The following is a 57,671-nucleotide window of genomic DNA, read 5'->3' as shown; positions in this document are numbered from 1 at the left end:
AAAAATACTGCAGAAATAGGTGCACTTATATAAGCTTGCGTGCTTTGCAAAAAAATATAAATCTGCGAATTAACAATTTTTACAAAAGGAGCAATTAGGATTACCCCAACAACCACTGCAATAGTTACCATTCTTCCTACAAAAACCAAAGTTCTTTCTGATGCATTGGGATGTGTCGGTTTATAAAAATCAATTGTATATAAAGCTGCAATACTATTGAAAGACGCTGCAAGTGATGACATTATAGCAGCTAACAATCCCGCAATTACAAATCCTTTAATTCCAGAAGGAACTATTTCACTTGAAAGTAAAACTGGATAAGCATCATCACCTTTTAGACCGGGGAATAATGTGGCAGCAATTAAACCGGGAAGTACTAAAATAAAAATTGGAAAAATCTTTAAAAATGCTGTCAAAATTGTTCCGTTCCTTGCATCATTAATTGATTTAGCACCTAAAACTCTTTGAACCATGTAGTGATCAGCGCACCAATACCAAAAAGCAATTATAGGAGCACCAAAAACTATCCCAGTCCACGGAAAGTCAGGATCGTCTACCGGCTTAAACATTTGGAAATATTCTGACGGAAGTTTGTCCTTCAACGTTGAAAAACCACCTATTTCATTAAGTCCTAAAATTGTTAAAACTAATGCAGCTGAAAACAAAATTATACCTTGGAATACTTGCGTTTTCACAACAGAATAAAAACCACCTACAAGAGTGTAAAAACCTGTCAAAAGAACTACGACTATTGCAGAAGAGAAAATACTCCAGCCAAACATTTTGTTAAACAGAATACCGCCAGCAAAAAGTGTTACTAGTATTTTTGTTATTATATAAGTAAATATTGAAAGTCCAGAAAAAAACTTTCTGCTAGACGAGCCAAATCTTTTTTCCAAAAATTCTGGGGTTGTCAATATACCTGACTTCTTATAAATTGGTGCTATAACCCACCCTAATAAAATCAACAAGAAAATTGCAATTAGTTCAAATTGCCCTACTGCCAAACCTCTCATAGACCCTGAACCTGCCAAGCCTATAAAATGCTCACTCGAAATATTCGTAGCAAATAACGATATACCAACAGCAAACCAGCTCAAGTTTCTCCCTGCTAAAAAATATTCGTTAACATTTTTATCCCTGTTCTTGGAATTATATAATCCAATTACAATAACTGCTAATAAGTAAGCAATTACAATAATGCCGTCTAAAAGATTGAAGTTCTCACTCATCACATAAAATAAATCAAATATAATACCACTCACATAACTAATTTTTGTTCTAAAAAATGATGAGAAAATAAATTGTTGTTAAGCTGTTTATTGTTTTGATAAGGCAACTGTTATTGTTTTAATAAGCGAAGAATAAATTGTAGAATGCTCATAAAAAAATTAAAAACAACAAAATTCATGAGGATTTACCACATTGTGATTAGATGAGAACTCACCACTTCGTGGAATGTCACGCAACACGGGATTGTCAATGGCCTGCATGCTGCCGTAGTCTGATGAAAAATTTTGGGTTAACTAACGGAATTCTTTGGATGTCTCTAATTGTTAGTTTGGGAACCGCTTAATTAAAACCCAAGAGATTTCTGTAGATTATTCTGATTTGTAAAAACAAATAATTATTTCACAACATTAAAAGACAGCGTTACCTTTGTTCCATTCTTTTTATCACTCTGAATATAAAATCTTCCATTCATTAGTGATGTTAGTTTGTAGGCAATTGTTAAGCCAAGTCCAGCACCGTCGTAAGCTCTTGTATAAGCCTCTTCTGCTTCTTGAGCAAATGGTTCCAAAATTCTTTTTAATTGAAGCTTATCAATTCCATTACCTGTATCAGATACAATAATTTGCAATTCATTACCGGAAAGTCTCGAGCTTAAAATCACTTCCCCTTCATCTGTAAATTTAATTGCATTATCTACAAGAGCGTATATTACTTTTTCCAATTTTACCCAGTCTGCATTAATTAAAACATCTTCTTTTTCTAGAATGAGATAAAATTTTAATTTTTTCTTTTCGGCGTCTTCTAATTTTTTGCCGTAGACTGACTTCAAGACTTTATTACAATTCAGTTTAACAAATTCAATTTCAGTTTCTCCCGACTCAATTTGTGATAGTTCAACTATGTTAGAAAATAAATTCATTACACGGGCAAACACATCTTTTAAAATTCCAATGAATTCTACTACTGATTCATAATCTTTTGTTTTCAAAGCATCATCAATAATTTCCGAATAACCATTAATTGCATTTATGGGAGTTCTAATTTCATGCGACATATTTTCTAAGAAAGTAGATTTCAATTTATTTAAGTGAAGTTCCTTTTCGTAAGCCTTGCGCAGCTGTTTCTCATATAATTCTCTTTCAGTAATATCGTTAATTGATATAACATACAATTTCTCGTTTTCTAAGTTATCGTCAATTTCTATCATTTTTGCGAAGTAAATCTTTCCGTCTAACAGGTCAAACTTAAAAGTAGTATCGAAGCTGTTTTCTTTATTCAGTTTATCAATAGCACCGTAGAAATTATTTACTAAAATTTCTTCGAGTAAGTCTTCAATTTTCTTCCCCTCTGCAATATCCTTGTTAATCTCAAAAGCGTTACAGAAATTATCGTTTGCAGTTACAAACACATATTCATCATTTTTTTTAGAAATAATAAGCAACAGATCTGTGATATTATTTATAATTGATTTTAATCTCCTCTCTGATTTTTTAATTACTCTATTCTTTTGTATATGATTTGTTATATCATTAGCTCTAAATATAAATGACCATGACTCATTTGAACTGTTGATAGGTTCCAATATTAAGTCAAAAAAGCTTATTTCTCTTTTTTTATTTTCGTAACTAATTGAACCGTACCATGTAGTACGATTACTCAACGCAGTTGAAAGAGATGCAAGTTCACTTTGACTCAGGTAAAATGAAAAAATTGAAAGAAGAGAATTATTAAATAATGTTTCTAAATTTAAATCCAATACGTTTTCAAATGCTGGCGTAGAATATAAAATATATCCTTCACTATTAATTATCATCAAAGGAATATTGCTATGCTCGAGGGCAGAGTAAAAATTGTTTATTTTTTCTTCAAATTTAATTTCAGGATTTTCAAAAACAAACCAGCATATAACATATTCATTACTTTCAATCAATGCTCGTTCAATATGAACCTTTACATTATTGTAACCATTATCACTAAAATACATTTCGGCTTCGATGCTTTCGTAGTTGCTTTCCCTCAAACCCAAAATTACATTCTCAATTTTTGGCTCACTATTTAACTTACTTATTAAATCACCTTCTTTAACATCAAAATATTTTCTAAAATTGTTGTTAACAAATATTACTCTGAAATCTTGGTCCACAATTAACATTGGTGGACTATCAGGGAGCTGTCTAAGAAGTTTATAGCCCTCAATTGCTTCGAGGTGTGACTTCTTCTTTATTCCGGAATAATCAACATATTTTAACATTGGTAAGTTTTATTTTTGTGTCAGATAATAAATTTTCTTCAAACTGAAGTTCATATGGTAAAAATTTTATTACAAACTCAATTATTAAGCCGGCTACTTGCTTTAATTCTGCATCAATTGGTTCCAGCAAATCAATATATAAGCTCTTGAGCAATGCATCATTTAGATTATTTCCTCTAACTTCTTTTGCATAATTAATTCTTGCAAAAAGGTTTTTTAGTGAATCAAAACTAAGATTAGTCTCTTTTTCATAAACTTGTCTATTGGTTACTGGTACGTCAAAAAACAACAAAATTGAATTATCCGTTTCGTTTTTTATATTTAATTTTATATTAGAAATTATATTAGAGCGCAGAAACTCAATAGTTGAAAAGAAAACAAAACCGCCTGTAGAAAACGAAAATGATAATTTCTGGTCTTCTTCATAATCAAGACTTTTTAATGACCATCCCAATTTAGACAAATATTTTACTGCAGGGGAAAGTTCTGCCTCATCGTCAGTAGTTTTATATTTTTCGTATATAGTTTTAAAAGAATTTTTTTTTCGGTACTCAGAGCTTTTTTGCTGTAATAGGTCATTTGTAGCAATATTTGATACTTTAGAAAGCATAGATTTTCCTCGATTTATTATCGAAAGAAAATCAAAAATTTTAAGTGTGGGGGAGAGAATTTATAATTTGAGCATTTTTTGCTCAGGAGTGTAATGAATCATTTCTGGATTCTTAATGTTAATAAGATTATTAACCAGCAATTTGATACGTTCTATCGACTTTCTAATAATCTGGATATCCTCATTAATATGAGAATATTCAACTCCGTCCAACTCTTCAGTAAGGCTATTAAAAGAAATGATAAGGCTGCTTAGCGGGTTATTAATTTCATGACCTATAGTACAAGCCATCTCAATTATAGCTTTACTATGTTCAATATTTTTAAGTTCATTTTGCAATCGATTAATTCGAATGCCCGTTCTTATTCGAGCTAACAATTCTTGGTTTTCTATTGGCTTTACTAGGAAATCATCAGCGCCAATATCAAGTCCCTTTACTCTATCATTCAATGAAGGGCGGGCAGTAAGTATAATATAGTATATTAACTTAAACTTCTCATTAGATTTGACTTCTTTGCACAATTGTAAACCATCCATTATAGGCATCATCCAATCGGCTATTATCACGGTAGGGACAAAAGTTTTAAGAATTTCCAGAGCTTCCACCCCGTTGTTGCACGTTTTAACTTCGTACCCACTTTTTGTGAGTAATTTTTCGAGTATATAACGAGTATCTTTCTCGTCTTCTACAATTAATATTTTTACTTTCTCATCCACGGTCAATTAGCTTTCGAATAATATTTATAAATGAATTTAAATCACTAATTGGTTTCCTTAATATATAATCATTTTTTTCGTCAAAAAAAATCCCTTCTTTCGCCGTTTCGTAATCGTAACCTGTAACTAAAAGCACTGGCATGCTATTAAGCTTTTTGTTCTTCTTAATTTTTGAGTATAAAACCTTGCCGTCAATTTTTACACTATTAAGATAAGTTTTAGTCAAATTAATGTCTATTACAACAAGACAAAAAGAGTCGCTGCTTAATCTCTCCATTACCTCATCGCCATTTTCAGTAATATATGTAAAGTAACCCGCTTTAGTAAGAACTAACCGATAAAACTCTTTAGTAAACGGGTCATCTTCAACAATTAATATTTTATTGGACATTATCGTTCCAGGTATTTAATAATTATACTAATTCTTCTATTAACTACATTATAAGGGTCTTTTTTATCACGTAATCTTTTATCTGCATAGCCTCTAATTTCGTCTATTTGTTTATCACTTACTCCTCCAGCTTCCAAGGCAATTCTTGCAGCATTTGCTCTATCAGTACTAAGGAAATAATTATCATAATCTTTTCTAATATTTTGATTATACTGTCTTGCATCTGTATGACCTTCAACAATAATTTTATTAGGTAAAGATTTTATTTCATTGCCAATTTTTAGTAATATTTTTTCAGCTTCAGGATTTAATTTAGCACTTCCGACCTCAAAAAACACGTTATTAGCCGATTCCAGCATTTCAATTCTCAAGCCCTCATCAACCATTTGAAATTCAATCTGTTTAAGAAGGCTTTCAAACTCTGTATTTTTAGCAAGTTCTTTTTGAATATCTTTTTTCAACTTTTCGAATTGAGCTTTTTGAGCTTCTTTGTCAACGCTTTTATTGGCAATAAAGTTTAAGTCAATTGCGCTATTTTTTATGCCGCTTGAATTTTCCAAATTAATAATCGAAAATTTGGATGGATCTTTAAAGTAACTCGCAACAGCTTTCTTTACTTCTTCGCTTTGAGAAAGAACCCATAAAACTATAAACAATGCCATCATTGCAGTTACAAAGTCGGCATAGGCAACTTTCCATGCGCCGCCATGCGCATGACCATGTTTTTTTTTATTGTTTTTATTGACTATTAATATCTCTTCCTTATCAGCCATTAGCTTTGTTTTTACCCCTTATAAAATTTTCAAGTTCTGAAAAAGTTGGTCTCACTTCAGAAAAAATTGTTCGTCTTGCCATTTCAACTGCAATTATTGGGGGATTCCCTTTAGCGTAAGCTACAACACAAACCTTTATGGTTTCCAGGTAACGCATTTTGCTTTCAATTTCATGTTCAATATTGGTAGCAATAGGATTTATAAATCCATATGAAAGCAGCACGCCAAGGAAAGTACCGACCAAGGCAGCAGCAACATGATGACCAACTGCAACGGCTCCTTGGTCGATAGAACTCATTGTAACTATAATGCCAAGAACTGCTGCAACAATTCCTATGCCCGGCAATGAATCGGCTATTTTAGTTATAGTTGCTGGAACAGGCTTAGATTCAATTTCAAAGGTCTCTATTTCTTTATCAATTAAACTTTCTAATTCGTGACCGGGTATAGCACCTGAGAGCATTATTTTCATCGTATCACAAAAAAAGCTCACAGCAAATTTGTTTTCTATAAATTTTTTATTAGCCGAAAGTACTTTACTTTTTTCTGGTGATTCTATATGTGGTTCTATTGACAATAATCCATCTCTTTGTGAAATGAGAAATAAATCATTAAAAGATTTCAGCAATTCAAGGTAATCTTGTTTAGTAATTGAATGATTTTTAAACAAATTGGGAATAGCAGCAATTATTTTTTTAAGCATTGAGGGCGAACTCATGATAAGCATACTGCCAATTGCAGTTCCAACAATAATCATAAACTCAGCCCATTGCAAAAGCAGAAGTAATTTTCCCCCTGCTATTGTAAAGCCGGTTATAATTGATAAAATAACAACTATTATTCCAATAATTACTAACATAATGCGCTTTTAGTAATGTGTAGTTTTTAATTCTTCAACTAAAGAAAAGATTTGATTGCATTTCGATTCTATTAAATCCCAGTCAAGAACATTTTTACTCAATAATTTTTCGACCTCTTCACTCACATTTGTAAGCATTGGAAACCTAATTGAGCCACCGCTACCTTTTATTTCATGTACAACTGCTCTAATTAAATCATCGTTTCTTGTCTGCAATCCATTAAGAATATATTTTTTCTTTTGATTAAAACTCTTTATAAAAAAAGTTCTTAACTGATGAACCATTTCAGTAGTTTCACTCTCTGTAAAATGACCTTCTTTTTTCGCTTCCAGAATCATATCTTTTCCTAATAATTCATTAATAGCCTTAACAATAATTTCTTTTTTAAGCGGTTTGGAAATTACACGGTCTGCCCCAGCCTCAATAACTGCCATAACATTGCTTTTATTTGTATTTGCACTTATTACAATCACAGGGATTTTATTAAGCAAATCAATTAATTTAATTACCTTAAGCATTTTAATACCGTCCACATTAGGCATTACCAAATCAAGTAAAATTAGATCTGGTTTATATTCGATTGCACGTTGAATACCCTCAAGACCATCTCTACAGGTAACAACATCAAAATTATATTCCTTAAAGAAGTTTTTTAAGGAATAAAGTATCACATCCGAATCATCTACAACAAGTACCTTTATGGTTTTTATTTGGCTCATTATCTTTGAGAAATTTTATTTAAGGTAAATTTATTTTCAAAAAGAACTTTTTCCTTACTGTGAATTTTAGCTTGCTGATTAATTTCTTTTATTTTTTCAAAAATTTCGGAGCGAAAAATTTCGATACTCTCCGGTGCATAAAAACCTATTTTAACTTGATTTTCAGAGATATCCAAAATTTTTATTTTAATATCTCTGCCAATGTAAACTTCTTCTTCAATTTTTCTTTTAAGAATTAGCATCAGGCAGTTTCCTTTACTTCGCGAAATAGTTTATAGTGAATTGAATATTTATCTAAATCAAGAATCTTTTGGAATCCAGTGTTATTATTTTTATTGATATAAACCGGGGCTTTCATATTAACTGTAACCTTAAGTGGATTGCTATTTAATGTTACCATGCCAAAAACCTCAGTAGATGGTTCTTTAGGGTATTGGTCATCGAGTGCTTCGAGATTAATTAACGGAAAGGCAACCTCTGGATCTTCAATTGAATTAAGCCAATAATAAATACTATTCTCCACTTTTATAAGCAAAAATTTGTGGTATTCCTCGAACCCAAAGAGTCCATCTTTAAATTGAAGTATTTTTTCGGGTTCAAATTCTACTTCACCAAAATGATAAGTTACTATTTTCATAACGCCTTTTTATTTTATAATTACTATGTCAACTCGTCTATTTTTAGCTCTCCCTTCAGGAGAGGAATTATCTGCAATTGGTTTGTATTCCGAATAACCAACAATAGAAACTTTTTCAGGGTCTAATCCTTCATTTTGAATTAAATAATAAGCTGTATTAAGCGCTCTATCTACCGATAAATGCCAATTTGAAGGATATTCTTTTGTGTGAATAGGAACGTCATCAGTATGACCTTCAATTCGGATATCGTTTGGAAGTTTTCTTACAATATTTGCTAATTGCTTTAACACCAACTTTGATGTAGCGTTTAATTCAGCATTACCCGGCGGAAACAAGATATTTTCCATTATGTGTATCGTAAAACCGCGTTCATTTTCTTCCAATGATACTGAGTTCTTAAATTCCTTGTTGTCTATTAATCGAAGCAAGTTTTTTCTTAGGTCATCTATTTTTGTACTTATAACAGGTTCTTTTATAGGTTTAATCCCAATAACCTTACCACCATCACCAAAAGTATTTCCCAGAGCAAACATCATTTTCGAATATTTATTTAAATCAATATTAGAGATAGCATAAAGAATTATAAATAATCCTAAAAGCAAAGTGATTAAATCAGCATAAGTAATTAAGTAACGGTCTTTATCAGCTTCCTCATCGGGCAGAAAATTTTCCTGTAAAGAGTATCTCAAATTTCTTGCTGCTGTTTTTGAGGAAGCATGCTTATTAATCTTGCTTTCAGAATTGATGGTATTTCCCCGCTTTGAAGAGCTAGTGCGCCCTCTAACGACATTTCCATCATATGTTTTTCTTCCATGTGACATCTTTTAAGTTTATCTCCAATTGGCAACCACAAAAGATTAGCAGATAAAACTCCCCACAATGTTGCAATAAATGCAGTTGCAATGTTTTTTATTAAAATGTTTGGATCGGAACCTGCATTTGCTAAGGTCATAATTAAAGCCATTACAGTACCTAAAATTCCCATTGTCGGTGCATATCCGCCCATTTTTGAAAAAATAAATATGTTAGAATAGTGCCTATCCTGCATGCTTTTAATTTCGAGCATTGCAAGGTTTTCAACTGTTTCTCTATCTGCCCCGTCAATAATGTAACGAGTCAATTTTTGTGGAAATTTATATTTCAAATTCTTCAATTCTTTTTCAATTGCAAGTAATCCTTCTTTTCTTGCCTTAATTGATAATCGAAAAAAATCATCAACAAGTTTATTCAAGTCATAAGATTCCGGGAAATAAGCAATTTTTATAAGCTTTAGTATATTTGAGAACTTATCAATGCCGAAGCCGATAATAACTGCAGCAAATGTGCCCCCAAAAACAATAAATATTGGGGCAATTAGAAACAACGCTTTTAATGAACCTCCTTCTAAAAAGAAGGCTCCAAATATTGAAATTATACCAAGTAATAGTCCATTTAAACTTCCAATTTTCTTCATCATAAGAAATCAATTAAAGATTTTGGAAGAATCATAGCAGACATTTTATATGAAATTTGCAATACATAATCTTGGTTCTGCATTTCCATTATGGCTTTTGCTACATCTACATCGTTCACATTGGATATTAATTCCTGCAATTTTACATTTTGATTGCTCAGCATTTCAGAAGTATTATCCAAGTTATTAATGATAACGCCTGCTTTAGTAATTTGGTCTAAAAAATTCGATTGTATGTTTTTTAATTTATCAATATCGCTTTGGTCGGGTAAATTTCCCGATTGTAATTTATTTCTAATCGATATTAGAACATTAAACACGTCATTGCCAATTGAAGGATCAACATTACCAAAAACATCTGAGCCTGGTAAATTAATTTGTTCTTCATGCTGGTAAGAAATATTTATTACTTGTTTACCGGAGGTTCCGCTGGTTTTTACAATAATGCCTGTATTGCCAGCGTTGTAACCAAAAGGCTTATCAGAAAAATCAGTGCCGCCAAATAAATATTTGCCGTTATATTCAGTATTAGCTAACGATAAAATTGAATTTAATGCTGAATCAATTTCGTTGGCATATGCATTTAATGTTGTACTCTTAGTAGGGTCATTAACTTCTGTTAATTTTGATAAAACATTAGTCACTTCATCGTTAATGTTTTCTAATACACCTACGGTTTCTTCCATAAAATCTTTACCATACGAAACACTTTCTGAGTAAATGTTATTTTGACTGAACTGCTTATTTAATTCCAATAATTTTGATATGCCGGTTGGAGAATCAGATGGACGATTAATTTTATTGCCAGTAGAAATTTGTTCACTAAGTCTATTAATTTTTGACTTAACATTATTAATGTTCTCAGTGTAATTGTTAGTAAGCATTAAGTCAGAGATTCTCATATTCTTATACCATATCTAATAGTGTTTGAAACAAATCATCAGCTATTTTTATTAATTTTGCTGATGCATCATAAGCTCTTTGAAACTTAAGAACATTAGTCATTTCCTCATCAACTGAGACACCGGATACAGAATCCTTCTGGTTCTGAAGCTGATCTAATACCAATTTATTTGATGTTGATAAATTATCCATGGTCTGTTTGTCGCTACCAATTTTATTTACGAGCGTGCTAAATTTTTCACTAAGCGTAAAACCGTCTATTAATTTTTTATCTGCAAGTTCTGAGATGGTTTTCGCAATATCACCATTACCCGAAGTTCCATCAGATGAAACAGCAATTTTTCTTACATCAGATAATATATTTGGATTAATTTCCAATTTACCATCGATATAACCATCAAAAAAGTTTATACCTGTCTGCGGAGGATTTTCAATACTATAAGCTGTTGAGTGCAAAGAATTAACTGAACTTACAATTTGATTAGCTATTGTATCTATATCATTTTGATAGCCGGCGATATTTTTATTGTACAAATCTGCTAATGCAGAAAGTTCACCATTGGTAATTATGGGAGACTTACCATCCGTAGTAATTAAATTTAATTTGCCATTTTGAAGTGACGTATCAAAAGTCACAGTAAAATTAGAATCCACGGCTAAAATACCGCCGATAGAAATCATTGCTGAGTTATTGTTATTATAAATGACATTTATATCAACAAGCTTGCTTAGTTCGTTAATACTTTTATCGCGCTGGTCTAAAAGGTCATTTGGAGATTGACCGCTGTTAGTTACACTTGATATTTGGATATTAAGATTTTTTATATCCTGCAGCAGTGAATTTATTTGATTTACTTTATCTCTAAACTCAGATGAAATGGAAGATTTTATAAGATCCAAATTGCTGTTAATATCTTGAATTTTCAGTGAAAGACTTTTAGCACTGTTAAGCACATCATTCCTTAATGGGATTGATGAAGGATTTACAGAAAGACTTTGCCATGAATTGAAAAACTGATTTATTAGTGCTGATAAACCTTGGTCTGAAGGCTCAGAAAAAACTTGTTCTATTTGTCCCAATAACTCAGCCTGTTTATCTGAATATGATAATTTACTGGTGTAAGAGTCTAATTGGCGTACTATTAAATCGTTGGTCATTCTGTTAATAGAGGATAAGGTAACGCCGCTTCCCCAATAAAATCCCGCATTATTTTCTGGTGTAGTAGCGCTCAAAATTACACGCTGCCTCGAGTAGTCCGGATTTGATGCATTAGCAATATTGTGTGCTGTTACATCCAAAGCATTTTGGTACGTCAATAAACTTCTTTTCGAAATATCTAAAATTCTGCTTATGCCCATTATATTTTCCTATCAATTATTGATTTTTTCTCGGCACCAACAAGATTTGAAATTAGTTCTCTTATGAAACTTCTTCCGTAATCAGCAAGGTATTTATTTTGGTCATTGACCAGCTGAATCTCTTTTATTCTTTTTCTTATTTCGTCACTTGAATTATAAAGTTCCAGCCATGTTTCTTTGTTTATCTTATCTTGAATAACCTCCAGTAAATCTTCAAAGTTGCTTTCATTGACATCAAGTGAAAGTTCTGACTTTAATTTGCTAAGGATACTTCTGCGCATTTTATGAATCTTCTGCAGTTCAAAAAGCCTGCTCTCTTCCTTTTCTATGGCTTTGCTGAGCTGCTCGTAGTTGTAGCCTATAATTGCCTTCTGTTTTTCAGTTACAACTTGCAGCAACGATGTTAGGCATTTCTGCAACTCGTCATTTGCTAATTTCAGTTCATTTAGTACCATAGCTATTAACCCTTAAAATATTTTAAATATCCTTTTACCCGTTGAATATAATTGGCAGTCTCCTCGAAAGGCGGAACCCCATTGTATTTAGACACGTTATTAGGACCAGCATTATAAGCTGCAAGTGAAAGCTCAAGGTTACCATTGTAATCTTTTAATAAAGATGACAAATACTTTGCACCTGCAAGTATATTTTCTTCTGGATTAAAAACATTTCTCACGCCAAGTTGAGTAGATGTAGAATCCATCAATTGCATTAAACCTTTGGCGCCAGCTGGAGAAACAGCATTATGCTTAGCAGATGATTCTGCTAAAATCACTGATTTAATCAAATCCTCGTCAATATTATACTGCTTGGCAGCTTTAATAATTATAGCACTATAGTTTTCGAGACGCTGCATTGCTTCATAGGAAGGCGTTAAATAGTTAAACGAAGATTCAGTTGCATTATTTTTAATGTTTGATTTTATTTCATTTATAATAGGCGGTTTTTTATAAAAAATTGATGGGTCGAAAGGCTCACCTGTAATCTTTTCGTAAAGTATTTCGGCTATACCCAAGCTCTTATTTTCTGAAATGTAACTTGAAAGCTTAGATTCAAAAATTGTATCAAAGTCATCACCACCAAATCCACTATCACCAAATAAACCGCCGGTTGATTGTGTCATGCTTTTTACCATTAATGAGGTAAGCAGTGATTCAAATTCTCGTGCAGCTTTTGCAATTTTAATTCTTTTCTCATCAGATAAAGAATTCTGAGAAATAGCGTTTGACTGCAAATGTTTTAATGGATTTGTAGTTGTTAACTCTAATGTTTTCATAATTACATAATAATTAATTCAGCTGTTAATGCTCCTGCTTCTTTTAAAGCTTGGAATATTGATATAATATCCTTTGGCGAAACTTTTAACGAATTCAATGCACTAGCAATTTCTTGAACAGTCGATGCTCTCCCCAGCGCAATAGTCTTTGATGAATCTTGTTCTACATAAGGTACAAGATTATTAAATATTGCTGTGTTCCCTCTCGAAAATGCTTCGGGCTGAGATATTATTGGATATGACCTAATAATGATATTCAAATTCCCATGTGTTATAGAAACTGGTTGAATAATAACATTATTGCCAGCTACCACTGTTCCAGTTCTCTCGTTCAACACAACCTTAGCAACATCATCAGTCTGCACGTTAATACTTTCTAATTCGGCTAAAAAAGCAACAACATTATTAGCTTTATCCTGTGGTATTTTAACATCAACCTCAGAAGCATCTAAAGGCTTAGCAATTTCACTGCCGAACTTAGAGTTAATTGCATTAGAAACATTATTGCATGTAGTTATATCTGGTTCTTTTAAAAATATTCTCACTTGATTTAATTCGTCAAAGTTTGTTGGATGGATTTCTTTATCAAGCACCCCGCCTAATGGCACCCTACCAGCCAAAGCATGATTACTGGCAATTCTATTACCAGTGGGAGTACTTATATCGTATCCGCCAATTGATACAGGACCTTGCGCAAATCCATAAACATTTCCATCAAGAGCTGAAAGCGGGGTCATTAACAAGGTACCGCCGCTGAGACTGCGAGCATCGCCCATAGAGGAAACAATTACATCAAATTTAGTCCCAGGCTTGAAATAAGAATTAATTGTTGCTGTTACCATTACTGCAGCCACGTTTCTAACACGAAGGTCTGATTGAGGAACTGTAATACCAAATCTCTTTAACATACTAGTAATTGATTGAACAGTAAAAGTTGAACGATAGCTATCACCTGTACCAGCCAAACCAACCACTAATCCATAACCAATAATTTGTTGTGAATTATTTCCTTCTAAGAAGGCAATATCTTTTATTCTTTGTGCTACTGTAAAAGAGTTTAACAGTAAAAAAATTACTAAAAGTTTAGCAGCATTAAAGTTGTAAGTTCTCATGTTAGCACCTAAAATAACCAATGAAAAAGTTTTGTTAACCAGCCAGGTTTTTGTGCATTATCAATTATGCCGCTGCCTTCAAAAACTATTTCAGCTTCGGAAATATTATACGAAAGCACCGAATTATCAGCTGCTATATCTGAAGGCCTAACTATGCCTTTTATATAAATCATCTGCTCTTCCCCATTAATTGAAATTTTTCGACTACCTTTAATAACTAAATTTCCATTGCTTAGCACAGAATCTATTGTGGCACTAATTTTTGTTTTTACAACGCCTACCGTTTTTGTGGAGCCCGAGCCTGAAAAATCGTTGCCAGTGCTCAAGGTTGCATTGCCAGAAGATGAAGTTTTATTATTAACATCAAACCCGCCGCTTAGACTTAGGTTACTTGATCTTCCAGTTTTTGTTTCAGCATTATTGGAAGCTTGTGAAGATTCTACTACTATAATTGTAATTGCATCGCCAACTCTGCTTGCTTTGTAATCAGAAAAAAGTGAGGAGCCGGCATTTTGACTCATATTCTGGCTGCAGATAGCAGTTGTAAATAATAAAGATAATATTATTATGTTTTTATGTTTCATTTCATTTACTCTACTATTAAAACTTTGTTTTTATCATAAATTTTTGCCGAAAAGTATTTATTATCTGAGGTTCTAATTCGAATTATGTCTCCAATGTAGCCTTCCTGCCGCGCAAAGGCTAAAAAATTAATTTCTACGTTTCCCTTAATTAAAAATGCAATAACATTTTGTCCCAAATTAACATCCGGTTGTTTTTCTACGCTTTCTTTTAATATCACTTCTCCTTTTCTAATAAAAGTTTTGGCACGGTATCCCTCTATCACATCAAACGACTCAGCAGGTGTACCTTTTAATGAAGCCACATCATAAAGCTTTACTGTTAATTGTGAACTTTTAATTATTTCTTTTGGTTTTATATCTTCATCAGCAATTAATATTTTTTTAAAAAGAGAAAGTTCAACTGTTATAATTAATTTCTCATTTTTCCCATTCTTGCTATTAGAAACGGTTATATAGCCGTATTTCCCATGTCTTGTAAATTCAGCATTATTTAATTCCAATGGTTGGTCATTATTAATCTTAGTGATTACCTTAAAAGAAAAAGACTCGTAATCCACAAGTTTATGTGTTAAGTATTCTTTAAGTTCTTTTTTCACATTTACATTAAAGCCGGAAGTTTTACTGTTAACTTTCCCATTTTTATTTACGGCTATGCTGCAATTTATTTCTGCATGATTAAGCACCTCTTTCATATACTGTGCAGTAAAATTTTTTTTGCCTTCTGCTGTGCTCATAGGTAAAAACAAGTACAATATGTTTATTAAAAGCAATATCATATTAATTATGTTCTTTTAAGATTGTTAGCCATTGTCATCATATCTTCAACTGTTTTAACAGTTTTAGAATTGATTTCGTAAGCTCTTTGTGCCGCTATCATAGAAATCATTTCTTCAACAATATCCACATTTGAAGATTCAAGGTAGCCTTGGTTTATTTCTCCAAAACCGTTTGAGCCTGGGGTACCATAAATTGGTGCACCAGAAGAGCTTGTCTCTTCATAAAGGTTATTTCCAATTGATTTTAGACCGCCTGGGTTAAGAAATCTAACAAGCTGAATATTATCGAGCTGCACTTTACCACCACCGACCTGCTCAACTTCAACTGTGCCATCTTTATTGATTATTAAATTTAGTGCATCTTCGTTAAGTGTAATTTCCGGGTCAAGATAATAACCGCTTGCTGTAACTATTTTTCCTTCGGCATTAATTTTAAAAGAACCATCTCTTGTATAAGCGTATGTGCCATCAGGTCTTTTCACTTGAAAGAAACCATCTCCCAGAATTGCAAGGTCGAGCTGATTGTTAGTTTGAGTTAAATCGCCTTGAGTAAATATTTTCTGTGAAGAGACTGCCTGTACACCATTGCCTACTTGAATTTTATCCGAAGGTGCTTTTGCGGCTTGTGATAAATCTGATGTAAGTGTGCTAATAGGAATTTCCTGGTACATCATGTCTTGAAATTCAGCTTTGTTCTTCTTAAAACCTGTTGTGTTTATGTTAGCAATGTTGTTTGCAATAACTTCAATATTTAATTGCTGGGAATACATTCCAGAAGCAGCAGTTCTTAAAGCCCGAGTAGACATAATACCTCCAATTGTAATTATTAAACTTTTCCAATTTCAGTTGCCTTTTCCATTATATTATCGATATAATTCATTACTTTTTGAGCAGACTCAAAGTCTTTGCTTACTTTAATCATGTTTTCCATTTCTTCTATTGCATTTACATTTGAATTTTCCAAGTAACCTTGTTGAACTTCAAAATCTGAGTCTTCAGCTATTAAATAGCTGCCATAAGTAATTTTATAATTGTCAGCCCCTACTTTTGTTAGTTGGTCATCATTTTCAAATTTTACCACTAAAAGTGAATCTACATCAATATCGCCTATCTTGATATTTCCATTTTTGTTTATTTGTATTTTCTCATTATTGTTAAAAAAATTATCATTTGTATTGATTGGTCCATTCTTGCCTAAAAGCTTAAGTCCATCCCCATTCACAATATAGCCGTTTTCAGAAATAGTAAATTTTCCGTTGCGAGTGAAGTAAATTTCTCCGTTATCATCTTGTAATGCGAAAAAAACTTTCCCTTTTAGAGCTAAATCTAAAGGATTAGAGGTTTGTTCTAATTCGCCCTGAGTATAATCGGTGTACTCACTTAGTTGCGGTATATTATAGCTATCAATTATATGTGAAAATGTTGAGTCTTTCTTAAATCCAATTGAGTTCATATTAGCCAGATTATTAGCAATTATATTTATCAGTTTATTATTTTTTTCTAAAGTGCGAGCCGCTGCATAAATTCCTTTTACCATTTTTACCTCCACTTAATGCTGTTATTTTCAATTTGCCCGTTCATTTTCATTGCTAACATTAACTCTCCCTTAGCAATATTCATTTGTCGAGCTTTTGTTACTACTTCTCTTTCATCAGAAAGTGTTGAGGCGGTTAAACAAAGTTTTGTACGTATTTCTTTAAGTCGTGGGTCAATTTTCCTAATAAATTTTTCCTCTCTTATCAATTGTATATTTTCTTTCAGATTAGATTTTATTGGCTTATTTCTTTTTCTGCGCCTGATGTAAACCACAAGAAAAGCAGCTACAGCGGCAAATAACATAACGGCAATTCGTATATTAAGGGAGTTAGCTGAAAAGCTGAACTTTTTATTTATGTATATATTTTTTTGTTTGATATTTTCATTAATCTTATTATCAACTTTAAGAGCAACATGTGGAGTACTTTTTTTCTGAATAGCTTTTTGAATTTCAAGCTGAACTAATTTCTTCACATCAATAGAATCGGTCGAATTTGATGCTTCAGAAAATCCAAGAATAGGATTAACTAATACCAACAACAGCAAAAACTTAATCATAGCATTTTCCTCACTATTGGAAACGAAAGGGTTATGCTTGTGCCATTTGTTTTATCGGTTTGCATATTCATTTTGCCGTTATACTTCTTCATTAAGCTGTTAATCATTATTATACTTAAATCTTTAGTTGGATTTTCTTCATAATTATAAATTACAGGTAAGTAATCTGTAGTAATAATTTTAATAACCACATACTCATTATTGCTTCTTGTTTGAATTAAAATACCGCCCATATTTTTTTCTTCGCTGCTGCTAAGCAGTGTAAAAACATTGGTTAATATTTGCAGTATATCGTTGGGTATAGAAATTATAGTAGGGATATTTTCTTCTAAGTCTAATAAACACTCATAATTTATTTGACGCAACCGTGCGTTTACCACTGAATGATAATTTTGTATTATCTCGTTTAGGTTGCATGGCTGATAGTTAGTTTTAGAGTTATTTGAATCGACAAATCTAATCAGAGGGTTAAGAAGCGATTTTATTTTATTAACTTGTTCTTTAATGTTCTTCAATATTTCATTTGCATCTTCATTTGCATCCATTGAAAGTAAGTCTGTACTAGTTACAATAACCTGCAAAGGAGAAAAAATATGCTCAACAACCCCTGAGGTTAATTCACCAATAGCAGAATATTTATAATCATTGGTCAATTTAGACTGGTATAAATGCAATTCTTTGTAAGTATCGTTAAAATTCACTTTGTAATTAATTAGTTCCATTTTCCTAATTAAAATATCAAGTAAGATGGAAATGACCTGCGAAAGTTTTGAATCGTTTAATAGATTATTTGAGGTTGAAAGTACCGATAAAAAACCTTTTTTAATTTTATATTCTACTATTGGATAAATGTAGTTTATGTAGGTTTTATTTTTATAATACCTTTGAATTCCAGCCGCAGTATTTTTGCTAAAAATTTGTTCAAGCGTACCGGTTTGATATGCTTTATTTAGAAATGAAAACTCCTCATGATTTATTGACTTGCCTACAGGCTGCAAAGTTCTGCCGTTTTCATCAATAAAATAAATTGAAGCATTCTCGTAAGGAATTAAATCGCACAGAATTTGATAAAAAATATCAAATAAGCCATCAACTGATGAGGCATTTTGCGTACGCTTACTGAAATAATTAATAATGTTAATGTAAGCTGGTTCCTTTCTGGGAATATTAAATACCGAAGTTTGCTGCTTTACGGTATAATTGTTTATTCCCGAAGCTTCAACTTGATTCTGCCTTAAAATAGAATCAAGATAAGGCTCGTAGATATGAGTATTTTCTCTAATCAGCCTCAATTTTAGCTCCTAATTCATTTGCTTGTTCAATTAATGTTAACACGTAATTGTTTACAAAATTGTCAACATCCTCAACAGAGTCAAATCTAAAAACATCAAGAACTTCTTTATCGAAAACCAAATCCTTATCCCAATAATATTTATTGCCAAAAGTTTTATATATAAGGTAGTCAGAAATATGAACTATGGTTGGCAAGTATCTATCTTCTTTAGATTTCGATGGATAGTGATGAAAATTAACTGCATTTGAAATTGCATCCGGCAGGTTCCACTTATTCAAAAGAAACTTGGCAACTTCTTCGTGAGTCATGCCTAAAACATTTTTCTCTGCTTCTATCATTGGTATATTGTTTTGTTGTACCTCTTCATAAATACGCACAAAGCTTGAGTGCATAAATCGATGTACTATAGAAATGCCAATATCATGAATAAAGCCGGCTATAAATGCCTTGTCAGAATCAACATACCCCAAGTCGTAGGCTATTCGTTTAGCTAACAAGCCAGTTAAATATGAATGAATGTAAAATTCTTTCTGGTCCAAATATTTATCGGATTTATTTTTAAGCAGTTCTAAAATTGCCAAAGCAGTAACTATACTTTGTAATTCAGAGTAACCCAGTATCATTATAGCAAAATCAATGGATGACACAATTTTCTGTAAACCATAGTAAGGCGAGTTTGCTATTGATAAAATTTTAACCACAAGACTTTGGTCTTTAGAAATTTCTCTGCTCAGTTCACTTGTGGTAGTTTTTTCGTTATTAATTAGTGCTAAAACATTAGAAAGAACTTCGGGCATAACCGGCAAAGTGTAAACATTATTGATTATTAATTCAGTTCTTTCTCTCTTAGAGTTATTTATTATTTGACTTTCCATGTTGTTATATAATTATGTTTTCAAATTGTAATTTAATTTTATCTTCAAGGCTCTCGATATAACTTTCCAATTTTTTATGATTATCAAAACCTAAGATTGACAAAACTTGCTCATCTAATTCAAAATGGTCATCCCACATATAATCACCAAGCTGCAGTTTATTTGTTATATAGTCAGCCAAATGAATAAAAGAACTAACTAGTTTATTATTCTTTGATTCAGAAGGGAAGTGATGATTTGCTACTGCCTCGCATAAAGTCAATGGCAAATTCCATTTTTCCAATAACAGTTCACCAACTTCTTGATGTGTAAAACCAAGAGTTATATTTTCTGCATAAAGGCTATTATATTTATTTTCAGTTATTAGTCCACTTATTTTTTTATACTCTTCCTCATAATACCTTTGAATAATTGAAATACCCAAATCATGCAGCAAGCCAGCAGTAAAAACTTCATTAGGATTGCCATAACTAAATTCTTCTGCAATTTTTTTAGAAACACCAGCTACCATTAGCGAGTGTATCCAATATTTCCTAAGATTCATTTCGTCTTTTTTTCTTTTATTAAATGTTTCAATAATTGTTATAGCAATCACAATATCCCTAATGTGGTCGAAGCCCAGTACAACAATAGCAAATTCAATAGTAGAAACTTTTCGCGGAAGACCATAAAGTGGAGAGTTGGCAATTTTCAAAATCTTGGCTGTTAAACCTTGATCTTTGTTTATAATATTAGCTAACTCATTAACGCTGGTTAAAGGATTATCTAAAAGGTTATTTATCTCAATCATTATAGTAGGAATTGCCGGTAAGTTTCGTATTAGACTAATATCCGGCTTCTTTCCACGAGGCTGTGAATTCAAATTTTCTTGTTTTATTTCAGGTCCTTGTTTATACATTCATGTATGCCAATTTTTTCTTCAATGTATTAATTATTTTTGTATGAACTTGTGAAACTCTCGATACAGTAATCCCCAGTACCTTTGCTATTTCCTTGTAATTGAGTCCTTCATAATAATATAAAGTAATTATTAACCTGTCCCTCTCGTTAAGTGCCTTTAACTGTTTCTTTAGTTCTTCTTTTATTTCATTGCTTTCAAGAATTTTATCGGGCGTCTCTACATTATCTGGAATTACCTCATAGAGTTGACAAGATTCCTCTGCGTTAAAGGCAGAATTAAGCGAAAGCTGAGAATAAATATCATTTAGATTTTCAGATTGATAAACTCTTTGTTTGGCATTGACCTTGCGTATTTCATCAATAATTTTACCACGAATTCTTTGAATTGCGTAAGTCTCAAATTTAGTCCCATAATCTGGATTAAATCTGTCAATTGCTTCGCTTAATCCTTCAATCCCATACTGAAAATAATCTCGGTCTTCAAAAATTCCATAATTAATTAACTTTGTGTTATGAATTACGTAATGGACGAGGTTAACATAATTAAGTATAATTTCTTTTTTAACCTCTGGAGAATGTGTGGTTTTATACTTATTCCACAAAAAATTGTTATCCATTAGATTTTCCTAAAACTTAATTACTATCTTTTTTATAAAAATTTTTCGAAAATGATTTAATTAAAATGATGCTGAATACACCGGCTATGATAGTTGTAAAAAGAAATAAAAGCAGCGACCTAAAAATTATGACTTCAACAGGAAGCCCTCTGTAAGCAAAAAATATTATCCCAATGAAAAAGACCAACAAACCAATATTCAAAACAATTTTGTTCATCTTCCTCTCTTTTTTTATTCAAAAAGGCAAAGATTATACCAAGCAGAGGTCTCAATAAGTAATGAAATAAAAATAATTTTGAAGGGTGCTAAATATTAGGCTGGCTACTATTATACAGTTGAACAAATTTCTCAACCTTCTCTTTTATGTTCTGGAGTTCTATTGCGGTCTTACTATCGCAAGAGCTTTCAACTAATATTTCTTGATGAACTAACGATTGATGAACCTGAGAGGATAAATTAATGCAGCCCAGTAGCGGGACTTTAATTTTTAAAAAGTTTGTTAATGCCGATTGAAGTTTATTATGCGTTTCTAATCCTTCAATTTCACTATCCACTTTATTTGTAATTACAGCAAAGTTATTAATTCTTTTTTTACGATAGAAATATTTAATTAAAACATAAGCATCCATTACACTTGTAGGTTCTGGAGTAATTACAAAAAAGATAAAATCAGACCTTTCTAAAATGTTGAGTGTGTATGGACTAACCCCTGCACCAGTATCAATTATTATATAATCATAATCATTAATTCTTTCTTTTAATTGATTGCAGAAAAAATTTATTTGTGTTTCTGTGGGGTAATAAAAATTTGAAGTGCCGGAATTTGCAAAAATAACATCAAGGTTTTCATTATTTTTTTGTATTAATTCTTCTAAAAGAATTTCGTTGTTAAAAAAATCAACAATATTTTTTTCAGTATTGTGATTCATTAAAATTTCAGCGCTTGCCAAGTTAAGATCAAAATCAATTAGCAGTACCCTTTTGTTTTCCTTTGCAAATAAATGAGCAAGATTAACAGAAAGAAAAGTTTTTCCAGTACCGCCTTTGCCTGAAGTAATTGATATAATTTTTTTGGGAAAAACAGAATTTTGAACAGAATTAGCAAATATCCTTCTTAGCTTTTGTGCTTGGTCGTACATCATTATACTCAAACGAGATTTCTCTTATAAATTAATTTGGCTATGTAATCTTTGTCAGCGGAAATTATATCATCAGGGATAACCTGGCCATTTGTTAGAAACATAATGGGAATTTCAAAATCATAAGAAACATTAAGTATATTGCCAAAGGCAGCTGCTTCATCAATCTTCGAAATTAGCAGTGAATTAATACCAAACATTTTAAATTTGTCGATGCTTTCGTAAAGGTTTTTAGTAGAGCTTGTGGAGCTTAGGACTAAAATTGTCTCATCAATTTTCAACTGTTCCAAATAATTTTTTATTGATTTAAGTTCCTTAATATTTTTTTGACTTCTGCCAACAGTATCAATAAACACGATATCCTTATTTTTCAGTTTGTTCATTTGGACAACTACTTCTTTCGGCTCGTAAGCAACAAGCATTTCAATATTGCTAATTTCAGAAAATATTCTCAGCTGGTCTATCGCGCCTAATCTGTAGGTATCGATTGAAAGAATTCCAACTTCAAGGTTATGCAATATTTTGGATATTGCTGCTAATTTCGCAATACTTGTTGTTTTACCCACGCCGGTTGGTCCTACAAGTGCAACAGTCATTGGTCTTTTTTTCTTATCCACATAAAATTCTTTTGTATAAATCATTGAAGAAATGCACGAGGTTACATAGTCATCCAAATTTCTTTGATTCAATAGATGCTTGCTTTTTAATATTTGCTCAATTATTAACTTGACAATTGCTTCTTTTACTTCACGAAATAACAGTATTTCAGAAATTTCATTTAAATCATTTTGCTCAATTGTGTTGTTCTTCTTGCCAAAATCTTTGGCAGCTACTATTTCCTCTTTAAGAGAATTAATTTCATCAACCTCGTTCCTATCGTTTTCTTTATTTAAAATAAGATATTCATCCTCAATAGAATCTACCTTATCTTCAATTAGCACATCTGTTTCTTCTACTCCCGATGTAATTTCAAAGTATTTTATTATTCCTTGAGGGGTATTTTTCTCTACAATTCTTGTTGAAAGTATAACGGAATCTTTTCCCATATTTTTCTTCATTAACTCTGTAGCTTCGTGTAGAGTTTTCCCCCAGAACTTTTTAATTTTCATTTGATACCTCTAATTTATCTACAAACTCTACTTCTACATTGGATGGCAATTCAGAATAAGACAGAACTACAATATCAGGGAAAGTTGAATTAACAAGTCTAAAAAAATACGGACGAATAGTAGCATGAGTAATTATTATTGGCACATAACCTACATTTCTAAATTTGTTCACTATTACTTCTAAATTTTTATTTAATGTTTTTAGTAACGATGGCGATAAACCCAGAGTGTGAATTGCCTCTTTTTGTTCTTGAAGTGATTTTGTTATCATTGATTCTAATGACTGTCCTAATACCGCTGCATGTATAACGCCATTGTGGTCTTTATAAAGATTAGCTATTGTTTCGCCTAATGAGTGCCTAACATATTCAGTAAGCACATCAACATTTTTAGTAACTCTCGAATAATCAATTAACGCTTCAAGAATTTGAACCATATCTTTTATTGGAATTAACTCTTTCAGCAAATTTTGCAAAACTTTTTGTATGGTTCCTAATGGTAAAATTTCAGGATTAATTTCTTCTACTACTGCTGGGTACTCAGCTTTTAAGTTCTCCAATAATTTTTTTACTGCCTGTCTAGATAAAATCTTATCAAAGTTATTTTTTAATGTTTCTTGAAGATGAGTTGACAAAACCGACAAAGCATCAACAACAGTATAACCAAGCAGTTCAGCTTTATCCTTTTCTTCTTTAGAAATCCAATAAGCTGGCAGTTTAAAAGCCGGGTCGTATGTTGATATCCCCTGCAGTTCTTCTTGAATGTGGCCTGGATTCATAGCAAGCCATTTATCTACATGAACTGAATAAGAAGCAACTATATTCCCTTTTATTTTAATTATATATTCGTTCGGTTCTAATTGTAAATTATCTCTCACTCTTACAGGCGGAATAAGCACACCGTATTCCATTGCAATATACTTTCGCGTTGAAGCTATTTTCTTAAACAAATCACCACCTTGCTTTTCATCGACAAAACTTATCAGGCCGTACCCAATCTCTATTTCAATTGGGTCTACTTGCAAATACTGTTCAACTTTCTCTTCCTTTTTTACCTCTTCAACTTCTACATTTTCGGCCTCTTGAGTTGTTTCAGCCGCTTTCTCTTTCTTTACAAGATAACTGCTTACACCTAAAATTGAAGATAATATCATAAATGGAATTGTAGGCATACCAGGCACAAAACTAAAAAGAAATACCATTGATGCAACAACTGCAAGTACTCTGGGATTTGAAAGCAATTGTGTTTTCATCTGAAAATCTAATGCTGTGCCAGCCGCACTACGAGTAACAACAAATCCAGCAGAAGTAGCTATAATTAGTGCAGGTATTTGTGAAACCAGTCCATCGCCAATAGTAAGAATTGTATATTTTCTTAATGCATCATCAAAAGTTAACCCTTTTTGAACAACCCCTATAATAAAACCACCAATAATATTAATACCATTTATCAACAATCCTGCAATTGCATCTCCTTTAACAAATTTACTTGCACCATCCATTGCACCGTAAAACTCAGCCTCACGACTAATTTTTTCTCTTCTTTCCTTAGCTTCAGCATCGTTAATTAAGCCGCTGTTTAAATCTGCATCAATTGCCATTTGTTTTCCGGGCATAGCATCAAGTGTAAAACGAGCAGCAACTTCAGATATTCTCCCGGAACCTTTAACTATAACAATGAACTGAATAATTACAAGTATAATAAAAACTATAACACCAACTACATAATTTCCTCCTACAACAAAATTTCCAAACGATTCAATTACTTTACCTGCATAACCATCAATTAAAATTAAACGTGTAGAGCTGATGTTTAGTGCTAACCTAAAAAGAGTGAGTATTAGTAAAAGTCCAGGAAAAACTGAAAGGTCCAAAGGAGATTTTATATACAAAGAAATTACAAGAATTAAGATTGACAGACTTATATTAAGTGAAAGGAAAAAATCTAAAAAACCGGCCGGGAGAGGCAGAAGCATTAAACCCAGCATTAGTAACAAACCGAATGCTAAAATTATATCGCTATTTCTATTTAACGCTAACATCTTATACTATTTTCCTGTGTCTTTTTATTTTACCTTTTTGGCTGTAAATATAAGCCAGCACTTTAGCTACGGCATGGAATAATTTTTCTGGAATTTCATCGCCAACATCACAAAGTCTGAACAAAGACCTTGCAAGCTCTTTATCTTCATGAAGCGGAACATTATGTTTTGTAGCAATTTCTTTAATTTTTTGAGCCACATCATCTACACCTTTCGCAACAACTTTTGGTGCAGCATTTTTCATCGAATCATACTTTAATGCAACAGCATAGTGAGTAGGATTTGTAATAACAACATCAGCTTTTGGTACCTCCTGCATCATTCTCATTTTAGCAACAGATAACATTTTACTTTTAATCTTGCCTCTAACAATTGGGTCTCCTTCTGCTTGTCTTTGTTCTTCCTTAACCTCTTGTTTTGTCATCATCATATCTTTCTTAAACTTATACTTCTGAAAAACAAAATCACTTCCAGCAATTACAGCAAATATTATAGAAAGTTTTATAATCAAAGAGGTTGAGCCATCAAGCATGTAATTAACTATTTGAGGTATTGAGTAATCGATTAATGTGGGTGATTCTATAACATATTTTTTTACAACAAAGTAAGTAAACAGTCCAACAATTGTAAATTTAAAAATGGTCTTAAGAACCTCCACAAAGGTACGAGATGAAAAAAAGACTTTTTTGAAGCCTTTTATCAAGTTTAACTTTTCGATTTCCGGCTTCAAAGCTTTAAAACTTATTTTAAAGCCGACTTGACCGATATTTGAAATAAGTGCAAAAGCTACAATTCCTATCAATACAGGTGATATGCAGGAAAATAAAAATAGAACTCCTTTAACAGCATAAAGCTGAACTAAATCTTTGCTTATTGTCAGTTCATTAAGTGAATTAAAAATATATCTGCTGAAGGTTGTAATGTTATTTCCAATAAAATTTTTAAATGCGAGAAGCAATATTAATCCAGCACTAAAAACAGCAAATGAATTAATCTCAATACTTTTTGCGACTTGTCCTTTTTTTCTGCCTTCCTCTAACTTTTTAGGAGTCGCTTGTTCAGTCTTTTCTTGTCCTTCAATATCCGGCATTAGGCACCCATTGCTTTTATTATTTGATACAAGCTATCTTCATACGATCTTAACATCGATTTAATAACATAAACATACAAAGGGACTGATAACGAAAGAATTAAAAAACCAAGTCCAATTTTTAATGGCTGAGTTACAAAGAAAACCTGCATTTGTGGAATTACACGCGAGAGTATCCCCTCTGCAATATGAAGAATAAAAAACGAAACTAAAATTGGCGAGGCAATTTTTATTGCAATAACAAAGACAGCACCAGAATATTTTATTAACAATTTTGATAAAGATTCATTAACAACATACTTGCCAAGCGGAACAACTCTAAACGAAACATCTAATGCTTTTATAATGTAGTGATGCCCATTAATCAACAAAAAAATTAACATTGCTAAAAAATAAAGTGCTTGACCAATAACATCGTTCTCTGTTTCATCAAAGGGGTTCAGCACTTGAGATGCACTTAATCCCACATCAAAACCCATTATTGAACCAGCAAATGAAATCCCGTAAAAAAGTAAATTCAATGTGAATCCAATTATCAATCCAGTTATTATCTCTTTAATTGCATTAATAACAATGAACCACAAATTCAGTTCAATTTTATAGGTGGCTTTGGGTAAAACAAAAAACAAAATATAAGCTATTAAAATAGACAAGAATATTTTTGTTACTACGGGAACGGCGCTGTTTCCCAAAACCGGTGCAGCAACAAAGGCAGATATAATTCTTAAAAAAATCAAAAAGAAAATTACAAAATCGATTTGAAGCACGCCGTTCATTTCACTACTGTAGTTAGTAAATTAAATATTCTTACAGTAATTGATATCATTTTATCCATGATCCAAGGAAGCAACAAAATAATAACCACAGCTGTAAATAAAATTTTTGGTACAAACGTAAGTGTCATCTCTTGTATTGAAGTTGCTGCCTGAAAAATTGAAATGATAATACCAACGATAAGTGACACACCAAGAATTGGCAAAAGAATAATAAAAACAGTATAAAAAGCATCTGTTAAAATTTCTATAACAAGTTCTTCTGTCATTATCCGAAACTCCTTATTAGTGAACCAACAACTAAGTTCCAGCCATCGACTAAAATAAAAAGCAAAATTTTGAAAGGAAGCGAAACCATCATTGGAGGGATCATCATCATTCCCATAGAAAGCAAAATACTTGATACAATCATATCAACCATTACAAAAGGGATAAACAAAAAGAATCCCATAATAAAACCAATTCTCAGTTCAGAAAGAATGAATGCTGGAATTAAAATGTATGTTGGCAGTTCCGACCTATTTTTAGGTCTTTTCAAATTAGCCAGGCTTGCAAACAATTCAATATCTTCTTCGCGGGCGCTTTTGAACATAAAATTTCTTATTGGTTCAATACCCTTGTCATATGCCTCCTGCATTTTAATTTTTCCATCCATTAATGGTTTAACAGCATCATCGTAAACCTTATTCCATGTAGGAGCCATTACAAAAAAAGTAATAAACAAAGCAATACCGGCAAGTAATTGGCTGGGTGGCATTTGTTGAGTGCCTAACGCATTTTTTAAGAAATGAAAAACTATTATTGTTCTTAAATAAGAAGTGGTCATTATTAAAAGCGAAGGTGCAACTGAAAGTATCGTCATTAAAAATAATATCTGCAAAGTAACAGATACATCTTCAGGTTTATCAGATGATTTTATGTTTATCCCAATACTTGGTAAAGGAATAGTTGGATTTGCCTGCGCTTTAACACTTACGGTAAATATTGAAATAAGAATTATTCCAGTTAACAAAAAGTTTTTCATTTAGGATTTATATTTTTCTTTAAAATTTCCCAAAAGCTTTGTTTTTGTATGTTGCTAAAATTTTCTTCCAAATTATCAGGATAATCAAACTCTTTTAGTAGTGTAATTGAATGGTCGGTAATTCCAAGTACAAGTAATTTATCTTTTATTTTAACTACAGAAACAAATCTTTTAGGGAAAATCATTTGTGAACTAATTAGTTTAGCAGTGAACTCTTTACTAGCCGCAATATTAGACTTAGTTGAATATCTTTTAACAAACCACAGTGCGCCGCCAAGCAATGCAGTTATCACTAAAAGCGGGAAAATCATTTTAAGAATATCAATGAACATTACAGTATTCCCTTCAATCTGTCTGAGGTGTCAATTAAGTTTGTTATACGGATTCCAAAATGCTTATCAATAACTACAACTTCACCTTCAGCAACTTTTTTGTTGTTGACATAAATATCCACCGGCTCGCTTGCTAATTTATCTAACTCAATTACATAACCACGTTCAAGCTCAAGTATGTCTTTTAACAGCATCTTAGTTCTTCCCAATTCAATAAAGACGTTCAGCTGAAGGTCGCGTATAAAGTTAAGTCTTTCTGTTGTAACAGAGCCTCGTAATGTTGATTCATCAAATTCTTCGAATTCAGCTGTTTTTACTTGTTCTTCAGACTGTGGTTCTGCTTGTTTTTCTTCTTGTGTATTCTCATTTTTTAATTCAGTTTCTTGACTCATAACCTTACCTTATTTCTTATATTGTTATTTGTCTTGTTAAGTTAGTTGGATTTTGGCTAATTCTGCGTGTAACTTTAATTGCTTTTTGTTTGTTGGAAACACCAGGTATTCCGTAAAACAATTTTTTATCGTTGTACTTTACAACACTTTCATCCCCAATTTTATTGGAAAGCATTATTATATCACCTTTTTCAAGTTCAAGTAGTTCTTTAACAGTGATTTTAGATGTACCGAACTCTACACTAACAGGTATCTCCACATTCATTATATTTAAGGTGATAATTTCTTTAGATGTAGTACCTTGATATTTTGTCGGTCTTAAAGAAGTAAACTTTTGAGAGGATAATTTTGCTAAAATAGAATCGAAAGCAAAAGTAGCATAACATAAATTCATTAAGTATGTTCTTTCACCAATTACAATTTCAAAAGTAACCAGAAGCACAGATTCATTTGGCGAAGTTATTTGTGCAAAATCAATATCAGGTTCAAACCTGTCAATAACAAATTCTAAATTATCAATTTGCTGCCAAGCTTTTTTAAGGTCAACCATTACCCTTTCAACAACAATCTGCAGAACTTTTTGCTCAATTGGAGTAATTATATTTGTTTGTTTGGTGCCAAGTCCATTGCCGCCCAGCAATCTGTCTACAAGCGTAAAGGAAAGTTCAGGTGTAAATTCAAGTATCCCTTTTATATCTGTACCTTTAATTTCATACGTAAACAAACAGGCTGGATTTGCAACAGAAAGCACATATTCAGAGTAATATAATTGGTCTACTGCTGTCACATTAATTACTACAACTGACTGTAATTTGGAAACTAAAAACGAAGCTAAATTTTCTGCAAACAATTCATGTATGTTTCGTATAGTTCTAAGTTGATTTTTAGATATTCTGTTCGGAAGTCTAAAATCAAATAATACTGCCTCTTTTTGTGGCTCTGTCTGAGGTTTCTCTTCTTTGCCACTCTTTACATTATTCAGTAAAAGGTCAATTTCCTGCTGTGATAATACCTCTGCCATCTTTAACCTTTCATGTTATCAATTAATTATATACTTACTGAAATAAACCTTATTGATTTTAATGTCAGAGAATAACGAGCTTACACCTTTGGAAATCTCCATTCTTAATGAATCTTTGTACGCTGCATTACTTAACTGATCAATAGTTTTACTGGAAAGAATGGAAATAATTTTATCCTTTACTAAAACTTCTTTGCCTTGCAGTTCTTTTTGAAAAGATTCTCTGGGCAAATCAAAAGCCAATGAAGAAAGCAGAAGCTTTTGGCCATTCGTTCCCGCTGGGTTTACAATTACATCTTCTACTGAATAAATATATTTCCCGATAACATCCTGCTGCTGATGTGTTGTATCGTTTAATGGTTCGGTTTTATTTTCTGATGCAGTGTCTGCTACAACGGCACTATTTGAATTGTTAATCTTGGGTAAAAGAATATTCGCTGTAACAAAGTAAACAACAACAAGCTGCAAAATAAAAAGGGGAAGTCCAAATAAAATTATTTTCATATTAAAACCAGATTTTTTGCCTGGCACTTCTACTTTAGGGGGATTTTCGCCCTCTTTTGCCTGGGAATCAACCTTAATTGTTGTCTCAGTCCTTTTCTCTTCGTTTTCCATATTTTATCTGCTTTTTTGCTTCTATTATTCAATAGATATGCCATTAGACAAGTAAGAAAAAAGCGAAATTTGAATGAATTAAGAATAATAATGTGGTTAATATTATTCAGTTGCACGAATTCAGTAAACTGATGCAGTGATGAAAACAGATGATTCAAACGATGTAGGATTGAGGTCCCTACAACCACTTATGCTTCAAAGAAAAAAAATTAAGGATAAGGTAATAAGGTTAATTTTTCTTTTCTGGTAGTGATGTTGCTAAGGTTATTTAAAAATAATGAAAATTCACCACCTTGTGGTAAGTTTATGTTTATGGCATAATTTAATCAAAGGCTCATCAGTATCATTATTCTATTGAAATCTTATTAGCTTGTTTGTAAGTCAATTAAAATCATTTCAATTGTAGGGTTTAAGGTTTCTTCGCCCATTACGTTCTCCGTGAATTCTCTGTGGTTCTCCGTGTAACTAATGAAAAGAAAGCTGATGTCTCAACCAACCATACTTTTACTGTCATTGTGAATAAACGAAGTGAGTGAAGCAATCACTAACAAAAAAATTCACGACTTCTTAGACAACAAACTTCACTCTTGTTCTTTGTCTAACAAAGTTTACAATAAGGGAAAAGATTCCACCCTTAGGCAGAGTGGAATCTTTTAAGGGCTGAGGGCTATCTGATGAGGTTTGTAATTTCTTGCAATAAATTATCAGCAGTTGTAATTACTCTTGCATTAGCTTGGAAACCGCGCTGTGAAATAATCATCTTTGTAAATTCTTCAGACAAATCAACATTTGATTGTTCAAGCGCACCAGATTGAATTGTAGTAGCTGAATTTTCACCTGGAGTATCAATTCTTGGGTCACCACTGTTAGCAGCTACATTGTACATATTATCGCCTACGCTCACCAATGCATTCAAGTTTTTAAAAGTAGCAACCATTATTTGAGCCAATTTTCTAGAATTACCATTTGAGAAAATACCAATTATATTGCCATACTGGTCAATATTTAAATTAGTTAATGCAGCTGAAGCAGAACCATTCTGAGATAAAGCTGCAATCTGTGAACTTAAGTTTGTTTGTGTTACACCAGCTGTTCCAGTACCAAAATTTAGATCAATTACTTGTGCTTCCGCACCACTTGCTGGTGTAAAAGTAACTTGTGGTATTGGGGGAGTACTAGTAACCTGATTACCTGCCTGCCATATACTTTGAATTTGACCATTAGGATCAAAATAAATTTCACCATATGAATTAGGGCTAAGAGAACCACTTGAAGACGGAACAGATACTGCCCAGCTCCATCTATTGCTATCTATATGTTCAAATTTTACGGATAAAGTATGAGGGTTACCTAAAGAATCGAATATTGTTACTGCACCAAGTACTGGCTCGGCTACTTCTCCCTTATCTACTCTTACAACAACATTGCTATCAGCTTGTAAATTACTGAGAGAAGAAAAATTTAGTTTGTAGTCAATTTTTTCTGTGGCATCTTGGATAACAATCTGATTAGTAGTTGATGTACCTGTAACTGGATCGAAAGTAAGCGACTGGCTTCCAGTAATTGGGGTACCGAGAGGATTCCCATTTTTATCTCTAATTTCATAGAAATACGTCCAATTACCCGATGTATCTTCTTCGAATCGGCTCCATAACTGATATTCTGTGCCGTCCTTGTTGTAGATCTTACTTGTACTCCAATCACTATTAGTAGGCCCCGGGTAATATTGTGTTGAACTAGGTGTTTCCTTTTTCAAGTTCCCTACTAATTCTACAATATCAGTCCTTATAGTAGTAGAGCTGCTTTGCAAGTTACCTCCCCAAGATACATTTGTGGTTTTAACTGCGGGCAACCTTAAATTTTTATCAATTACAACGTCTTGTAACGTCGTTCCAGCAGGAATTTCACCTAAACCATTTGCAATTTTACCCTGTACAACAGCACCATTTTGAGGATTAACTAATTTACCATCAGCATCAAAAATAAATGCACCGGCACGAGAATAAAATTGCTGTCCATTACTTTTCAGTATGAACAAGCCAGGTCCCTGCAGTGCTAAATCAGTAGTTATTCCAGTTCTTTCAAATGTGCCTTGATTCCAGTTGCGGTCAATTGAATTAATCTTCATTCCAAGTCCAATTTGGAATGAGTTCGTACCACCAGTATTACTTGTAGGATTGGTGCCTGATTTAATAAACTGGTTAAAAGTATCGCTAAATGTTATACGCGAGCCTTTGTAGCCAATTGTGTTAACATTAGCGATATTGTTACCAATCACATCCATCATAGATTGATGGTTGCGTAAGCCGGAAACACCGGCGAAGAGTGAATTTAGAAGTGCCATTATAACCTCCTGAGATTATTTCACTAATTGGCTCAGCTTCAGTCAGTCGGCTGAACCGGGAGCGTCCTCGGAAGGTCCCGCTCCTTTGTTAATTAAAAATTTTATCCGAAAACTACACTGTCAATATTTGTGAAAACATCATTGCCTTCATTGCCAAGTTGCAGTGCAGTGATAACTGTTTTATTAGGAATATTAATAATGAAAGCAGTTTTGTCCATCATAATTAATGAGTCTTTTGCACCTTTCATTTCAGCTTTTTCAATTGCATTGTTTAGTCTTTGTAACTCAGCTTCAGAAAATTGAATATTCCTGGATTCCATTCTTTTTAGCGCATGATTAGAAAATTTAATCTTATCAAGCTCTTGAGTAAAAATGTCGTTGAACTGTACACCGCTGTTTCCAAATTTGTCCGGCTCTAAACCTGATTTTTCAACTATGGGTAAAAATGGAACTTTAATGCCGTTAATCTCGTTCATTTTTTACCTCCCATAATTAGCCGATTACAATTAATTGTTTCCACTTTTTAATATCTCCAAAACATCAGACAAAGAATATTCGTTGGAATCAACAACTAATACAGTGCCTTTATCAGTAAACCTGACACCATCAATAATGCCATAAATAAAACTGCTTGAGTTCATTGTTTCACCCTTAGAATCAACTGCATTTACTTTTATGGTGTAATTACCTTGTGCTACTTTACTACCATTATTATCGGTAAAATCCCATAAAAGTTTATGTTCACCGCTCCAATTTTCCAGTCCATCAAGTGTTTTAACCAAATTTCCATTTTGGTCGTAAATACTTAATGATATCGAAGATGCCTGCGAGGGTAAATTATATCCAATTTCAATGTTATCTTGCCCATTATAATTAAGCGTATCCGAAGAAATTTTCACTTTGTTGCCAATTAATGTGGCAGTAAGTGTATTGTTAATCGATTGAGTTAAAAGGAAGTTTGAATTAATACTGTTATTTACTGCTTCGTTTAAGTTTGACAGCTGTTCTAATGCGCTAAATTGAGCTAATTGTGCTGCAAAATCGGTACCCTCTAAAGGATTAAGAGGGTCTTGATTTTTTAATTGTGCAATGAGCATCTTAAAAAAATCATCCTTACCCAAAATTGCATTGCTGCCACTTAAAGTTGATGCATTGTTAGCTGAGCTGTTTGTACTGCTTACGTCAGAAACCATTATTCCTCCTACATTATAAAATCGTATGTGTTATAACCCATATTTTTTACAATTTCAATGTTAACCGAACTTGGCCGGACGGATTCAATTTTACCAACATTCATCCTTCTTTTACTTTTGTTCTGCTGTTCGGATTTTTTATACTCGGAATTTGTTGTTACACTGTAATTTTTCACGCTTAGCCCATTTTCCATTAACGCATTTTGAAGTAATTCAACGTTGTTTTTTAACAGCTGCTTAACCAAATCGTTTTCTACTTGAATTTTAGCACTTATCGAATTTTTATGTACCTCTAAAGAAATATTAATCTTGCCAAGATTTTCTGGTTCAAGTTTCAAAACAATTTCTTTTTTATCGTCGTTCTTAAGTGTTTTTGTCAATTCTTCAATAAGATTATCAATGTGAACAGCACCTTTTAATTTGGAATCTAAAGTTTCTGGTTTTACAGATAAAGTATTATTCATCTTATCGACTATATAAAAAGCTTTTTCATTGCTGCTTTGAGTGTTGTTATTATTTTTATTCGAATCAGAAAATTTTTCGAAAAATGACGAGTTTTTAGTTGTGTCAATTACTTTCTTTGTGTTTGAGGCTCCATCTAATTTATCAACATTGCTAATGTCATTCTTTTGTTGTAAAGTGTCATTGTTCTTTGGTAAGCTGTGTTCAGATAAACTGGTGTTTACAATTTCTGCCCCACCATTTGAAGCTAAATCGTTTTTTATTATTGAACTGGCATTATTAAAATTTTTAGGCTCTGTAAGCGAAGTGTTTTGGGACTTAACATCATTCAATGAATTTACCTTATTGCTGCCTGCATCCTTGAAAAATTTGCTCAACTCTTCAAAATTTGACTTATTAGTTATTTCCTTTCCGGAGGCATTATCGCTTACATTATTTACCTCACTTCTTTTTGGTTCTGCTGTTAATTTGTTTTCATCAGTTTTGTTAGGACCAATTTGTTCAATATCATTTTTAGCAATAATTACATTCTTATTGTTAGTAGAAAATTGATTCAATAAATCCACAGTGTTTTGATTTTCACCAGCAGCTACTTTAACTCCAAGAGAATCATAATTTCTTAAACTAAAAATTACTGGCTTACGGTCAACTTTCTCTTCTGATTTAGCGAAAAATATGTCGATATCATCATTGTAATTGTTAAGTTCTTGTTTAACATCATTAATATTTTTACTTGGAGTATTATTAGATTCACTCTTGGAGTTTTTAACCAAGAAATTATTTTGCAATATATTTTCTGCTGATGAGCCGGAAGAGTTAACATTAATCGGGTTAACTGGCTTAACATCAATAAAAAAATACTTCTCGTTGGAATTAATATTAAAATTTTTATTCTGAACAGAAAAATTATCAGCATTTGCATATTGAGTAGTAGTTTTGGAAGATAAGTCCTGCATATTCGTAACAGAATTAAGCTGAACTCCTTGTGAGAGCTCAGCCGATTTATCTGTTACATTGTTGTTAGTATCTCCCAAGTAAGTTCTTTCAAATTCGAGTGGCAATTTATTTTCATCAATAGATTTTATGATAAATCTTAAGCCATTAGAAACAATTTCTACGTTAGCGTTTTGATTGTTAAGGATGTTTAGTAAACTATCATCAACTGAAGGTTTCTTGTTTATTTGATATCCATTAAAGTTAGTGTCGAGCCGATGAATTTTTAGTTCATCAATTCCATTAATGCTGCTTATTTTTTCAATTATAACAGAAAGTTGATTTGAATCAGCTAAAAGCGAAAAATCTTTAACGAAAGCAAATTTATTATTTGACTGAAAATCGTTAGAGCTAACAGAATTTGTCTCTTTTGAATTGTCTGTCTTAACTTGAGTTAAAAGTGCAAGAAGTTGATTAAAATCAATTAGAAAAGTAAGAGGAATGTCAGTCTGAGTTTCTTTAGCATCAACACTAGTTGAACTGTTCAAATTTTCACTTGATACATCCGAAGAATCAACTGGCATTACAAATCCAATTGTGCCGCTTTTCTCGTTTTGAAGTTTTTGCAGAGGCATTCCTTCATTTACATTTGACGAAACTAATCCAATCAAAGGGAAGCCAAGATTACTCAACATTTCATTTTGATTAGCAAGTTCATTCTGTGGACTTGGCAAAGCATCGACCATACCCAAATTATCCATATTTATTTTAATTATATCGCTAAACAAATAATTTGGCTTTACCAACTTAGATTTAGTTTGGTCGGTATTGCTGTTCGCATTAGCGTCAAAAAGAAATATTGGATTAAATTGCATTATCATAAAGATTCAGTATATTTTTTTGCCACATCAGGACTTAATTCAGACAAAATTGCAGCAGCTTGTTTCTTTTTTATCTTATAAAGTATTTGTCTCGATTCATTATCGGAATATTTTTGAATTATTTTAGCTGCTTTTTTAGGGTCCATCTCTTCAAACAATTTTGCTGTCTTTGCTAACCATTCTTCATCTTTTTTTTTACTATTTACGGCAGCCGAATCACTGTTAGACTGCTGTTCTTTAGTTTTATTCATTAAGTTTTGCACCATTTTGCGTATTATTCTCAATGAATCAATTAATTTTTCATCTAATGGCGAGGAAATAAAAACTGTATCGTACTTTGTAACAATTTTCGGAGAAATTTTTCTGTCCATCGAACCAGATAGAGAAATTCCAGCGTTTGCAGTTTTAGTGTTATTAACTGCCGAATGGATAATGGTTCTGTTTGCAATTTTTCTCTTAGAAAAATCGAACTGAAAAATATTTGTGTACTGATTATTGAGCCAATAAATTAAACCCGTTACCAGCAAAAATGCTAAAAAGAATATGCTTGCATAAATAATTTTATATTTCATAATCAGCCTCGCGTAAATTTCTGTACCGATATTTCATCAAGCTGTTTATTCTCTTTCTTATTTTGTTCATACTTGAATTGCTCTTTAAAGTTATTTTCAAGGGTATCAAATATTTTATGCTCTTTAGTTTTTTGTATTAAATCTTGACGCAATATTTCCCTTTTATTTTTCAGCTGTTCTATTTTTTTGTTCAACGAGTCTATTTTCTTTAGAATAAGCAGTTCATGATTTTTCTTAAAAAGTATTTCTCCAATAGTTTTCGCTTTAGCACTTTCAAACACTGCATCTGTTAAATTTTTATTTAGTTTCTTAACTTCGTCCATTAACTGCAAAATTTCTTTTTCTACATCACTTAAAGCTGACTGTGCTAAATTTTTCTTTTGTTCTTTTACTTTTTTTACTGTTTCATATTTGTATACAAATGCGGTCATAACTAACTCAATGGAAGTTCAATAATTTTTTCCAATAAATTTTTAGATTGTTCGAAAGTTGATTTTTCCATCATGTCCTGCTTAAGGAAACTTCTAAGTTCACCAATTTTTGAAATTGCATGATCTATTTGAGGATTACTACCTTTGACGTAAGCGCCGATATTTATCAAATCTTCAGCCTCGTTATAAGAAGCAAGTATTTCATTAAAACTCATTGCTCTTTTCCTATGGTTTGCATCAACAATATCTGGCATCACCCTACTTACACTTTGAAGAACATCAATCGCAGGATATTGACCTTTGTTTGCTAATTTTCTGGAAAGAACTATATGTCCATCTAAAATAGAACGAACTGCATCTGCAATAGGTTCAGTCATATCGTCGCCGTCAACAAGTACAGTATAAAAGCCGGTAATTGAGCCTTTGTTAGTATTGCCGGCTCTTTCCAACAGTTTAGGCAGAATTGCAAAAACAGAAGGCGTATAGCCTTTTGTAGTTGGAGGCTCACCAACGGTCAAACCAATTTCCCTTTGAGCCATTGCAAATCTTGTAACCGAATCCATCATTAAAACAACATCTTTACCCAAGTCACGGAAATATTCAGCAATGGTAGTTCCAATATAAGCACCTTTAATTCTAAGCAAAGCTGATTTATCGCTGGTTGCAACAACTACAACAGATTTTTTTAGTCCTTCTTGGCCAAGGTCTTTTTCAATGAATTCCCGTACTTCTCTGCCTCGTTCTCCAATTAGAGTAATTACATTAACATCTGCGTTTGTATTTCTTGCAATCATTCCAAGAGTTACGCTTTTGCCCACACCGCTCCCAGCAAAAATCCCAATTCTTTGTCCTTTTCCTACTGTTAACAGGCCATCTATTGTTCTAATACCGGTCTGCAGAGGCTCTTTAATTCTTTTTCTTTCAAGAGGATTAGGTGGTTCCCTATGTAATGTTCGCAATGATTTATATTCAATTTCACCTTTGCCATCAATTGGATTGCCGAGACCGTCAATAATTCTTCCAAGCAGCTGCTCACCTACAGGTATAGTAAATGTTTTCTCTGATGAAATAATTTCACAAGCTGGAGAAATTTTTTGTACCTCGCCTAAAGCAATTGAAAGCACTTTGCCTTCTTTAAATCCTACGACTTCTGCTTTACACACTTCCTCACCGCTGCTGTTTATGACTTTGCAAATTTCACCCAAGGATACATTTGGTCCGGAAGAAACTATAACCAGCCCTGTAACATCTGTAACTTTGCCGTTAACTTTAATTGGGTCAAAGTTGTGTAATGCTCTTTTATATTTTTTTACTAAACTCATAGCAAAAATTAAACTTCTGGTACAATGTTTATAGTTTCCAGCATTCTTCTAATTTCTTTTAATTGAGCACTCACTCTTCCATCCACGTTTCCGATATCTGTTTCTATTAAACATCCGCCGGGTTCAATTTTATCATCAGTTTCAAATTTTATTTTTGAATATGCAGTACTGCTTAAAATTGCTTTGCTTTCATCATGAAGTTTATCATAATCGCTGGGGTTAATTTTAATAATAACATTATTTGCACCTATTACTTTTTTCATAGCTTGAGTTAGCACCTCATTTATAGGCGTATTTTTATCTATCTTCTCCTTAATAATTTTTTCAGAAATTAAGAATGAAACCTCCAAAACAGTTTTCTCAAACGAGTCTTCGTATGTTTTTACTATATTATTAATGCTAGCCAATAAGTTATCCAATTCTATCATTCTCTTTTGAATTTTTTCTGAATAATTTTTTTCCAGTTCCTCTTTGCACTTCAAATAGCCTTTTTCAAAACCTTCCGAAAAAGCTGCTTCAATTAAGTCTTTTTCTTTCTTTTCTTTTGATTCAATTATATCTGTCTCTACAGAGTCTAATTTTTTTATATTAATTTTTTTCTTGTTCTGTATTTTGATTACACTAGACATAAATATCTTCCATGCTACCGCGTATATTAAGAGAAATTTCACCGTTTTCTTCCATAGTCTTTACTACTTCCATAATTCTTGCTTGAGCAGCTTCAACTTCTTTTAGTTTAACCATACCCATGTATTGAAGTTCTTCTTTAATTAAATCCGATGCCCGTTCAGACATATTTGAGAAAATTTTATTTTTTAATCTCTCATCTGCCGTTTTCAAGGCTAAAACAAGGTCCTTTCTCTCGATATTTTGCAGCACTTTTTGAAGATCCTTATCATGCATGTGAATTAAATCTTCAAATAGCAGCATCAACCTTTGTACTTCTACTGCTACGGTTGAATCTATTTCTTCAATTTTTTCAAGTACTTCTTTACTCATAGAAATACTAGACCTATTTAGAATTGAGGCAAGGGCTTGCGGCCCTCCAAGTTTACTAATTGACTGGCTCATTGTAAGTCCCGCCATTTCATCAACAACTTTTTCAATTCGTTTAAGTGTTTGCGGTGAAACTTTTCCAAGCGTAGCAATTCTGTAAGCTACTTCTACCCTTAAATCCTCTGGCATTTCTTTTAATGCGCTTGCTGTCTGGTCGGGACTTAAATGAGACAAAATAAGGGCTATTGTTTGAGGGTGCTCTTTATTTAGAAAATTTATTAATTGTGTAGAATCCGCTTTCTTAAGTACATCAAAACCTTTAAGAGTTGTAAGGTTTTTCACCTTTTCAATAATTTCAATGGCTTTGTTGATACCAAAAGATTTTTCGAGTATGGCTTGTGCATATTCAATTCCTCCTTCAAGCATGTATTCCCTTGCCGTAACCATATTGTAAAACTCAGTTAATACCTGGTCAACAACATTTGAAGGAGTATTTTTCACTTGAGAGATTTCTGCTGATATCATCTCAACATCAGCAGTATCTAAAAACTTAAACACTTCGGCTGCGGTCTCTACATCAAGAGCAACCATTAGTAAAGCTGCTTTTTGAACACCTTTGATTGTAGGTGTTCTGTTATCTCTTACTTGTAATTTATCTGTTTCACTCATCTTCGTGCAACCAAGAATTTATTAGTTTTGCTGCGTCCATTGGATTTTTAGAAACGTAATTAGCAATTTTTTCCTGTTGAGTTTTTTTCCTTAAAGCTTCATCTGAGATTTCATCTTCAATATCCCCAATATGAATTGGCAGCTTTTTCTTTTTTACTGCTTGTTGATTCAAATTCGGTTCATTTTCTGGTGCAGGCTGCAATGCAATTATATCACTCATTTGTTCACCTTTAATTGGAGTAAGTAATATTCTTTCGGTTTTTAATCTTTGCATTAATTTTTTAATTATGAATAATGAAGCGCCGATAGCTACAATAATCAAAACTAAATTAATCCATTTATCAACATCTTCTGGAATAAACGTGTTATTTTTTTCAATTTGCGGCAGATTAAACGCGTTCATGTTATTTTGTTCGAAGGGAAAACTTACAATTGAAAAACTATCGCCTCTCGACTCATCAAATCCCAAAGCATTTTTTATTATTAAACCAAATTTATTAAGCTGCTCTTGTGTTCTTTGCTGATAAGTTATTTCCTTTTTGCCGTTCTTTTCTATTTCTTGAGGTATATCATTTACAACCGCTGCAATGCTTATTCTTTTAATGTTTCCAGTTCCTTCTATTACTTTTTGTATTGACTTGTTAATTTCGTAATTAGTAATTGTATTTTGACTTACATTAGCAGTCGAGTCATTTAACTTTTTACCATTATTTTCAGACTTTATAGTTTGTTCGCTAATTGCAACTTGTGAATCGGGGTCGTACTGTTCCATTGTTTTTTCCACTTGGTCAAAATTTAAGTCTACGCTTACCTGCACTGCTGAATTGCCGTACCCAAGAACATTATCTAAAATTTTTTGGGCTTTTTGACTTAAATACTTTTCTACAGATTGTTTTAGCTCATATTGCGTGGAGGTTGCTGCAATTAGTGAATTATCATCATTATTTTTGGAAAGCAAATGTCCTTGTGTATCTATTATTGTTACTTTGCTTTGTGTTAACCCTTCTACACTGCTTGCAACAAGATTAACAATAGCAGTGATGTTTGTCGGCGATAAACTATAACCCGGTTTTAACTTTAAAACTACAGAAGCAGAAGGAGATTTCTCTTCATCTTTAAATATTGATTTTTCGGGCATAACAATCATAACACGTGCACCTAAAACTCCTTCTTGCTGCATAATAGTTCTGGATAATTCCCCTTCAAGTGCCCGTTTAAAATTCAGCTTCTGCATAAATTCTGACATACCCATAGTATTCTTATCAAAAATTTCATAGCCAATTACACCTGAAGATGGAATTCCCTTGCTTGCCAGCGCCAATCTCACCTCATAAACAACTTCTTGAGGTACTTTTATTGTTCTGCCTCCGCTTTCAAGTTTAAATGCTATTTTCTGAGAATTTAGGTAATCAACAACCTTCGAAGCATCTTCTTCAGAAATGTTGGAATAAAGAGTGGCGTAGTTGGGTTCATTTATGATACTTATAAAAACACCAAATAGGACAATAACGACAATTGCAGCACCACCAATTAAAATTTTTTGCTGCGGGGCTAATTTGTTAAATAATTGCAGTAATTCACTAAAAGGGTTTTTGTTCATGGCTAAATAGGCATTCTAATTAGTTCTTTGTACATGTCAATAGCTTTATTTCTAATTTCCATTAGCAGCTCTAAATTTGTTTTAGCTTTTTCACCTGCTATCATTACTTCGTGCAGGGGAATATCTTCACCGTTTATATATTTTTCTGTAGCTTTTTCTGCTTCTAATTGGGAATCTTTTACGCTGCTAATAAGATTTGTAATAAGATTCTGAAAATCCTCTTTATTGTTCGTTCTGTTTTTTTCTGTCTGCCCTAATAAAGGCAACGAATTAGATAACTCACCTATTTTCATTTTTCAACCTCTTTTATCAATCAATGTACCTAAAGAAACTTCCGATTTTTTACCTGTTCTTCCATAAAAAGAATAGTTCATTACCTCGTTTTTATTTTCTGGGAAGATAGTTGCAAAGTGCTTCTTTTCACTTTTAGTTAAATCCTGAGGCTCAACAGTTTTTAATTGAACTTGATTTGGGTTAAATGTTTTGTTCGCTTTAATTAATGGAGAATAATTGCCGATGTTGTTAAAAGATATTTTCATTTTATATCTCCAATGTATCTTTTACAATTTGCTTTGAAGAATTAAGAGCAGTTAGATTTGCTTCATAATTTCGGGTTGCTTCAATCATGTCGACCATCTCATTAATAATGTTAACATTAGGCATTTGAACATATCCGTTTTGGTCTGCATCCGGGTGCCCAGGCATATAAACTAATTCTCCTTGTGTTGTATCTTGTTCAACTTGAGAGTCTATGCCTAAAGTATTTTCTCCGTTTAAATCCTGCGGTTGATCTTGAGAATTTACAATATGATTCTCATTTGTGCCTTTCAATGTTATTGTGGGCATTGCATCATTAAGATTATTAATGGAGGCTTGTTCATCTTGAATTACCCTTAAGAATTGTCTTTTGTAAGGCGTCCCTTCTTTTGTTCGTGTAGTATCCGAATTAGCTATATTTTCTGCGATTAGATTCATTTTCTTTCGTTGAATTGCTAGACCTTTGGCACTAATTTCAAAAGCTTTAAATACATCACCTATTTTCATTGCTGACCTCCGCCTTTAATTACACTCTGCAAAGTTTTGAAATAATTATTTATTTTTTTTGCAGCGAATCGGTAGTTAAGTGTGTTCTTCGCAAGTTCTGCCATTTCTTTTTCTATATCTACATTATTTCCATTTAACAGATAAGCATCAGGCTTATCTTCTGTTATCTCAAATTCCGAATGATTTACACCTTCTATTGACTTAATATGCTGTGGCTCGGTTACCTTCAGCAAAGAATTTAGCTCATCGTTGAAAAAAGCATTGAACTTTACATCCTCTCTGTGATAATTTTCTGTAGCTGCATTGGCTATGTTTTTACTTATAACTTGATTTTTAACTGAACAGTAATTAAGAAATTTTTCGAGCAGCTTTATGTTAGATACCGACACTGCGAATCCCTTTTTTGTTATCAAAAGACAATCTTAGTGCCAGTAAAAAATGATTTTTTAAGTAGAATTTAACGGAGAAGAAATTTAATATTGGCTAAAATTAACCACTTGTCATTTATTATTCAGAATAATCGAGAGTTATGGTCTTTGTTTGTCCGCATGAGCATATAAATTTAATTTCTTTCAGTACATCATCACTATCTTTTTTCAAAATAATTTTTACATTTTCGTGCGGTTCTTCGTCAACAGTAATTTTTGTATTGCCTGCAATAGTAGCTTCATTTTTTTTGATTACGTTTTTCTTAGGAGAAGATGAATTTGAAATAATTTCGAGATAAACTGGTTCATTAAAATTATTTTCCATTTCAAGCTCCCATATTAATTAAGTTAGGAATTTTTTCCAGTGGTGCTACTGCATCGGCTAAACCAGCCTCTACAACCGATTTCGGCATACCGTAAACAACACAACTCTCTTCGTCCTGCGCAATACACTTTCCACCGTATTTTTTAATCTTTTCAACGCCTTTAGTACCATCTCTTCCCATGCCAGTCATAACAACACTGAGTAAATAACTCTTATAAATATCAGCTGCAGATTCAAAAAGAACGTCGACTGAAGGCTTATGCAATGTATCATTAGGGTAATCAGAAATGTTAATTACAATTTCGTCCTTGCTATTTTTAGCAACCATCATTTGTTTTCCACCTGGTGCAATATAAATTGTTCCCTTTTTTACAATTTCCAAGTTTTCCCCTTCTTTAACTTCAAGTTGACAAAGCGAATTAAGACGATTTGCCAGCGAAGCTGTAAATTTAGGCGGCATATGTTGTACTATGAAAATTGGACTTAACAATTTCGGTGAAATTTGCGGCAGTAATTTTTGAAGTGTAAACGGTCCGCCTGTTGAAATCCCAATACAAACTGCTTTAAAATTATTCCCAATCTTAGCTTCATCATAAGTTAATTTTTGAGATGGCTTAGCTATACTTAACTTGTTTATTCTGTTGTAAGTTTCTTGTATCTTTTTTTTATGAGCAATTGATTTTACTTTGTAAATTATCTCTTCTTTAAGTTTTACAAAATCGATATTTACAAAGGATTTCCCTTTGGGAATGAAATCGACCGCGCCAAGTTCAAGAGCTTTTATCGTGCTTTCCGCCCCTTCTTCGGTAAGTGAACTAACCATAAGTACTGGAGTAGGAAAATCACTCATTATCTTTTTAAGAACTGTAAGCCCATCCATTTTAGGCATTTCAATATCAAGCGTAACAACATCAGGTCTATACTTTTGAACTTTCTCTAAAGCATCTAACCCATCCCTTGCAGTATCTATAATTTCTATGGAATCATCACTCTCAAGCATAAGAGTCAACGACTTACGCATAAATGCAGAATCATCTACGATCAATACTTTAATTTTATTATTCATTTTCTTGCTTCATATTTATTAATTCGCCAATGTCTAAAATCATCACTACTCTGCCATCACCCATTATAGTAGAGCCGGCAATTCCTTTAACATTGCCCAAATAACTGCCAAGTGATTTTATTACAACTTCTTTTTGACCCATTAACTCATCTACTTTAATTCCAAATCTTTTCTCAGCTATTCCACACACTACTATATATTGCCAAACTGAAGATTGTTTTTTACCATTAGTTTTATTCAGCAAATGAGTTAAATCAACAAGCGGCAGAACAACATCTCTTACCTTAACAACCTCATTCCCATTTACCGAATAAATATTTTCGCTGTGTTCTCTTATTACTTCTATTACAGTGCTTAGAGGAATTACATAATACTCTGTATCAATTCTAACTATCATGCCGGTTATAATAGCAAGCGTAAGCGGCAGACGAATAATAATTTTTGTCCCTTCCCCCACCACTGATTCAATATTAATTATTCCTCGTAGCTTTTGTACATTGGTGCGAACTACATCCATTCCCACGCCTCTTCCCGAAACGTTAGTTACCTGTTCAGCTGTTGAAAAGCCCGGCAAAAAGATTAGGTTGTATATATCTTGTACAGAAAGTTCTTTTGCTTTAGCTTCTGAAATTAAATTCTTACTTATTGCTTTTTGTTTTATTAATTCTGGGTCAATTCCTCTTCCGTCATCTTCTATTGAAATTATTATATCGTTACCTTCTTGATGAGCCGAAAGAACAATTTTACCAGTTGGATCCTTTCCAATTCGTTTCCTTTCTTCTGCTTGCTCTATGCCATGATCTACTGAATTACGGACAAGATGAACAAGTGGGTCGTATATTTCTTCAATCAAAGTTTTATCAAGTTCTGTCTCTTCACCTTTAATTTCCAATTTTATATTCTTATTCATTTCCTTAGATAAATCTCTTACAAGCCGCGGAAATCGATTAAATATTTTGCCAATTTTAATCATCCTCGTTTTCATCACAACAAGCTGAAGTTCATTAGTCATTAAATCTATATGTTTTGTAGTCTCTGATAAATCGCGGGCAATATCAGTCCCCTCAAACTCTGTTGCAAATTGACCTGTAATTTGCGCTAATCTGTTTCTGCCTAAGACAAGTTCAGAAACTATATTTAATAATTGGTCAAGTCTTTCAACTTCTACACGTATACTTGTATCTTCTTTTTTAGAGTTAACATTTGTTTTAGATGAGTTTAATTCTGCTGCTGAATCGTTATTCGTTTCGTCTGGTATATCTTTTTCTTCATCGTAATCATTATTTTCAACAAATTTCTCTTCTTTTAAATTTATGATCTCATCTGTTTTTTTAGATTTAGCTTGCAAACTTTTTGGGTTGCTGTTTTTCCCTTTTTTGTCTTTTGTGCTTTTCGATTTCCCATTTAAAATATTATCCAGTTCTTTTAAGCTTTTCTGAATGTTAACATTTTCATTTTTGTTTGTCTCTATCGAATTGAGCAGCAATTTAATTTTATCGAAGGCTGACAACAGTCCATCCATCATTTCTGAAGTTAAAACTTCCTCCCCTTTTCTCAGCTTATTAAGTATATCTTCACACTTGTGCGTTAATAGTGGAAGTTTTTCTAAGCCGAGAAATCCAGATGTGCCTTTAATTGTATGAAAAGCACGGAAGACCTTGTTGAGCAATTCAGAGTCATTCGGATTGTTTTCAAGTTCTACAAGATCCAAATCTAAATTTTCAATTATCTCTTTTGTTTCTACAATAAAACTCTCAACAATTTCTTTCATGCTGGCGTCGTTAAACACCGCAAGTTCGTTTGTAGCTTTCATATTCATTTATAGAATAGTTTATCAATTTCTTCTTGTGAGCTAATATTATTTTGATCAATAATTGAATCTACAATTTTTTGATGGTCATTTTTTTTGATATAACTTGCATCGGGGTCAAAAGCGATATTATCGTTTAAGTCCAATTTTACCATATCAATCTTGTTTAAATCTGCTTCTTCAATATCATTAATTAACTTTGCAAGATTTTTTTGGACAGATTCAATAAGGTGATTAACTGCCGCTAATTGCTGTGCTGTTATATCTTGTACTTGTAAAGAAAGCGTGATATTATTAGAGTAATCTTTTATTCGCTTGATGCTTTCTTTAGTTTTTTTCAGCTCTTCTTCAGTAAGTGCTGATTTTATGTCATCTATTTTTTTATTATAAGTTTTTTCCAGATTGTCTATTTCAGTGGTAATATTATCTACCATATCTAAAATTTCAGTGGTTGCTAATTCAGTTGCATGTGTAACATCGTTAATTTTATGTGAAGCTTTAGGAATTTTGGATGTGCTTTCCAAAATAGAATCGTTAATGTTTTCAAGCAGCGGTACAGTCTCCCCCATGAAATCAATAAGATTTTGTATTATTGGAATAATTTTTTGTCCGTAATTAAAGACCTTTTTTAAGTCCTCAAGTTTATTAAATACCTGAACAATATTTTTTTGCTTAGAAGACATAAAAAATCTCCTATTGTGAGTTTTCTAAAATCTGTGTTATTTTTTCTTTCAAGACTTGCGGTGTAAAGGGTTTGACAATGTAATTATTCACTTTTGCATTCATTGCTTCCACAATATCTTCCTTTACGCCACGAGTGGTAACCATTAGGACAGGCAAATTTTTCAGTTTGTCATTAGAACGGATTGCTTTAAGTAAATCCAATCCAGAAAGACCTGGCATATTCCAATCAGTAATCACAAAATTAATTGAGTCATCGGCACCAAGTTTATTAAGAGCATCGTTACCGTCAACTGCTTCAACGAAATTTTCATAGCCGAGATTTTTTAACGAGTTGGCTACTATTCTGCGCATAGTTAAAGAATCATCCACTATTAAAAATTTTAATGACATAAGCACCTCTCAGTTTAAGTATTTTGAGACTTCATATACTACCCTTTTGGGGTCGAATGGTTTAATTAAATAAGAATTAGCGCCCGCTCGTAAACCCTCTTGTACTTCATTTTGACTGCTTAACGAACTTAAAATTATGATTGGTATATCCTTAAATTCCGGGGTTCTTCTTACTGTTCTTACGAGTTCTAAGCCGTCTATATTTGGCATGTTTAAATCAGTAATAATCAAATCTATTTTTTCATAAGGAAGTTTTTCTAATGCTTCCATACCATCAGAGGCAGCAATAACATTGTAGCCGTGAGAAAGCATTGAAAAAGAAACAAACTTTCTGATAGTCGGAGAATCCTCTACGACTAAAATTACCCTCTTCATCTTGCTACTCCTTCTTATATCCTATTGTTTTAGGAAAGTTAACCAACTTAAACGCTTTTGAAATTCCATGCAGTGTTTCAGAGTAACCTATAAACAGGTAGCCATTTTTATTTAGTGAATCGTACAGACTTGAAACTACACGAGCCTTAGATTCATTATTAAAATAAATCAATACGTTTGCACAGAAAATCACATCGAAGTTGTTCATTTGTTTTACCGCAAGTGTATCATATAAATTCAAAACTTTGAAAGAAACCATTGATTTAACTTCCTGCTTCAATTCAAAAAAATTTTCTTCTTTGTTAAAGTATTTTTTAATGTAGTAAGGAGAAGTTTGATGAAGAGAATATTCTCTGTAAACGCCCTTTTTCGCTGCTTCGATAACGGCTTTGTTAATATCTGTGCCAATAATCTCAAAAGTGAAGTGTGGAAATTTTGGTTTTACCAGTTCTAATATTACCATTGCAATAGTGTAAGCCTCTTCTCCAGTCGATGATGCTGCACTCCAAATCCTAATTTTTTTATCGCCAAGTGAACTTTTATACTCAACTAATTCAGGAATAATACTAGACACAAGTGAATCAAACTGCGGCTGGTTACGGAAGAAAAAAGTTTCGTTAATTGTTATCGCTTCGTATAAATGCGTTATTTCTTTTGAATAATTAAGTGAATTATTTAGGTAATCATAATATTCTTCAAATGAATTTAAACCAAGATAATTTATCCTGCGAAGTAATCTGCTCTCTAAAAGATATTTCTTATTATCCTGGAAATATATTCCTGTACTGTTAAAAATAAATTTTCTCCATTGATCAAATGTTCTATCGGACAAATTAATTTTTTGCGGTAGAATAGTCCGTAAAGAATCAGATTGAATTGCATTTTGCTGAAACATTAATTTGGTTCCTTTTAAGAAAATAATTGTTTTGTTGTTTTTCTTATCATTTCATCTTCATCATTTAATAATTTTGCCAGTAAGTCCGAAGGCATATTAAATTTGTTCTCGTACAACAGTTCAATTACTCTTAGTCTGTTCCACACAATTTCATCTTCGAGCATTGATTCTGCAAGTACAAAAGCATTCTTGTAGTCAACTCTAAAAATTAGTTCTATACAAATTCTCCTTAGCTCTTCATCAGGATGCAGCAAATATTTGCTGACAGTATTAGCAATTTTCTTTCTCAAAAGTTCATTTTCAGGCTCTAATATTTGCTCAAAAGAATGAAGCACTAAGGAATTTATCAGCAAAATAATTTCATTTACATTTGGGACGTCGTTTTCGATATATTCTGTTAACTCCAATAAGTACTCTACCGGTCGTTTAATTAACTTATGATAAATTATTTGGTCGAGCTCGCTATCTGTTCCATATAATTTGAACATGTAATCGTTCAGTTTTTTGTCATCAAATTGAATAGCAAGTTCTAATGCTGCCTTCTTATAATTTAACTCAGCTGAATCAATTGCTGTTAAAATCAAGTTTCTGGTTTTCTCATCGTAAGGAATATCAAAATTGTATCTTAAGCGTAAAGTATTAATTGTATCTATTGCGGCAAACAACAAAGCATTATCAAATTCACCTAACTTATTAAGCAAAAAGAAAAATGACTTTTCATTACCAATCGATTTTAGGCTTTCGATAATTGAATAGCGGGATAAATAATCTGCTTTATCAAAAGTATTTAGCATAAAATCCAAAACCTGTTCACCACCAATTTTGCCAAGTGCTTCTAAAACGGTAGCATTATAAATTTCATCTTTGCCGTACCATTGAATTACAAAATCTGCTGACGACTGCATACCAATATTGCCAAGCGCCTCTATACACGAGAGTATAACATTAGAATTAGTACTGCTCTTAAGAATTTTAACAATGTACTTTTCAGCGCTTGGGTCGCTTATTAATCCTAACAAATCAATTATAAATTTTTGGTCGTTTTCATTGGCATATTCTAACCTTTGAAGCAATGGAAATACAGCTGCACTGCCAACTTGGTATAGAATTTCACCAGCTAAGTTGCGTATAACAATATCTTCTGATGAGATTAGTTTTGTTAGTTTTAAAATAAGCAGGTTGCTCTTGATACGAACAAAAAGCTGCGAAACTGCGTCTCTAACCCCTTTATCTGAATCATTAAGCAGTTCACATAATTTGTCAGAAATTTTTTCATCAATATCTATAACCTCAATCTTTTCAAGTGTTTCTTTTCTAATTGTTGAATCACTTGAATTGAGCCCATCTATAATTTTTTTAGTATCGAGAATCTCAATCATATTAAAATTTCCCGTGAAGTGTTTTTATGTCAATTATAATGCCCAAATTTTCCTCAAATTTGGGTTAATTTAATTGGGATAATTAATTCTGCTGTACGATATTACACAGTTGACAAATTTTAATCACACTAAATCAAGCTGCATTTTCTAAAGCGTGCTTTTCCTTTTTTGAAAATATTTTATTTAAATCAAGAAGAATAAGCAGTCTGTTCTCCAACTTAGCAACTGAACTAATAAATTCCATATTAACATTACTGATAAACTCAGGCGTTTTTTCGGTTAAATCAGATGATATTCTAAGAACCTCATTTACAGCGTCAACTATAAAACCAATTACCTTATCATCAATTTCTACAACAATTATTCTTGTATCTTTATCCGGCTCTTTTTTAGGCATGCCAAGTTTAGTTCTTAAAGCAACTACGGGAATAATGCTTCCCCTAAGATTTATTACTCCTTCAATAAAATCGTCTGTATTAGGTACTTGCGTTATGTTAATTACTTTAATTATTTCCTTTACCTTTAGTATATCGATTGCATATTCTTCTTTGTTAACCCTAAAGCTGACAAGCTGCAGGATTTCAGACGATTTGTTTTTTCCACTATCGTTCATTTCCATTTTACGCCTCCTTTATGCTTCTACTAATTTGCCATTTGCTCTAACTGTTAACTTAGATGTAGTGTTTTTCTTTTCAACAAAACCGATATTAAATTTATTTATAAGATTTTGCAGATTGTCTGTTAATCTGTTAAGGTCTTCAGCAGCACGTGCAATTTGCTGAGTGCCGGAAGCAGATTCCTGAGTAACATTGTTAATTGATTCTATATTATGACTGATTTGTTCAGCAGTTGCAGATTGTTCCTCACTGGCTGCAGCAACTTGAGTAATAATGTCGTTTACCTGCTGAACAGATATTATAATTTTTTGAAGTGAATCACCGGCTCTAACTGCAAGTTCTTTGCCCCTTTCAACTTCTTTTACGCCATCTTCCATTGAAATAACTGCTTCGTTAGTGTCTTTTTGAATTTTCTTTATCATTTCAGCAATTTCTTTAGTTGCTTTAGTTGTACGTTCGGCTAATTTTCTAACTTCATCTGCTACAACAGCAAAACCTCTTCCCTGTTCGCCTGCACGAGCAGCTTCAATTGCTGCATTTAAGGCAAGCAAATTAGTCTGATCTGCTATGTCATCAATTACCTGAACTATCTCGCCAATTTGATCGCTGCTCTTGCCCAATTCTTTAATTGTAGTGCCAGTGCGGTTTACTACATTGGCAATTTCTTTCATTCCTTCTACAGTTTCTTGAACTGATTTATTGCCTTCGGTAGCTAATTCGAGCGATACTTTAGAATTTTCTGCGGCGTTCGACGCATGTTTTGTTGTTTGTGTTATTGTAGCAGTCATTTGATTTATTGCAGCCGCAATTTCATTTGATTGAGCACTTTGTTCCTGTGCACCAGCAGCTAATTCTTCTGTACTTGAAGATATTTGATTGCTTGCCGTTGCAGTAGCTTGAACTGCATCTATTACATCCCTCAATATCCTCACTACAGAGTCTCCAAGTTTGTTAACACTTTCTTTTAACAACTGGTGTTGTCCTTTATAGTTTTCGGTAACTCTTGGGGTAAAATCGCCTGTGGACATTGTTTCAATAACTTTTAGGCTATCTTGGACAGGTTTAACAATAGCATCAAGAGTTTCATTAAATCCCGTAATGATTTCTTTGTAAGCGCCTTCAAACTTTGAGGAGTTTCCTCGTTTATCCAATTGTCCTTCTATTGCAGCTTTAGTGAGAATATCAACTTCAGCAGAGAGGTTTCTTAGTGATTCAATAACCTTTTTCATTGCATTGGAAAGTATATCCTTTTCGCTTTTTGCAATTATATTTACAGAAAGGTCACCTTGAGAAACTTTTACTGCACCTTCCGCTTGCTGTTTCATATTCTCTACCATTTCACCAAATGATTTTTCTAGCATGCCAATTTCATCGTTGGTCTTATTTACTTGTGCTGACTCTATATTAACATCACCTCTTGATAACTTCTTTACATTTGTTACCAACCTATTAATAGGTTTACCAATAATAGAAGAAATCCAATAACCAAGGGCGATGGAAATAACCATTCCTAAAAAAGAAAAAATAAGCATTGTTAATTTATTTTTATCTCCACTCATAGCTATAATTTCAAAGCGCTTATCACTAATATCCTTTTGTAAATCAAATAATTTCCCGAGGGGCATTTTCCACTTTTCAAAACTCTCTTCAACTTTACCTTGCATAATTATTTTAGCCTCTTTTATCTCACCTCTATTTACAAAATTTACTAACGTCTTAATTTCTTCTCTGTAATCCTTGTATGCTTTTTCAAATTCTTCAGCTAAAAATTTTTCTTCCTCCGTTAAATCACTTTTTTTATAAGCATCCCAAGCGTCGTCCCCTATTCTAAAAAATTGACTGCTTGAGGATATATATTCCATTCTTTTAGCATCGTTTTCTGTAACTAATGCTTGATCTATACTCTTGCTTGCTATTAATAGCGAAGAACGAACTAAAGCTAATTTCACCACAGAATGGAGCTGATTCGACATTTCACTAGAACCTTTATTAGCATCCGATATTCCTACCCATCCAACATATCCAACTATAAGTGTTACAATTGAAACCATGACGAAAGAAAAAATAATCTTAAAACGTAAGCTTTTGTTTAAAAACCATCTCATAGTATTACCCTTTTTTATTAATTGATGCGCCCTTTAAGTGATGTTGTATTAAATTTTTCATTTCTGTAAAAAAGCGTGTATAAAGCAAATACGGATAATTAACCTCAAAAAAGTCTCTTTTCATATTTTATTATCGAAGCAAGGGAAGAGTAGTTAAGCCCAAAATCACAATTTTTTGCAGTTTCTTTGGATAAGATTAAAAGAAGCATTACCAGGGAAAATTTCATTCTTATGTTAAAAGTCGAGGGAACCTCGACCCTATATCATTTGAATCGTTAGTTTTTATCAATGTAGGGGCGGGGTCATCCCGCCCAAGCGTCAGTTTTCATCAATGTAGGGGCGAGGTTCTCTCGCCCAAACATCAGTTTTCACCAATGTAGGGGCAAGGTCTCCTTGCCCAAACATCAGTTTTCACCAATGTAGGGGCAAGGTCTCCTTGCCCAAGCACCAGTTTTCATCAATGTAGGGGCAAGGTCTCCTTGCCCTCTCGTCTGTGATTAACACAATAAACCATCCGTTGTTTGCTGTGCGATTAACCACATGCTGGGTCGGGAAAACCCCGACCCTATAACCGTTAATTCATCCGTTTACATTTCTACATGTAGGGTCGGGGTGACCCCGACCCTACAGCCGCTGAACCATCCGCTTTTAATCGACTGTTGCAACATGATTGGTTGAGGGAACCTCAACCCTACATCATTTAAATCATCTGTTTTCATCAATGTAGGGGCGGGGTCATCCCGCCCAAGCGTCAGTTTTCATCGGTGTAGGGGCAAGGTCTCCTTGCCCAAATGTCAGTTTTCATCCATGTAGGGGCGAGGTCCTCTCGCCCAAGCACCAGTTTTCACCAACTGTAGGGGCTGGGTCTCCCAGCCCCTACATTTGTAATTAGCGCATTAAACTAAAAAGTCCGCTATCAGCAAATCACTAATAAGCGGACAATCATAAAAATTTATTTATGCTTTACTTTTAATAAAAACCTTTCCATTACCTTTGTGAGAAACTTCATTCACACGCATTCTTGAAAAGTTACTGTTGTTAACGCTGCCCGAGATTTTAAATTTACTAAGCAATTTTTGCAAATTTTCGGTAAGTCTAATAAGCTCTTCAGAAGATTTAGCAATCTGCTGTGTACCTACTCCGCTTTGCTGAGTAACATTGTTAATCATTTCGATATTTTTACTTATTTGTTCAGCAGAAGCCGCTTGTTCTTCACTAGCAGAAGCGACTTGAACTGCCACGTCACTAACCTTTTGGGCGCCTTCAATAATTTCTTTAAGTACTGAACTTGCTTTATTAGCAGCTTCTTTTCCTTTTTCGACTTCTATAGTACCTTCTTTCATAAAAGAAACTGCTTCGCCGGTGTCTTTTTGAATTTTAGTAATCATCTGAGCTATTTCTTTAGTAGCCTTAGTTGTTCTTTCAGCGAGTTTACGCACTTCATCAGCAACTACAGCAAATCCTCTTCCTTGCTCGCCGGCCCTTGCCGCTTCAATAGCAGCATTCAAAGCAAGCAGATTGGTTTGATTTGCAATATCATCAATAACTTGAATTATTTCTCCAATTTGGTCGCTGCTTTTACCAAGTGCTTCAAGCATTTGAGCTGATTTTTCTACAACGGCAGCAATTTTCATTATTCCTTTAATTGTATTTTCAACTACTTGACCACCCTCGTTAGCTTTTTTACCGGATTCACGTGCGGTATCTGCTGCAAATGAGGCATTTTTAGTATTCTCAAAAATAGTTTTTGTAATTTCCTCAATTGATGCAGCTACTTCTTGAGTCTGATGCATTTGCTCTTGAGCACCAGCTGCCATTTGTTCTGTACTTGCAGAAATTTCATTAGAAGCTAAAGCAACTTGTGAAGCGCTGTTTGCTACTTCTGACATTGCAGTGTTCAATGATTCTACAAGTTCATTTATATTTTGCTTGATTACCTCGTAGTAGCCCGAATAATCTTTTTCTATCTTTTGAGTAAAATCGCCACTTGCAAGAATTTGGATAATTTTTGAAGAATCTTCTAATGGACTAACAATAGCGTCAAGTATAGAATTTATACCTTCAATTAATTTTTTCCAATCACCGCTGAATTTAGAAACATCACCTCGTACGTTAAGATTGCCTTGTTTACTTGCATCAATCAATTTATTTGCTTCATTTAAAAGACTTCCCAGAGTTTCTACTTCTTTATTAAAGGCGAAAGCCAAATTATCTTTATCTGATGCTGGTTTAACTTTTTTCATATTACCAGCGGCAATTTCTTCGGCTGCGTTAATTTTTTCAATTTGTGCTTCTTTCAGGACCAACAAAGATTCGCCCAATTGTCCAATTTCGTCCTTTGATTTTACTTCTATATCTACATCATAATTGCCCAAAGAAAATTCGTGAACAGCATTTTTCATTTTCAACAAAGGTCGTGCTAAAGCTGGAACTAAAAAGAAAACAAAAACCAAGTACAACCCAGCTCCTAAAATTGCACCAACAATTGTCATAACTATAGCGCCTGAAACAATACTAGCACTTGTTTTATTCAGTCGATTAGCAGTGTTATTAAGCTCATTGTTAATTTGGGTAAAAATTGATTTTAACTTTTTACCCACTTCTTCACCAGAGGAAGTTGCAATTTCTGCTGCCATAGTATAATCTTTTATAGCAGTTGCGCTTAAAATTCCATCTGCAACAACAGATGTATACTCATCCCAAGTTTTTTTAACTTTATTTAAGTTTTCAGTTATTTTTTCGTTTTGGTTTTGAGATAGTAAGGAATCAATATAGCCCGTTATTTTTGCTTTCTTCTCTTGGTATATCTTTAGATTTTCATTCGTCTGTGATTCAAATGCGGGAATAGTAAATTTCATAAGAGTAAATTGTACATCGTTGAATTCAGAATAAATGCGGTCGACTTTTAGTGTGGGTTCTACAAATTTTTGAAACACTTCTTCATTAACATTTCTTAGCTTGTAGATTTCGTAGATACCCACAAGAATAACAATAGTGCAAATTGCACCGAGAAGGGTAAATCCGGTTTGGATTTTCTTCATTATAGTCAAGTTGTTGAACCATTTAATCATTTTAATACCTGCTTTTTAATTTTTTATTAAGAAGTTAACTTAAATACAAACGCCATAGTTAATTTAACCTTTACAGGGGCACCGCCTTTAAGTCCAGGTTTAAATTTAGTTTTCTTCACTGCATCGATTACAGCCTCATCACAGCCGGCACCTATACCTTTAATAACCTTCACATCATCCACGCCGCCGTGCTCGTTAATGAAAGCCAAAACATAAACTTTGCCTTCAACGCCTGCCTTTTGAGCAATTTGAGGGTAAACAATTAATTTATTTATTGCTGCTAAACCGCCTTCAGGCTCTGGCATAACATCTGCAATTGCAATATATTCATCGCCAGCTTGCGCGTATGTTGAAGTATTTGAATAATAATTAATTATTAAAAAGAGAATAAAAACAAATGGTATTGTTCTTTTCATCGTGAGACCCCGTTATTAAAATGAAATGTTATTTTTCTCCTTATTATCGTTTTTTTTACGATTTACTTTAGCTTTGATTTTATTTTTTATCAGTGGTTACGTTGTAAGACAAAGGGCACTTTGAATTTATAATGTAATTTTGATTGTTTTAGTAATATTTTTTGAAGGTGACAACGAAAAAACACCGTTTTTGAAATGCAGACTTGTCCTTATTAGTTACACGGAGAACCACAGAGAATTCACGGAGAACGTAATGGGTGAAGAACCCTTAAACCCTACAATTGAAATGATTTTAGTTGACTTACAAACAAGCTGATAGCAAGCTGATAGGATTTCAATAAAGTAATCATACTAATGAAGCTTTTGACTAAATTATAGCATAAACAAAACCTTACCACAAGGTGGTGAATTCACATTTTACTTTCAAATAACCTTAGTAACATCACTACCAAAAAAGAAGATTAACCTTATTACCTTATCCTTAATTTTTGTTTTTCAAAGTATAATTAGTTAAAGGAATTTCAACCCTACAACCGCTGAAGCATTCGTTTTTATCTGCTGCTGAAAAAATTCATCATCTTACTTTTTTTGTTTGAGATTGCTTCACTCACTTCGTTCGTTCGCAATGACAGGAATGAGGTTTGTCTAGTTCCTTAGAGATTGCTTCATCCCGACATACTTCGTCGGGATTC

Annotated in this window: 64 protein-coding genes (1 of these 64 running past the window's edge); all 64 read right to left on the bottom strand. The window is 32.8% G+C overall.

Features of this window, described 5'->3' with window-relative positions:
* Window positions 1-1,232, bottom strand: partial view of a sodium/solute symporter gene (locus tag ABRY23_12560; protein ID MFA3783885.1) — the 5' portion only. It extends 394 nt beyond the left edge of the window; the window shows 1,232 of its 1,626 coding nt (coding positions 1-1,232); it begins with the start codon at window positions 1,230-1,232; the stop codon falls past the left edge of the window.
* Window positions 1,233-1,627: 395 nt separating this feature from the next.
* On the bottom strand, window positions 1,628-3,484 hold the full coding sequence (locus ABRY23_12555; protein MFA3783884.1) for an ATP-binding protein: 1,857 nt from the start codon (window positions 3,482-3,484) through the stop codon (window positions 1,628-1,630).
* Window positions 3,468-4,094, bottom strand: a complete 627-nt coding sequence (locus ABRY23_12550) for a hypothetical protein (protein MFA3783883.1) — start codon at window positions 4,092-4,094, stop codon at window positions 3,468-3,470. Before ABRY23_12550 ends, ABRY23_12555 begins: the two co-directional genes overlap by 17 nt.
* 60 nt (window positions 4,095-4,154) lie before the next feature.
* Window positions 4,155-4,811: a response regulator gene (locus ABRY23_12545; protein MFA3783882.1), complete on the bottom strand. Its 657-nt coding sequence runs from the start codon at window positions 4,809-4,811 to the stop codon at window positions 4,155-4,157.
* Window positions 4,804-5,202 (bottom strand): response regulator, encoded by a 399-nt coding sequence (locus ABRY23_12540; GenBank protein MFA3783881.1) that lies wholly within the window; start codon window positions 5,200-5,202, stop codon window positions 4,804-4,806. Before ABRY23_12540 ends, ABRY23_12545 begins: the two co-directional genes overlap by 8 nt.
* Window positions 5,202-5,975: a flagellar motor protein MotB gene (locus ABRY23_12535; GenBank protein MFA3783880.1), complete on the bottom strand. Its 774-nt coding sequence runs from the start codon at window positions 5,973-5,975 to the stop codon at window positions 5,202-5,204. The genes ABRY23_12540 and ABRY23_12535 overlap by 1 nt, the downstream gene beginning before the upstream one ends.
* Window positions 5,968-6,834, bottom strand: a complete 867-nt coding sequence (gene motA, locus ABRY23_12530; protein ID MFA3783879.1) for a flagellar motor stator protein MotA — start codon at window positions 6,832-6,834, stop codon at window positions 5,968-5,970. The genes ABRY23_12535 and motA overlap by 8 nt, the downstream gene beginning before the upstream one ends.
* 9 nt (window positions 6,835-6,843) lie before the next feature.
* Window positions 6,844-7,554, bottom strand: coding sequence for a response regulator (locus ABRY23_12525; GenBank protein MFA3783878.1), 711 nt, complete (start codon window positions 7,552-7,554; stop codon window positions 6,844-6,846).
* Entirely contained in the window at window positions 7,554-7,796 is a 243-nt protein-coding gene (csrA, locus tag ABRY23_12520; protein ID MFA3783877.1) for a carbon storage regulator CsrA, read from the bottom strand. The genes ABRY23_12525 and csrA overlap by 1 nt, the downstream gene beginning before the upstream one ends.
* The gene (gene fliW, locus ABRY23_12515; GenBank protein ID MFA3783876.1) at window positions 7,796-8,191 is read right to left on the bottom strand and encodes a flagellar assembly protein FliW; all 396 of its coding nucleotides are present in this window, start codon (window positions 8,189-8,191) and stop codon (window positions 7,796-7,798) included. The genes csrA and fliW overlap by 1 nt, the downstream gene beginning before the upstream one ends.
* A 9-nt stretch (window positions 8,192-8,200) precedes the next feature.
* Complete coding sequence (locus ABRY23_12510) at window positions 8,201-8,881, bottom strand: flagellar motor protein MotB (protein ID MFA3783875.1); 681 nt, start codon at window positions 8,879-8,881, stop codon at window positions 8,201-8,203.
* Window positions 8,878-9,648, bottom strand: a complete 771-nt coding sequence (locus ABRY23_12505; GenBank protein ID MFA3783874.1) for a motility protein A — start codon at window positions 9,646-9,648, stop codon at window positions 8,878-8,880. Before ABRY23_12505 ends, ABRY23_12510 begins: the two co-directional genes overlap by 4 nt.
* Window positions 9,645-10,547 (bottom strand): flagellar hook-associated protein FlgL, encoded by a 903-nt coding sequence (gene flgL / locus ABRY23_12500; protein ID MFA3783873.1) that lies wholly within the window; start codon window positions 10,545-10,547, stop codon window positions 9,645-9,647. Before flgL ends, ABRY23_12505 begins: the two co-directional genes overlap by 4 nt.
* Window positions 10,548-10,551: 4 nt before the next feature.
* Entirely contained in the window at window positions 10,552-11,907 is a 1,356-nt protein-coding gene (flgK, locus tag ABRY23_12495; GenBank protein ID MFA3783872.1) for a flagellar hook-associated protein FlgK, read from the bottom strand.
* Window positions 11,907-12,362, bottom strand: a complete 456-nt coding sequence (gene flgN / locus ABRY23_12490; GenBank protein ID MFA3783871.1) for a flagellar export chaperone FlgN — start codon at window positions 12,360-12,362, stop codon at window positions 11,907-11,909. The genes flgK and flgN overlap by 1 nt, the downstream gene beginning before the upstream one ends.
* A 5-nt stretch (window positions 12,363-12,367) precedes the next feature.
* The gene (locus tag ABRY23_12485) at window positions 12,368-13,183 is read right to left on the bottom strand and encodes a transglycosylase SLT domain-containing protein (GenBank protein ID MFA3783870.1); all 816 of its coding nucleotides are present in this window, start codon (window positions 13,181-13,183) and stop codon (window positions 12,368-12,370) included.
* A 2-nt stretch (window positions 13,184-13,185) separates the two neighbouring features.
* Window positions 13,186-14,295 (bottom strand): flagellar basal body P-ring protein FlgI, encoded by a 1,110-nt coding sequence (locus ABRY23_12480; GenBank protein ID MFA3783869.1) that lies wholly within the window; start codon window positions 14,293-14,295, stop codon window positions 13,186-13,188.
* 8 nt (window positions 14,296-14,303) lie between these two features.
* Window positions 14,304-14,879: a flagellar basal body L-ring protein FlgH gene (locus ABRY23_12475; GenBank protein ID MFA3783868.1), complete on the bottom strand. Its 576-nt coding sequence runs from the start codon at window positions 14,877-14,879 to the stop codon at window positions 14,304-14,306.
* Window positions 14,880-14,884: 5 nt separating this feature from the next.
* Entirely contained in the window at window positions 14,885-15,613 is a 729-nt protein-coding gene (gene flgA, locus ABRY23_12470; GenBank protein MFA3783867.1) for a flagellar basal body P-ring formation chaperone FlgA, read from the bottom strand.
* 47 nt (window positions 15,614-15,660) lie between these two features.
* Window positions 15,661-16,461, bottom strand: coding sequence for a flagellar basal-body rod protein FlgG (flgG, locus tag ABRY23_12465; GenBank protein ID MFA3783866.1), 801 nt, complete (start codon window positions 16,459-16,461; stop codon window positions 15,661-15,663).
* 20 nt (window positions 16,462-16,481) lie between these two features.
* On the bottom strand, window positions 16,482-17,192 hold the full coding sequence (locus ABRY23_12460; protein ID MFA3783865.1) for a flagellar hook-basal body protein: 711 nt from the start codon (window positions 17,190-17,192) through the stop codon (window positions 16,482-16,484).
* A 2-nt stretch (window positions 17,193-17,194) separates the two neighbouring features.
* Window positions 17,195-17,749: a hypothetical protein gene (locus ABRY23_12455; protein MFA3783864.1), complete on the bottom strand. Its 555-nt coding sequence runs from the start codon at window positions 17,747-17,749 to the stop codon at window positions 17,195-17,197.
* Entirely contained in the window at window positions 17,746-19,041 is a 1,296-nt protein-coding gene (locus ABRY23_12450) for a hypothetical protein (protein ID MFA3783863.1), read from the bottom strand. Before ABRY23_12450 ends, ABRY23_12455 begins: the two co-directional genes overlap by 4 nt.
* Complete coding sequence (locus tag ABRY23_12445) at window positions 19,028-19,918, bottom strand: HDOD domain-containing protein (GenBank protein ID MFA3783862.1); 891 nt, start codon at window positions 19,916-19,918, stop codon at window positions 19,028-19,030. Before ABRY23_12445 ends, ABRY23_12450 begins: the two co-directional genes overlap by 14 nt.
* 4 nt (window positions 19,919-19,922) lie before the next feature.
* Window positions 19,923-20,816 (bottom strand): HDOD domain-containing protein, encoded by an 894-nt coding sequence (locus ABRY23_12440; GenBank protein ID MFA3783861.1) that lies wholly within the window; start codon window positions 20,814-20,816, stop codon window positions 19,923-19,925.
* The gene (locus tag ABRY23_12435) at window positions 20,809-21,435 is read right to left on the bottom strand and encodes a sigma-70 family RNA polymerase sigma factor (GenBank protein ID MFA3783860.1); all 627 of its coding nucleotides are present in this window, start codon (window positions 21,433-21,435) and stop codon (window positions 20,809-20,811) included. Before ABRY23_12435 ends, ABRY23_12440 begins: the two co-directional genes overlap by 8 nt.
* A gap of 16 nt (window positions 21,436-21,451) precedes the next feature.
* Window positions 21,452-21,652 (bottom strand): hypothetical protein, encoded by a 201-nt coding sequence (locus tag ABRY23_12430; GenBank protein ID MFA3783859.1) that lies wholly within the window; start codon window positions 21,650-21,652, stop codon window positions 21,452-21,454.
* 88 nt (window positions 21,653-21,740) lie between these two features.
* The gene (locus ABRY23_12425; GenBank protein MFA3783858.1) at window positions 21,741-22,577 is read right to left on the bottom strand and encodes an AAA family ATPase; all 837 of its coding nucleotides are present in this window, start codon (window positions 22,575-22,577) and stop codon (window positions 21,741-21,743) included.
* Between the two features lie 5 nt (window positions 22,578-22,582).
* Window positions 22,583-23,683 carry a hypothetical protein gene (locus ABRY23_12420; protein ID MFA3783857.1) on the bottom strand — a complete coding sequence of 367 codons (1,101 nt, stop codon included), beginning with the start codon at window positions 23,681-23,683 and terminating at the stop codon, window positions 22,583-22,585.
* Entirely contained in the window at window positions 23,673-25,724 is a 2,052-nt protein-coding gene (flhA, locus tag ABRY23_12415) for a flagellar biosynthesis protein FlhA (protein ID MFA3783856.1), read from the bottom strand. Before flhA ends, ABRY23_12420 begins: the two co-directional genes overlap by 11 nt.
* 1 nt (window position 25,725) lies before the next feature.
* Entirely contained in the window at window positions 25,726-26,814 is a 1,089-nt protein-coding gene (gene flhB / locus ABRY23_12410) for a flagellar biosynthesis protein FlhB (protein ID MFA3783855.1), read from the bottom strand.
* Window positions 26,814-27,590: a flagellar biosynthetic protein FliR gene (gene fliR, locus ABRY23_12405; GenBank protein ID MFA3783854.1), complete on the bottom strand. Its 777-nt coding sequence runs from the start codon at window positions 27,588-27,590 to the stop codon at window positions 26,814-26,816. Before fliR ends, flhB begins: the two co-directional genes overlap by 1 nt.
* Window positions 27,587-27,856, bottom strand: coding sequence for a flagellar biosynthesis protein FliQ (gene fliQ, locus ABRY23_12400; protein ID MFA3783853.1), 270 nt, complete (start codon window positions 27,854-27,856; stop codon window positions 27,587-27,589). Before fliQ ends, fliR begins: the two co-directional genes overlap by 4 nt.
* Window positions 27,856-28,611, bottom strand: a complete 756-nt coding sequence (gene fliP / locus ABRY23_12395) for a flagellar type III secretion system pore protein FliP (GenBank protein MFA3783852.1) — start codon at window positions 28,609-28,611, stop codon at window positions 27,856-27,858. The genes fliQ and fliP overlap by 1 nt, the downstream gene beginning before the upstream one ends.
* Complete coding sequence (gene fliO / locus ABRY23_12390; protein MFA3783851.1) at window positions 28,608-28,943, bottom strand: flagellar biosynthetic protein FliO; 336 nt, start codon at window positions 28,941-28,943, stop codon at window positions 28,608-28,610. Before fliO ends, fliP begins: the two co-directional genes overlap by 4 nt.
* Window positions 28,943-29,335, bottom strand: coding sequence for a flagellar motor switch protein FliN (fliN, locus tag ABRY23_12385; protein MFA3783850.1), 393 nt, complete (start codon window positions 29,333-29,335; stop codon window positions 28,943-28,945). The genes fliO and fliN overlap by 1 nt, the downstream gene beginning before the upstream one ends.
* Window positions 29,336-29,351: 16 nt before the next feature.
* On the bottom strand, window positions 29,352-30,356 hold the full coding sequence (fliM, locus tag ABRY23_12380; GenBank protein MFA3783849.1) for a flagellar motor switch protein FliM: 1,005 nt from the start codon (window positions 30,354-30,356) through the stop codon (window positions 29,352-29,354).
* An 18-nt stretch (window positions 30,357-30,374) separates the two neighbouring features.
* A complete protein-coding gene (locus ABRY23_12375) occupies window positions 30,375-30,971 on the bottom strand; it encodes a flagellar basal body-associated FliL family protein (protein MFA3783848.1) in 597 nt (198 codons plus the stop codon).
* Window positions 30,972-31,638: 667 nt separating this feature from the next.
* On the bottom strand, window positions 31,639-33,315 hold the full coding sequence (locus ABRY23_12370) for a flagellar hook protein FlgE (GenBank protein MFA3783847.1): 1,677 nt from the start codon (window positions 33,313-33,315) through the stop codon (window positions 31,639-31,641).
* 101 nt (window positions 33,316-33,416) lie between these two features.
* Window positions 33,417-33,791: a TIGR02530 family flagellar biosynthesis protein gene (locus tag ABRY23_12365; protein MFA3783846.1), complete on the bottom strand. Its 375-nt coding sequence runs from the start codon at window positions 33,789-33,791 to the stop codon at window positions 33,417-33,419.
* Between the two features lie 30 nt (window positions 33,792-33,821).
* Complete coding sequence (locus ABRY23_12360) at window positions 33,822-34,508, bottom strand: flagellar hook assembly protein FlgD (protein MFA3783845.1); 687 nt, start codon at window positions 34,506-34,508, stop codon at window positions 33,822-33,824.
* 8 nt (window positions 34,509-34,516) lie between these two features.
* Window positions 34,517-36,784, bottom strand: coding sequence for a flagellar hook-length control protein FliK (locus ABRY23_12355; GenBank protein MFA3783844.1), 2,268 nt, complete (start codon window positions 36,782-36,784; stop codon window positions 34,517-34,519).
* Entirely contained in the window at window positions 36,781-37,356 is a 576-nt protein-coding gene (locus tag ABRY23_12350; GenBank protein ID MFA3783843.1) for a MotE family protein, read from the bottom strand. Before ABRY23_12350 ends, ABRY23_12355 begins: the two co-directional genes overlap by 4 nt.
* 2 nt (window positions 37,357-37,358) lie before the next feature.
* Window positions 37,359-37,787 carry a flagellar export protein FliJ gene (locus tag ABRY23_12345; GenBank protein MFA3783842.1) on the bottom strand — a complete coding sequence of 143 codons (429 nt, stop codon included), beginning with the start codon at window positions 37,785-37,787 and terminating at the stop codon, window positions 37,359-37,361.
* Window positions 37,788-37,789: 2 nt separating this feature from the next.
* Window positions 37,790-39,109, bottom strand: coding sequence for a flagellar protein export ATPase FliI (fliI, locus tag ABRY23_12340; GenBank protein ID MFA3783841.1), 1,320 nt, complete (start codon window positions 39,107-39,109; stop codon window positions 37,790-37,792).
* 8 nt (window positions 39,110-39,117) lie between these two features.
* Window positions 39,118-39,738: a FliH/SctL family protein gene (locus tag ABRY23_12335; protein ID MFA3783840.1), complete on the bottom strand. Its 621-nt coding sequence runs from the start codon at window positions 39,736-39,738 to the stop codon at window positions 39,118-39,120.
* Window positions 39,731-40,774 (bottom strand): flagellar motor switch protein FliG, encoded by a 1,044-nt coding sequence (fliG, locus tag ABRY23_12330; protein ID MFA3783839.1) that lies wholly within the window; start codon window positions 40,772-40,774, stop codon window positions 39,731-39,733. The genes ABRY23_12335 and fliG overlap by 8 nt, the downstream gene beginning before the upstream one ends.
* The gene (gene fliF, locus ABRY23_12325; GenBank protein MFA3783838.1) at window positions 40,767-42,374 is read right to left on the bottom strand and encodes a flagellar basal-body MS-ring/collar protein FliF; all 1,608 of its coding nucleotides are present in this window, start codon (window positions 42,372-42,374) and stop codon (window positions 40,767-40,769) included. Before fliF ends, fliG begins: the two co-directional genes overlap by 8 nt.
* A 2-nt stretch (window positions 42,375-42,376) precedes the next feature.
* On the bottom strand, window positions 42,377-42,667 hold the full coding sequence (gene fliE / locus ABRY23_12320; protein ID MFA3783837.1) for a flagellar hook-basal body complex protein FliE: 291 nt from the start codon (window positions 42,665-42,667) through the stop codon (window positions 42,377-42,379).
* A gap of 3 nt (window positions 42,668-42,670) precedes the next feature.
* Complete coding sequence (locus ABRY23_12315; protein ID MFA3783836.1) at window positions 42,671-42,913, bottom strand: hypothetical protein; 243 nt, start codon at window positions 42,911-42,913, stop codon at window positions 42,671-42,673.
* 1 nt (window position 42,914) lies between these two features.
* Window positions 42,915-43,418 carry a flagellar basal body rod protein FlgC gene (gene flgC / locus ABRY23_12310; protein MFA3783835.1) on the bottom strand — a complete coding sequence of 168 codons (504 nt, stop codon included), beginning with the start codon at window positions 43,416-43,418 and terminating at the stop codon, window positions 42,915-42,917.
* On the bottom strand, window positions 43,415-43,831 hold the full coding sequence (gene flgB / locus ABRY23_12305; GenBank protein ID MFA3783834.1) for a flagellar basal body rod protein FlgB: 417 nt from the start codon (window positions 43,829-43,831) through the stop codon (window positions 43,415-43,417). The genes flgC and flgB overlap by 4 nt, the downstream gene beginning before the upstream one ends.
* A gap of 94 nt (window positions 43,832-43,925) precedes the next feature.
* The gene (locus tag ABRY23_12300) at window positions 43,926-44,171 is read right to left on the bottom strand and encodes a hypothetical protein (GenBank protein ID MFA3783833.1); all 246 of its coding nucleotides are present in this window, start codon (window positions 44,169-44,171) and stop codon (window positions 43,926-43,928) included.
* Window position 44,172: 1 nt separating this feature from the next.
* Window positions 44,173-45,237: a chemotaxis response regulator protein-glutamate methylesterase gene (locus ABRY23_12295; protein ID MFA3783832.1), complete on the bottom strand. Its 1,065-nt coding sequence runs from the start codon at window positions 45,235-45,237 to the stop codon at window positions 44,173-44,175.
* Window positions 45,230-47,050 carry a chemotaxis protein CheA gene (locus ABRY23_12290; GenBank protein MFA3783831.1) on the bottom strand — a complete coding sequence of 607 codons (1,821 nt, stop codon included), beginning with the start codon at window positions 47,048-47,050 and terminating at the stop codon, window positions 45,230-45,232. The genes ABRY23_12295 and ABRY23_12290 overlap by 8 nt, the downstream gene beginning before the upstream one ends.
* A 2-nt stretch (window positions 47,051-47,052) precedes the next feature.
* The gene (locus ABRY23_12285; GenBank protein ID MFA3783830.1) at window positions 47,053-47,730 is read right to left on the bottom strand and encodes a hypothetical protein; all 678 of its coding nucleotides are present in this window, start codon (window positions 47,728-47,730) and stop codon (window positions 47,053-47,055) included.
* A 10-nt stretch (window positions 47,731-47,740) separates the two neighbouring features.
* Window positions 47,741-48,121, bottom strand: a complete 381-nt coding sequence (locus ABRY23_12280) for a response regulator (protein ID MFA3783829.1) — start codon at window positions 48,119-48,121, stop codon at window positions 47,741-47,743.
* Window positions 48,122-48,130: 9 nt separating this feature from the next.
* The gene (locus ABRY23_12275; protein MFA3783828.1) at window positions 48,131-48,496 is read right to left on the bottom strand and encodes a response regulator; all 366 of its coding nucleotides are present in this window, start codon (window positions 48,494-48,496) and stop codon (window positions 48,131-48,133) included.
* 4 nt (window positions 48,497-48,500) lie between these two features.
* The gene (locus tag ABRY23_12270) at window positions 48,501-49,391 is read right to left on the bottom strand and encodes a protein-glutamate O-methyltransferase CheR (protein MFA3783827.1); all 891 of its coding nucleotides are present in this window, start codon (window positions 49,389-49,391) and stop codon (window positions 48,501-48,503) included.
* Window positions 49,392-49,405: 14 nt separating this feature from the next.
* Window positions 49,406-50,770, bottom strand: coding sequence for a HEAT repeat domain-containing protein (locus tag ABRY23_12265; GenBank protein MFA3783826.1), 1,365 nt, complete (start codon window positions 50,768-50,770; stop codon window positions 49,406-49,408).
* A gap of 133 nt (window positions 50,771-50,903) precedes the next feature.
* Window positions 50,904-51,389, bottom strand: a complete 486-nt coding sequence (locus ABRY23_12260) for a chemotaxis protein CheW (protein MFA3783825.1) — start codon at window positions 51,387-51,389, stop codon at window positions 50,904-50,906.
* A 12-nt stretch (window positions 51,390-51,401) separates the two neighbouring features.
* Complete coding sequence (locus tag ABRY23_12255; protein MFA3783824.1) at window positions 51,402-53,492, bottom strand: methyl-accepting chemotaxis protein; 2,091 nt, start codon at window positions 53,490-53,492, stop codon at window positions 51,402-51,404.
* Window positions 53,493-54,448: 956 nt separating this feature from the next.
* Window positions 54,449-56,563, bottom strand: a complete 2,115-nt coding sequence (locus ABRY23_12250; GenBank protein MFA3783823.1) for a methyl-accepting chemotaxis protein — start codon at window positions 56,561-56,563, stop codon at window positions 54,449-54,451.
* Between the two features lie 26 nt (window positions 56,564-56,589).
* A complete protein-coding gene (locus ABRY23_12245) occupies window positions 56,590-56,979 on the bottom strand; it encodes an energy transducer TonB (protein MFA3783822.1) in 390 nt (129 codons plus the stop codon).
* Between the last annotated feature and the right edge of the window lie 692 nt (window positions 56,980-57,671).

This window comes from Melioribacteraceae bacterium 4301-Me (genome assembly GCA_041538185.1).
GTDB classification, from domain to species: Bacteria; Bacteroidota; Ignavibacteria; order Ignavibacteriales; family Melioribacteraceae; genus Pyranulibacter; species Pyranulibacter aquaticus.
The sequence above is the reverse complement of the archived record's forward strand: the minus strand, read 5'-3'. Positions and strand labels throughout refer to the sequence as shown.

What these genes read in the sequence shown, in the direction of transcription:
- fliQ (MFA3783853.1), bottom strand. Translation starts at nt 27,856, where the DNA reads ATGACAGAAGAACTTGTTATAGAAATTTTAACAGATGCTTTTTATACT.
- ABRY23_12435 (MFA3783860.1), bottom strand. Translation starts at nt 21,435, where the DNA reads ATGGATAACAATTTTTTGTGGAATAAGTATAAAACCACACATTCTCCA.
- flgK (MFA3783872.1), bottom strand. Translation starts at nt 11,907, where the DNA reads ATGGGCATAAGCAGAATTTTAGATATTTCGAAAAGAAGTTTATTGACG.
- fliP (MFA3783852.1), bottom strand. Translation starts at nt 28,611, where the DNA reads ATGAAAAACTTTTTGTTAACTGGAATAATTCTTATTTCAATATTTACC.
- flgN (MFA3783871.1), bottom strand. Translation starts at nt 12,362, where the DNA reads ATGGTACTAAATGAACTGAAATTAGCAAATGACGAGTTGCAGAAATGC.
- flgL (MFA3783873.1), bottom strand. Translation starts at nt 10,547, where the DNA reads ATGAGAATCTCTGACTTAATGCTTACTAACAATTACACTGAGAACATT.
- ABRY23_12485 (MFA3783870.1), bottom strand. Translation starts at nt 13,183, where the DNA reads ATGAAAACATTAGAGTTAACAACTACAAATCCATTAAAACATTTGCAG.
- fliR (MFA3783854.1), bottom strand. Translation starts at nt 27,590, where the DNA reads ATGAACGGCGTGCTTCAAATCGATTTTGTAATTTTCTTTTTGATTTTT.
- flhA (MFA3783856.1), bottom strand. Translation starts at nt 25,724, where the DNA reads ATGTTAGCGTTAAATAGAAATAGCGATATAATTTTAGCATTCGGTTTG.
- ABRY23_12550 (MFA3783883.1), bottom strand. Translation starts at nt 4,094, where the DNA reads ATGCTTTCTAAAGTATCAAATATTGCTACAAATGACCTATTACAGCAA.
- flgA (MFA3783867.1), bottom strand. Translation starts at nt 15,613, where the DNA reads ATGAGCACAGCAGAAGGCAAAAAAAATTTTACTGCACAGTATATGAAA.
- ABRY23_12420 (MFA3783857.1), bottom strand. Translation starts at nt 23,683, where the DNA reads ATGAAAATTAAAAAGTTCTGGGGGAAAACTCTACACGAAGCTACAGAG.
- ABRY23_12290 (MFA3783831.1), bottom strand. Translation starts at nt 47,050, where the DNA reads ATGAAAGCTACAAACGAACTTGCGGTGTTTAACGACGCCAGCATGAAA.
- ABRY23_12260 (MFA3783825.1), bottom strand. Translation starts at nt 51,389, where the DNA reads ATGGAAATGAACGATAGTGGAAAAAACAAATCGTCTGAAATCCTGCAG.
- ABRY23_12360 (MFA3783845.1), bottom strand. Translation starts at nt 34,508, where the DNA reads ATGGTTTCTGACGTAAGCAGTACAAACAGCTCAGCTAACAATGCATCA.
- fliF (MFA3783838.1), bottom strand. Translation starts at nt 42,374, where the DNA reads ATGAACAAAAACCCTTTTAGTGAATTACTGCAATTATTTAACAAATTA.
- ABRY23_12425 (MFA3783858.1), bottom strand. Translation starts at nt 22,577, where the DNA reads ATGATGTACGACCAAGCACAAAAGCTAAGAAGGATATTTGCTAATTCT.
- fliW (MFA3783876.1), bottom strand. Translation starts at nt 8,191, where the DNA reads ATGAAAATAGTAACTTATCATTTTGGTGAAGTAGAATTTGAACCCGAA.
- ABRY23_12505 (MFA3783874.1), bottom strand. Translation starts at nt 9,648, where the DNA reads ATGATGAAGAAAATTGGAAGTTTAAATGGACTATTACTTGGTATAATT.
- ABRY23_12555 (MFA3783884.1), bottom strand. Translation starts at nt 3,484, where the DNA reads ATGTTAAAATATGTTGATTATTCCGGAATAAAGAAGAAGTCACACCTC.
- ABRY23_12525 (MFA3783878.1), bottom strand. Translation starts at nt 7,554, where the DNA reads ATGAGCCAAATAAAAACCATAAAGGTACTTGTTGTAGATGATTCGGAT.
- ABRY23_12250 (MFA3783823.1), bottom strand. Translation starts at nt 56,563, where the DNA reads ATGATTAAATGGTTCAACAACTTGACTATAATGAAGAAAATCCAAACC.
- ABRY23_12445 (MFA3783862.1), bottom strand. Translation starts at nt 19,918, where the DNA reads ATGGAAAGTCAAATAATAAATAACTCTAAGAGAGAAAGAACTGAATTA.
- flgG (MFA3783866.1), bottom strand. Translation starts at nt 16,461, where the DNA reads ATGTCTACTCGGGCTTTAAGAACTGCTGCTTCTGGAATGTATTCCCAG.
- fliM (MFA3783849.1), bottom strand. Translation starts at nt 30,356, where the DNA reads ATGGCAGAGGTATTATCACAGCAGGAAATTGACCTTTTACTGAATAAT.
- ABRY23_12285 (MFA3783830.1), bottom strand. Translation starts at nt 47,730, where the DNA reads ATGTCTTCTAAGCAAAAAAATATTGTTCAGGTATTTAATAAACTTGAG.
- ABRY23_12350 (MFA3783843.1), bottom strand. Translation starts at nt 37,356, where the DNA reads ATGAAATATAAAATTATTTATGCAAGCATATTCTTTTTAGCATTTTTG.
- ABRY23_12430 (MFA3783859.1), bottom strand. Translation starts at nt 21,652, where the DNA reads ATGAACAAAATTGTTTTGAATATTGGTTTGTTGGTCTTTTTCATTGGG.
- ABRY23_12540 (MFA3783881.1), bottom strand. Translation starts at nt 5,202, where the DNA reads ATGTCCAATAAAATATTAATTGTTGAAGATGACCCGTTTACTAAAGAG.
- ABRY23_12275 (MFA3783828.1), bottom strand. Translation starts at nt 48,496, where the DNA reads ATGAAGAGGGTAATTTTAGTCGTAGAGGATTCTCCGACTATCAGAAAG.
- fliE (MFA3783837.1), bottom strand. Translation starts at nt 42,667, where the DNA reads ATGAAAATAGGTGAGTTATCTAATTCGTTGCCTTTATTAGGGCAGACA.
- ABRY23_12270 (MFA3783827.1), bottom strand. Translation starts at nt 49,391, where the DNA reads ATGTTTCAGCAAAATGCAATTCAATCTGATTCTTTACGGACTATTCTA.
- ABRY23_12345 (MFA3783842.1), bottom strand. Translation starts at nt 37,787, where the DNA reads ATGACCGCATTTGTATACAAATATGAAACAGTAAAAAAAGTAAAAGAA.
- ABRY23_12295 (MFA3783832.1), bottom strand. Translation starts at nt 45,237, where the DNA reads ATGAATAATAAAATTAAAGTATTGATCGTAGATGATTCTGCATTTATG.
- ABRY23_12280 (MFA3783829.1), bottom strand. Translation starts at nt 48,121, where the DNA reads ATGTCATTAAAATTTTTAATAGTGGATGATTCTTTAACTATGCGCAGA.
- ABRY23_12245 (MFA3783822.1), bottom strand. Translation starts at nt 56,979, where the DNA reads ATGAAAAGAACAATACCATTTGTTTTTATTCTCTTTTTAATAATTAAT.
- ABRY23_12265 (MFA3783826.1), bottom strand. Translation starts at nt 50,770, where the DNA reads ATGATTGAGATTCTCGATACTAAAAAAATTATAGATGGGCTCAATTCA.
- ABRY23_12365 (MFA3783846.1), bottom strand. Translation starts at nt 33,791, where the DNA reads ATGAACGAGATTAACGGCATTAAAGTTCCATTTTTACCCATAGTTGAA.
- ABRY23_12255 (MFA3783824.1), bottom strand. Translation starts at nt 53,492, where the DNA reads ATGAGATGGTTTTTAAACAAAAGCTTACGTTTTAAGATTATTTTTTCT.
- ABRY23_12315 (MFA3783836.1), bottom strand. Translation starts at nt 42,913, where the DNA reads ATGAAAATATCTTTTAACAACATCGGCAATTATTCTCCATTAATTAAA.
- fliG (MFA3783839.1), bottom strand. Translation starts at nt 40,774, where the DNA reads ATGAGTGAAACAGATAAATTACAAGTAAGAGATAACAGAACACCTACA.
- ABRY23_12535 (MFA3783880.1), bottom strand. Translation starts at nt 5,975, where the DNA reads ATGGCTGATAAGGAAGAGATATTAATAGTCAATAAAAACAATAAAAAA.
- flhB (MFA3783855.1), bottom strand. Translation starts at nt 26,814, where the DNA reads ATGCCGGATATTGAAGGACAAGAAAAGACTGAACAAGCGACTCCTAAA.
- ABRY23_12375 (MFA3783848.1), bottom strand. Translation starts at nt 30,971, where the DNA reads ATGGAAAACGAAGAGAAAAGGACTGAGACAACAATTAAGGTTGATTCC.
- flgC (MFA3783835.1), bottom strand. Translation starts at nt 43,418, where the DNA reads ATGAAAATAGGTGATGTATTTAAAGCTTTTGAAATTAGTGCCAAAGGT.
- ABRY23_12335 (MFA3783840.1), bottom strand. Translation starts at nt 39,738, where the DNA reads ATGTCTAGTGTAATCAAAATACAGAACAAGAAAAAAATTAATATAAAA.
- ABRY23_12370 (MFA3783847.1), bottom strand. Translation starts at nt 33,315, where the DNA reads ATGGCACTTCTAAATTCACTCTTCGCCGGTGTTTCCGGCTTACGCAAC.
- fliO (MFA3783851.1), bottom strand. Translation starts at nt 28,943, where the DNA reads ATGTTCATTGATATTCTTAAAATGATTTTCCCGCTTTTAGTGATAACT.
- ABRY23_12480 (MFA3783869.1), bottom strand. Translation starts at nt 14,295, where the DNA reads ATGAGAACTTACAACTTTAATGCTGCTAAACTTTTAGTAATTTTTTTA.
- motA (MFA3783879.1), bottom strand. Translation starts at nt 6,834, where the DNA reads ATGTTAGTAATTATTGGAATAATAGTTGTTATTTTATCAATTATAACC.
- ABRY23_12355 (MFA3783844.1), bottom strand. Translation starts at nt 36,784, where the DNA reads ATGATAATGCAATTTAATCCAATATTTCTTTTTGACGCTAATGCGAAC.
- ABRY23_12460 (MFA3783865.1), bottom strand. Translation starts at nt 17,192, where the DNA reads ATGGTAAAAGGAATTTATGCAGCGGCTCGCACTTTAGAAAAAAATAAT.
- fliN (MFA3783850.1), bottom strand. Translation starts at nt 29,335, where the DNA reads ATGAGTCAAGAAACTGAATTAAAAAATGAGAATACACAAGAAGAAAAA.
- csrA (MFA3783877.1), bottom strand. Translation starts at nt 7,796, where the DNA reads ATGCTAATTCTTAAAAGAAAAATTGAAGAAGAAGTTTACATTGGCAGA.
- ABRY23_12300 (MFA3783833.1), bottom strand. Translation starts at nt 44,171, where the DNA reads ATGGAAAATAATTTTAATGAACCAGTTTATCTCGAAATTATTTCAAAT.
- ABRY23_12440 (MFA3783861.1), bottom strand. Translation starts at nt 20,816, where the DNA reads ATGTATAAACAAGGACCTGAAATAAAACAAGAAAATTTGAATTCACAG.
- fliI (MFA3783841.1), bottom strand. Translation starts at nt 39,109, where the DNA reads ATGAGTTTAGTAAAAAAATATAAAAGAGCATTACACAACTTTGACCCA.
- ABRY23_12455 (MFA3783864.1), bottom strand. Translation starts at nt 17,749, where the DNA reads ATGATTAAGTTTTTGCTGTTGTTGGTATTAGTTAATCCTATTCTTGGA.
- ABRY23_12475 (MFA3783868.1), bottom strand. Translation starts at nt 14,879, where the DNA reads ATGAAACATAAAAACATAATAATATTATCTTTATTATTTACAACTGCT.